Source organism: Allorhizocola rhizosphaerae (assembly GCF_003426775.1).
Classification (GTDB): Bacteria; Actinomycetota; Actinomycetes; order Mycobacteriales; family Micromonosporaceae; genus Allorhizocola; species Allorhizocola rhizosphaerae.
Genome location: NZ_QJUG01000058.1, coordinates 1 through 41458, shown reverse-complemented (window position 1 = coordinate 41458; position 41458 = coordinate 1). Strand labels below are relative to the sequence as shown.

The window sequence follows — 41458 nt, the reverse complement described above, 5'->3', positions numbered from 1 at the left end:
GATGACGGTGAGAATGGTGTTTCCGGCGTCGGCACAGTTTTTCTCCGAGCCGCTGAAGTATCCGCGCTGGCCCGCCGCTACCAGGCCGATGATCAGCCAAATGACGGCGATGACTGCTCCGATGCGCATGGTGCCTCCTGGTACGGGCTGATCTGCAGTATTGGTGCGGTGGCCAGCCGGTCACCGCGGTCGAGCGACAGCAGCTTCATGGCTTGGCGAAGACCCTGTGGCTGAACGTGACCGCCGCGTGCCGCTGTCGCGGTGTGGGGCCGATGCGGGCAATATTCGACTGCCAGGCCACTGCCGCCGGTCACGCGTGTTGCCGTGACCGTCGTGCCCCGCACATCGCTTATTTCATCGGCGGCGGTAGCGGGGAATGGCGGTGGCGACGCCGGCCAGATGTAAGGCCACGCATAGCAGCCCGGCGGTGGTCAGGGTGGCGGCGGTGATGACGGTGCCGAAGCTCGTGCTGGTCAACTGGAGCAAAAGCGCGAGCCCGAACAGTACTGCGGCGAGAATGGCGATCACTGGAGGTGCTCCTTCAGGGGGCGAATACTCAGGGTCAGTGGCCTGGTTACCCGGGATCGGCCTCGTCCAATCTGGCCCAGCGTGCGAGCGGTTCAGATGGGGTTGGGCGAAGCCAATCCGAGGTGGGCCGGAAGCGGCCGGCCGGGGTGCGTTCATCCGGCCCAGGACCCGGCCACGGTGCGCCGGGACCAGGGTGACAGTGCCCAGCCCGCGCCACGGGTATCGGCCAGTCGCCGTCTGGATCCGTGGACATCCGCATCCGCAGATGAGCGGCACTACCCGGCCGGGTCTCCCGATCAACGTCCTTGCGCACCGTGTAACTTGCGAACGGACGAGATGAGGGGGAGACCGTGACTACTGGTGGCTTCTCGGCGAAACGGCTGGTTCGGGTGCGAGAGCTGCTCGAGCGTCACGTCGACTCCGGCTTCGTGCCGGGTGTGGTGGCCGTCCTGGCTCGCCACGGCGAGGTGCACATCGAAGCAGCGGGCAATCTCGCGTTCGATGGCGAAGGGTCGAGGACGGCGATGGCCGGCGACACGGTCTGTCGCGTGGCCTCGATGACCAAGCCGATCGTCGCCGCGTGTGCGATGACGCTCGTCGAGGACTGCACCCTGCGCCTGGATGACCCGGTCGACGCGCTGCTGCCGGAGCTGGCGGACATGACCGTGCTCGCCGATCCCGACGGGCCCTTGGAAGACACCGTTGCGGCGAAACGCCCGATCACGCTGCGGGATCTGCTGACCTTCACTCTCGGCACCGGCATGGTCCCTGCCGAGCCGGGGACGATCCCGATCTCCGACGCGCTGGAGGCTATCGGCGCGCCGCCGCCGGACGAGTGGTTGCGCCGGCTCGGCGCGCTGCCGCTGGTCCACCAGCCGGGTGAGCGGTGGATGTACGACACCGGCGCCGACGTGACGGGCGTGCTGATCGCGCGGGCCACTGGCATGTCTTTGGGGGATGCCTTGCGCGAGCGGATCTGCGACCCGCTCGGGATGAAGGACACGGCCTTCATCGTGCGCGGCGAGAGCCTCGGCCGGTTCGCTACGGCGTACGAGCGCGACGCTGCCGCGACCGGTGAGCTGGTCGTCGAAGACGGCCCTGACGGGCAGTGGAGCCGGCCGCCGGTGTTCGAAGGAGGTGGCGGCGGGCTCGTCTCGACCGCCGAGGACTATCTCGCCTTCGCCTCGGCACTGCTCGCGGGCGGTACCTACCGCGGCGAGCGCGTGCTGTCGCGGCCGTCGGTTTCGCTGATGACCAGCGATCACCTGACCCCGGCGCAGAAGGTGGTGTCCGGGTTCTGGCCGGGGTACTTCGATACCACGAGCTGGGGCTTCGGGATGATGGTCCGCACCCGCCGCACGCACCTGGGACCCTCGGCCGGCAGCTACGGATGGTCCGGCAAGTACGGCACTGCCTGGTACAACGATCCGGCCGAGGACATGACAACGATCTTCATCATGCAGCGGGCGCACGCGGGCGATCCGAGGCTGCCGATGTGGAACGACTTCTGGACCGCTGTCTACCAGGCAATCGACGACTGACCCCGGGTCCGGTGACCTACTCACCCGCCTTCGCTCGCCGTCCGGATCGAACTGCCCTCAATGACAATGCTGCCCAGCGTCGGCCACAGGTGAAGCGCCGAGGTCGTCGGAGCGGCCGGCGGCGATCCGCGACCACTGCGAGATCGGCCGTCCGTCGAGGCGGAACGCGTCGCCGGGGCGGTTGGAGTCGAAGCGCTTCGGCCAGCCCTCGGGCGAGTCCTCCCAGGTCTCCTGACGGCCGTAGACGGTCATGTCGAGCATCGCGTAGGAGCTGCCCATCGGCTCGCAGCCGCGCCCGGTCGTCCAGTAGGTCTCGAAGACACGGTCGCCCTCGCGCAGGTAGCAGCACTTCATCCCGAAGTGCCGCCCGGCGACGAGCTGTTCGACGGACGCCTGGGGCACCGAGTACCACGGCATCTCCCAGCCCATGAACTCCCGGTACCGGTTGCTCTCCTCGAACGGACCCTGACAGAAGACGGCGAAGGTGACGCCGCGCGAGTGCAGGTAGCCAAGCTCGAGTACGTGTCCGGTGTTGGACGTGCAGCCCTCGCACTGGCCGGCGGCGGCACGGCCGGTGTGCCACATGTGGTATGACACGAACAGTTGTGAACGGCCCTCGAAAGCGTCGAGCAGGGTTACCTCCCCGCCGGCGCCAACGAGCTTGGCCGAGGGGTCGACCTCAACCATCGGTAGCCGTCTGCGGGCGGCGGCGATCGCGTCGCCCTCGCGGGTGTGGGCCTTCTCGCGCTTGCGCAGCTCAGCGACCTGCTCCAGCCAGGCGGCGCGGTCGACGATCGGGGGTACGGCGGTCATGGTTGTGTCTCCTCGGTGTCAGGTCGGATGCATACACAGACGACCTTCCGCCCGGGTTGTCATCGGTGATGACGACACTTCTTTCGAAGCGGCCGCAACAGCAGCCAGGCCGCCGGCCGGCGAAGACCCCGGCCGAAAGTCTCGATAGACCCGGACCGCCTCGCGGGTTCCGATCGGGACGCCGTGTCAGGAGCCGTGTCAGGGTGAGGGCAGGTCCGTGTCAGGCCGGCCGATGACAGTGATGGCGTGACAAATTTGGCGATCGCGGCTTCCGGGCTCCGGAAGGCGTACCAAGAAAAAATCGTCCTTGACGGCATCGACCTGAATGTCCGAGCGGGCACTGTTTTCTCCCTGCTCGGCCCGAACGGGGCCGGCAAGACCACGACGGTGAACGTACTGACCACGTTGTTGAAGGCCGACGCCGGGACGGTGCGCGTTGCCGGCTATGACATCGCGTCCGAGACCAAGGCGGTGCGCGCGGCGATCGGGGTCACCGGTCAGTTCGCGGCGGTGGACGATCTGCTGACCGGGGAAGAGAACCTGCGGTTGATGGCGGATCTGCAGCACTTGCGAGGCAGCGAGGGCAAGCGGGTCGTCGAGCACCTGCTGAACCGGTTCGATCTGAAGGAGTCGGCGCGCAAGATGGCGGCGACCTACTCCGGGGGCATGCGCCGGAAACTGGATCTGGCGATGACGCTGGTCGGCAGGCCGCAGATCATTTTCCTGGACGAGCCGACCACGGGCCTGGATCCGCGCAGCCGCCGGATGATGTGGGACATCGTTCGCGAGTTGGTGGCCGACGGGATGACCATCTTCCTCACGACCCAGTATCTGGAGGAAGCCGATCGGCTCGCCGACCAGATCGCAGTGCTCGACCAGGGCAAACTGGTTGCCGAGGGCACCCCCGACGAGCTCAAGCGGCAGATTCCCGGCGGCCACGTCCGGCTCCGGTTCCCCGACGCCGCGCGGCTGGCCGCGGCGGCGCGGCTGCTGACCAACTCCACACCGGATGACGAGAACCTGACCCTGCGGGTGCCCGGCGACGGCGGGGTGAAGTCGTTGCGGACCCTGCTGGAACGGCTTGATGAGTATGCGATTGACGTCGAGGAGTTCTCCGTGCACACGCCGGACCTCGACGATGTTTTCCTTGCCCTGACCGGCCACTCAAGTGTGGAGGCTAACGCCCAATGAGTACCACTTCGGCGCCGTTGACCGATGCGGCGATCATGTTGCGTCGCAACTTCAAACACACCGTTCGGTACCCGGTCGCGCTGTTCAATGCGATCTTGCTGCCGATCGTGATGATGTTGATTTTCGTGTACGTGTTCGGCGACGCTTTCAGCGTTGGCGTCGACTACATCGATTATGCGACACCGGGCATGCTCATGATGACCGTCGGATACGGGCTCAGCGCCACGGCGACGGCCGTGAACTCGGACATGACGAAAGGCATCATCAACCGGTTCAAGGTGATGGATGTCTCCCGTAGCGCGGTATTGACCGGTCATGTCGTGTCCACCGTGGTGCGCACTGCCGTGGCCCTGGCGGCCATCATCGGGGTGGCCTTCCTGATGGGCTTCAGTCCGTCCGCGACTTTCGCGCACTGGCTCGGCGCGATCGGAATCCTACTGCTGACGGTATTCGCGGTCGGCTGGCTCACCATCGCCATGGGATTGGCCGCGAAAACCCTGGAATCCGCGGGTTTCGCCACCGTGCCGCTGATCATGCTGCCGTTCCTGAGCAGCGCGATCGTTCCGGCGGAGAAGATGGGTCCCGGAGCCCGGGAGTTCGCGGAGTATCAGCCCTTCACGCCGATCATCGAAGCCTTGCGCGGGTTCTTCAACGGCACACCGTCGACCGGCCACACGATCGCCGCGATCGCCTGGTGCGTCGGGATCGCTGTCGTCGGTTACCTGTGGGCACGGGCGAAGTTCAACAAGCGAGGCTGACCGCGACCAACTCACGCCAGCTCGCCTGCGCCCCCTCCCGCGTCGCCTCGGTGAACCGCGTGTCACCGAGGCGACGCCGTGCCGCCTTTTCGATCCGGTCCACATCCGGTTGGGAACGATCCTGTAGACCGCGTACGCGGGCGCTGGCCGCGAGCAGCCGCACCGCCTGCTCGTACTGGCCACGGCGTAGTGCCAGGTCCGCGACCCCGACGAGGATCTGCGCGATCAGGGGCGCGTGCCCCACCCCGGACGCCGCCTCGAAGGCCGCCACTCGGTGTTCGTGGGCCTGGTCGAGATCCTCGGCAAGGTAACCGAGCAGGTCGTGCGTTACCGCGCGGACGTTTGCCCGCTCGGCGTCGTCGCCCAGCATCGCTGTCGCGACGTCGAGTTGCCGGTGTGCCTGCTCGGTGTCGCCGCCCCAGCGCGCGAGCTCCGCCTTCGTCAGGGCCAGCTCGGCCAGCGCATTCGGCCAGGCGACTCGTTCCGCGGACCGCTGCGCCTGCGCCATGGCGGCCGCGCTGGAGCCCTCGTCGCCCAACAGCCAGTACAGCTGGGCCTGTCGCGACCGCATCCGCACGACATCCTCGATGGCACCGAACTCGGTGACGACCGCGATCGCCTGCTCGTAGTACTCGCACGCACCGGCGAACTCGCCGCGCGCGGCGATGCGGTCCGCCAGCTCGGCCAGAGCGAACGAAATCCCCCACCGTTCGCCGATCGCGCGGAACTCGGTGAGCGCTGTCTCAAGGTATGCGTCCGCATCCCGGCCGTCGTGGCCCAGAATGATCCGCATCTTGCCGAGGTGCAGCCGGGCCAGTGCTCGTACCCAGGGGTCCTCTTCAGTGAGCAGTGATTCGAACGCGGGCAGGGCCTCGTCCGGCGCGTTCACCATGCGTTCCAGCGGGACGATGAACCCCAGCGCCGGGTGACGGCCCTGAACACGCCGGCTGATTTCGTAAGCCTGGTGGATCCAATCCGCCGCTTGGAACTGATCACTGTGCTGCCCGGAGGCCATGAACGACACGAGGAACACGTACGCCACGGCCCGAAGCTCGTCGGCCACCTCGCCGGGCACGGTAGCGGCTGCCGTGATCAGCTCGTTGCCCTCAACCTTGTGCCCGCCGAGCCACCAGTACCAGCCGGCGGACGCAGCGAGCCGCATCGCCCCTTGCGCCTCGCCCGCCGCGATCGCACCGCGCATCGCGGCAACGATGTTGTCGTGCTCGATCCCAAGCGCGGCAAGCCATTCGAGTTGCTCGGCGCGGCGGAAATGCGGCTCCGCGGTTTCGGCGAGCTCGGTGAAATACGCGAGATGCGCACGGCGTACCAGATCCGATTCCCATGCTTCGGTGAGGCGGTGGGCGGCATACTCCTTGATGGTGCCGAGGATCCGGTAGCGCGGCGCCAGATCGCCCTCGGCGAGCACCAGCGACTTTTCGGTCAGCGCGGTCAGCAAATCCAGCACCTGCCCCGCCTCGACCGCATCGCCCGCGCAGACCCGCTCGGCCGCTTCCAGGCTCGCGCCACCGGAGAACACCGAGAGCCTGCGCAGCACGATCCGTTCGGCGTCGGTGAGCAGTTCCCAGCTCCAGTCGATCACCGCACGCAGCGTCCTGTGCCGCGGCAGCGCGGTCCGGCTGCCGCCGGTCAGCAGGCGGAACCGGTCGTCGAGCCGATTGGCGAGCTGATCCAGGGGCATGGTGCGCAGCCTTGCCGCGGCGAGCTCGATCGCCAGCGGCATCCCGTCCAGCGCCCGGCAAACGCGCGCCATGGTCCCCAATGTGTCGGCGTCAATCGCGAGATCCTTGCGCACCGCGCCGGCACGGTCCCGCAGCAGCCGGACGGCCGGCGAGGACTCGATCTCGCCGGGGTCGGCGTCGTCTGCGGGCAGGCTCAACGGCGCGACCGGCCACAGCGCCTCACCGATGATGCCGAGCGGTTCCCGGCTCGTCGCGAGGATTCGCAGCCTCCGGCACTCCCCGAGCACCCGATGGGCGAATGCCGCCGCGGACTCGATCACATGCTCGCAGTTGTCCAGAATCAGCAACATCGCCCGCTCACGGACCGCGGCAATGACCCGAGCCGTCGGCTCCGCGTCCGGTGCCTCGCCGAGCAGCGCGTCCCGCAGGCCGAGCGCGGCGAGCGTCGAATGCGCCACGTCACCGTCCGCGCCGATGGCGGCGAGCTCCACCAGCCAGACCCCGTCCGGCAGGTCGCCGAGCAGCGTGCGCGCGGTCTCGGTGGCCAGTCTGGTCTTTCCCGAGCCGCCCGGCCCGATCAGGGTGGTGAGCCGATGTTCGGCGATGAGTTCGCGGACGGCGGCGACATCGGCGTCCTTGCCGACGAAACTGGTCAGCTCGGCCCGCAGGTTGGACTTCCGGTCCTCCTCCCGCCGTCCCAACTCGCCCCGCAGCAGCGCGACGTGCAGTGCGGACAGCTCCGGTGAGGGGTCGACGCCCAACGTGTCGGCCAGGGCTTCCCTGGTGCGCTGATACACGAGCAGCGCTTCGGTGTCGCGACCGGTCGCGGCGAGGGCACGCATCAGCGCAGCGATCAGCCGTTCCCGTACCGGATGGGCGGCGACCAGATCGGTCAGTTCCGTGACCAGCTTCGCACCGTGGCCGAGGCTGATTTCCGCATCGAACCGATCCTCCATGGCGGTCAGGCGTAGCCCGTCGAGCCGGGTGACCGCCGCGTCAAACGCCGCACTGTCCTGCAGACCGACGTCTTGCATGGCCGCACCGCGCCACAACGCGAGGGCCTCGCGCAGCCGCCGGAGCCGCAGCGGATCGTCGTCATCGCGGGCCTGGGCGATGAGGCGTTCGAACCGCACGGCGTCGACGGCGTCTGGCTCCACCGTGAGCCGGTAGCCGTTCGTGTGGCCCTCGACCAACCCGTCCGGCAGCGCCTTGCGCAGCCGGGAAACCAAGCGTTGCAAGGCATTCGCCGCGTCGGAGGGCGGGTGCTCACCCCAGATCCAGTCGACGAGCGCCGTCTTCGAGACGACGTGGCCCGGTTCGAGCGCGAGGGCGATCAGCAGTCCACGCAACCGGGCGCCCGGCACGTCGGCTAGGACGCCGTCGTCCGTACGAACCTCGAATGGGCCAAGCATCCCGATCTGCACCCGGCCGATTTTGTCATGCGGTCACGCGACCCCATGACGGCACGAGCTGGCCGGCCAGGCTGGGGCGGTCAGTCCGCGGCCGCCGCGAAGAACGCGTCGACGACCTCTCGGGCGCGGCATGGGCATCGGCCGCCGCCCCTGCCCGCAGTTCATGCTGCGGCGATCATCCTGCCCAGCCGCCTTGTCGTGCCTTCTGGCAACTGCGGGACGGCAAACCCGGAGGCCGTGCCAGGGTTGCCACCCAGCTGTCCCAAGCTGGGCCGCGCTGGTGAGTGGTTGTTTGTGCAGGTAGGCGGTGTGACGGGTGTCCCATGGTGTCCCACGGACGGTGCGGGGGTTGCCGGGCCGGTGGTCAGATGGCTCCTGTCAGGAAGACAGCGATGAAGGAGACATGACATGGCCACGACGAAGACCGCCGAGACCTATGACGGGTTCACCGACGCGGAGCGCAGTGCGATGAAGGAGCGCGCCAAGGAGCTGAAGGCGGCTGCCCGGCGCCCGCGCGGTGCCAAGGTGGACACCGAGGCTGAGGTGCTGGCGAAGCTGGCTGAGATGCCGGAGTCGGACCGGGCCATCGGTGAGCGGCTGCACGCCATCATCAAGGCCAGTGCACCGTCGCTGACGGCGAAGCTGTGGTATGGGATGCCCGCGTATGCGAAGGACGGCAAGATTGTGTGCCACTTCCAGCCCGCGGACAAATTCAAGACGCGGTACGCGACGCTCTGTTTCAGTGATGTGGCCAAGCTCGATGACGGTGCCATGTGGGCCACTTCGTTCGCCCTGCCGGCGTTGACCGCGGCCGGCGAGAAGAAGGTCGCCGCCCTCGTGAAGCAGGCGGTGCGCTGAACCCCTAGGTGGCGGACTCTTCGGGGGAGCCGGCTTTGGCCGGCTCTCGCCCGAGCTTTTGTGCCAGCGAGAGGGCGCGCTCGTGCGATGCGAGTGCCTCATCGTGACGACCCGCCGCGCGGCACGTCTCGGCATAGGCATGCAGAAACTCGAACTCAAGTTGCGCCTCGGCAAGTGGCTCCAGCAACTCGAAGGCCTGTCGATGGTGTTCGAGTGCCTCGCCGAGCGAGCCCATGATGCGAAGCGCCACCGCGAGATTGTTGTGGCACCAGGCCTTGTTGTGCGGCAGCTCTGCCAGTTGCAAAGCCTCGTGCAGCGTTCTCAGCGACTCTGCCGGGTCTTCCGACGCCAGCGTGACACCGAGTGTGCCCAGCCCGGTTATCCGGGCGGGCCCATCGGCCAGCGCCACTGAGGCACGGGCGAGTTCGGCGGCTTCCTGCGGCCGGCCGAGGTGCAGGGTCACCCATCCGTCGAAGGCCAGCGCCTGGGACCGCCCACCGCGATTTCCCGTCTTCTCGAACAAACCTTGTGCCAGCCGGAATTGAGCCTGTGCGGCTTCGAGGTCGCCGAGATCACGCAGTACGAAGCCGGTGCGCAGGGCGAGCGCGGCGGCGAGTTGGTCGTCGTCCAAACCGGACTGTCCGGCCAGTTCGTAGGCGGCGAGTGCCTCCGCGAGACGTCCGGCCGCGGCGCGGGCGAAGCCGAGGTCCATGAGCAGCGAGGCCCGCTGCTGGTCGCGGCCGAGGCGTGCGGCTGCGGCCGCGGCTGCGTCCAGCAGGCGCAGCTGGTCGTCGGTGCCGCGGTGCCGGAAGAACCAGGCTCGCATGGTCTGCGGCAGCTCGGCCACCACCTCGTCCGCGCCGAGCCGCACCGCCGTGTCGAAGCAGGCGATCAGGTTGGGATATTCGAGGTCGAACCACGCCATGGCCTTGGCCGGGTCGCCAGGTGAGGTCTCCTTGCGCTGCTGGAGCGGCAGCATCCGATCGCGGGCGACGGCCTGCGCCAGATAGTGGTTCAGCACCCGCTGCAGGGCGGCGTCGGGGTCTGGCTCCTCCTCGGCGGCGAGGTCGGCCGCGTAGCGCCGGATCAGGTCGTGCAGCCGGTATCGGCCGGGGGATGGCTCTTGTACCAAATGCGCGTCCACCAATTCTTCGAGTGCGGCGTTGACGCGGTCGGGGGTCAGGTCAGTGAGCGCGCAGGCCGCCGCCGCGTCGAAATCGGTACCGGGAAAAATTCCGAGTAACCGGAAAACACGGCGCTGCACGGCATCGAGCTGGTGCAGCGACATGCCGAACACGGAGTCGAACCGGCCGGCGTTGTCGCGCAACCGCTCGGCAAGCACCGCGATTGTCCAACCCGGACGGTGGCGAAGCCTGGCCCCCGCCATCCGCAGCGCCAGCGGAAGCCCGCCGCACTGCCGCAGCACCTGAGTGACCGCCTCCGGTTCGGTCAGGTCGACCCCGGACGCCCGGCCGAACAGCGACGCCGCGTCCTCATTGGGCAGTGGCTCCAGCGAGACCGGCGCGAGTGCGTCGAGGTCGACCAACCGGTTTCGGCTGGTGACCAGAACCGCGGACTTCCCCGCTCCTGGGAGGAGCGGACGCACGTGCTCCGCGTCCACCGCGTTGTCGAGCACGACCAGCGCCCGCCGACGGGACAGTTCCGAGCGCCAGAGTGCGGCACGCTCGGTCGCGTCGGCCGGGGGATGTGAGACACCGAGCGCGCCCAGCAACCGCCCCAGTGCGGCCGACGGCTCCAGTGGCTCCTGGCCGGGCGTGAAGCCTTGGAGGTCAAGGCAAATCGCACCGTCTGGAAAGGACGGAGCGAGCCGGTGCGCGACATGCACGGCGAGGCTTGTCTTTCCCACGCCCGCCATGCCGTCGATCACGACCGCGCCGGTGGTGCGCAGCAGCTGCGCCACCCGCGCCGACTCCGCCTCGCGTCCGGTGAAGTCCAACAGGTCGGCCGGAAGGTCATTCCTGCGCGGGGCCGGTGCCGCTCCCGCCTTGGACGCCTCAGCCCACAACGCCCGCAGCGGGCGGGGATCGCGGCCCACGACCCGGCACAGCGCCACCACGGCTTCCCACGGCGGCACCAGTTGGCCGGTCAGGTAGCGAGACAGGGACGAACTGCTCAGGCCCGACTGGCGCGCGAGGTTGCGCAGGCTGAGCCCGCTCAGCTCCTTCAGCTTGGTGAGCTGGGCGACCAGGCGATCTTGGACCCTCGACACCTGCAACACGGTACCCCGTCCCAGCCCACGATGACCGCGCTCAGCCGCGTTTCCGCTGCTAGACCTTGTCTCGTCTGTCCCACGGTGTCCCATGGAGGGAGCGCGCCGGGGCCTGCTGGTGGTCGGATGACTCTCGTCACCACGCACGCACGGCTAAGGAGCAAGCCATGTCAATCGAGCGCATGCCGAACCCCGCGATCCTGATCCCCGAGGCGATGCAGGCACTGATCGCCGTGAACCACGCCGTTCAAGGCTGCGGCGTGGACGGCAAACTGCTGGCGCTGAGCCATCTGCGGGCCAGCCAGATCAACGGCTGCAGCCCGTGCGTGGCCGGGGGCGCCCAGCAGTTGCGCATGCACGGCGCCACCGACGAACAGGTCGACACCGTCGCCGCATGGCGCGAGACACCCTGGTTCAGCGACGAGGAACGCGCGGCGCTGGCCCTGACCGAGGCGGTCACCCGGCTCGCCGACAGGCCCGACGCCGTACCAGATGAGGTCTGGGATATGGCCGCCAAGTACTTCGACCAGAGGGAGCTCGCAGGGCTGCTGCTCAACATCGCCGTCACCAACGCCTTCAACCGCCTCAACGCACCCACACGCCAGCAGGCGCGCGGCAGCCGGCAGGCGGCCGGTCGGTGATGGGGAAGGTCGCGATGACGCTGCACCGGCCGCCGCTTGTTCGGGCTGAGTCCCAACAGCTCAAAACCGTCGGCCACCCCGACTTCAACGGGCCCACGCAATAGCCGATGCGAGCTTGAGAGCAACCATGGGAAGCTGCGTGCCGTGACTGACGACCCCGCAGCGGCGCTGACTCGTGTGACGGTCATCCGCGACCACAGAGTGCGTGCCGAAGGACGCCGGCTCGACGATGTGATCGTCTATGACTGGGGATTCGAGCTGAACGGAACACACTACCGACAGCGCAGCTTCGTCCTGCTCGACGACGGGTTCCAGATCAACCAGCCGGTCATCTTCCCCGCTGAGCAACAAGGCTGGTGGTACTGCGATCTGGTCAGGGTGACCGAAGCGAATGACGAGGTGATCGTCGAAGACCTGTGGATCGACGTCATCGTCGGACCTCCTGACCACCCCTACCGCGTCCTCGACCTCGATGAATACGCGGCAGCAGCCGCACGCGGCGCAATGACACCCGCCGAAGCCACCGACGGGCTCATCCGCACACAACGCTTCCTCGACCGCAGGCTCAACCGGCGGCATGAAGCGCTGCGCACCTGGCCCGACTTCCCACCCCAAGCCGTCACGTGGCTGGCGGACATCGGATTCCCGCAGAACTGGTCGTTCATCGCCTCGGGTTTCTGAACGCAAAACCAATGCGCAAGCACATCAAGCCCACCACCGCTCCAGTTCGACGTAGGGATCGCTTCAGTAATCCCGAACCCAAGAACTCTGGGGTGTCCACAGTGGAGTCGTGGCGTGCCGCGTTGACCGGCCAATGAGGTTGATCATGAAGTTAGTGCCGCGGGAGGACGGGGACGAGGGTGGGGGTAAGGGTGAGGTGGTGTTCGTGAGGGCTGTGGGTGTGGTCGTGCCAGCGGACTATGACGCTGGTGTCGGTGGTGGCGCTGAGCACGAGGCTGGTCGGGGCGCCGTCGGACCAGGTGAGGTCGACGATGGTGATCCCACCGCGGGCGCGCAGGCCGGTGACGCGACCGGACGGCCATTGGGCGGGCAGGGCGGGCAGGATGTCGATGACCGGGAGGCCGTCGTCGATGCCGTGGCTTTGCACAAGCATTTCGGCGATCGCCGCCGTGACACCGAAGTTGCCGTCGATCTGGAACGGCGGATGTGCGCAGAGCAGGGACGGATAAACACCGCCGTGGCCGGACGAGTCGTATTCGACGGGGGTCAGGTATTCGCCGATCAGCCGGTGTGCGGCATCACCGTCGCCGAGCCGGGCCCAGAGGCCGATTTTCCAAGCGATGGACCATCCGGTGCCGGCGTCTCGGCGTAGTTCGAGTGAGCGGCGTGCTGCCGCGTGGAGTTTTGGGTCGGCCGTAGCGACGCGTCCAGGGTAGATGCCCACGAGGTGGGAGACGTGGCGGTGGCGCGGTTCGACCTCGGGGTATTCGGCTGACCATTCCAGGATTTGGCCCTGTGCGCCGATCTGGAGGGGAGCGAGGCGGGGGAGGGCCTCGCGGGCCTCTTTGATGGCGGCCTTCGTGTCGGGTGGCACCAAGCGTCCGGCGGATTCGAGCGCTGTTTCGGCCTCGATGAGGAACTCGAACAGTTCCCGGGCCAGCGTGCGGTCCATTGCCGTACCGATATCGACACTGGCCGGGCCATCGTCGGTGTGGAACTGGTTTTCCGGGCTGGTCGAGGGCGACGTGACCAGCTGACCGTCCGCGTTTTCGACGAGGAGGTCGAGCACGAACAGCGCCGCGCCGGTCGCGATCGGGAGAGCCTCGGCGAGGAAGCCGAGATCGCGGCCGAAGCGCCAGTGCTCGGCCAGATGGGTGACGAGCCAGGCGCCGCCCATCGGCCACTGTGACCACATTGGATCGCCGAGTCCCCGGCCGACCGGCACGGTGATCCGCCAGAGGTCCGTGTTGTGGTGGCAGGTCCAGCCCCTGGCGCCGTAGATGGCCCGCGCGGTCTCCTGTCCGGCCTGTGCCAGCTCGGCCACCAAGCGCAGCAGGGGCTCGTGGCATTCGGCCAGCGCGGTGGTCTCGGCGGGCCAGTAGTTCATCTCGGTGTTGATGTTGACGGTGTAGTCGCAGTTCCAGGGCGGGGTCACCCAGCGGTTCCACAGGCCCTGCAGGTGTGTCGCCTGTGTGCCAGGGCGGGACGAGGCGGCCAGCAGGTAGCGCCCAAACGCGAACGCGAGCACGGCGAGTTGCTCGTCTGGCTCACCGTTGGCGCGCCGCCGCAGCCGCATGTCGGTCGGCAGATCCGTGCGATCCTCCGGCGTGTCGAGGGTGAGCGTGACCCGGTCCATCAGCGCGCGATGCTCGGCAACGTGCGCCGAACGAATCGCGTGCCAGCCAGCCGTGCGAGCAGCCGACACGTCTTGTGCGCACAGCGCGAGGCATGCTTCGGAGTCGCGAACGGGCGGTCTGTCCCAGCCTTCGAAACCTGTGCGGACGGCGATGTAGACGGTGATGCCGGTGGCGCCGCGGACGATGACGGTGCCGTCTTCGACCACCGTGTCGCCGTCGGAGTCCACATGCAACAGTGCTGCGGCCCGGATGGAGTGCCGGTCGTCGTCGAAGACGACTCCGGCATTGGGCACGATGTGCCGGGGCGCCGCGAGGAGCAGGGCGAGGCCGTCGGATCCGATCGCGCGGATGCTCGCGCGCTGCTGTGGTGTGACCCAGCGCAGCTTGACGTGCAGGCCGGCCGGATCGTCGGTCTCCAGCCGGACCGCCACCACCTGATGGTCAACGCTGCTGAGCACCTGCTGATGTAGTCGATCCCGGTCGACGTGTGCGACACCGTCGCGCAGATTCAGCGATCGGCGATAGGAGACCGCGGGCTCATCCGGTACCAGATGCAGAATTTCGAGATCGCCCACCGGTTGGAAAGCCTCGGCGTCGCCGCCCTGGGTCTGCCGGAGCAGGTCGCCGGCCGCGACCGCTCGCCCGGACCGCACCAGCTCGCGCACCTGTTCGAGCAGGCCGGCGCGGATGACCGGCGGCTCGGTGTCGGCCGGTCCCGACCAGAACGTGTCCTCGTTGAGGCCGATCCGTTCGAGCGGGAAGCCGCCGTGCACCATCGCACCGAGGCGGCCGTTGCCGACCGGCGACGCCTCGTCCCAGGTGGCCGCCGGGGTCATGAAGGTCAGTTCCGACACGCACGCCAGCATAGAGGGAGGCTTTTTCCAACCCTTTGACGAAGTCCTTGACACCGCTCCAATGACGTCTGACGATGTGGTGTGTTTCGATCGTGTTGACAGGAGGAGTCGTGGTTACACGGAGAACCGTCCTCGCGGCGGCAGGAGCGGGTGCTGTAGGCAGCGCGCTGGCGGACGGCGCGGCGCGTGCCGACGCCACCATCGCCATCAACCCCGGCGCGGACTTCGGCGCGTGGCAGGGTTGGGGGACCTCGCTAGCCTGGTGGGCCAACGTGTTCGGCGATCGCGACGACTTCGCCGACATCTTCTTCACCACCAACACGGTGTCCTACAACGGCACCAACCTGCCGGGCCTCGGCCTGAACATCGCGCGCTACAACCTCGGCGCCTGCAGCTGGAACAGCGTCAACGGCGAAACCATGGTGGCCTCGCCGAACATCCCACGGTTCAAGCAGATCGAGGGCTTCTGGCAGGACTGGCGCAACGAGGACCCCAACTCGACGGCGTGGAACTGGAACGTCGACGTCAAGCAGCGCGCCATGCTGGTCAAGGCCACCCAGCGGGGTGCTATGAGCGAGCTGTTCGCCAACTCCCCGATGTGGTGGATGTGCTTGAACCACAACCCGTCCGGCGCTGCCAACGGCGGGCTCAACCTGCAATCGTGGAACCATCGCCAGCACGCCCTGCACCTGGCGGTCACGGCACGCCGGGCGCGCGACAACTGGGGCGTGACCTTCCGGACCGTCGACCCGTTCAACGAGCCGTCCGCGAACTGGTGGCGGGCCGACGGGACCCAGGAGGGTTGCCACATCGACCCGACCACGCAGCGCAGCGTGCTGGCACACATGCGCACCGAGCTGGACCGGCAGGGCCTGTCCGCAGTGTTGATCTCCGCCTCCGACGAGTCCCTCTACGACCAGGCCGTCAGCACCTGGAACAGCTTCGACACCGCCACCAGGGCCCTCGTGCGCCAGATCAACGTGCACGGGTACCAGGGCGCGGGCGGCCGCCGCGACCTGGTCTACAACCAGGCCCGGTCGGCTGGCAAGATCCTCTGGAACTCCGAGCACGGCGACAGCGACGGCACCGGCATCACCACCGCTCGCAACCTGTGCCTGGACTGGCGCTGGCTGCACCCGACCGCGTGGTGCTACTGGCAGGTGATGGATCCGACCGCGGGCTGGGGCGCCATCCGATACGACGCCAACACCTTGCGCGCGGGCGCGGTAGAGACGAAATATTATGTGCTGGCCCAATTCACGCGGCACATCAAGCCGGGCATGCGGGTCATCGACACGGGTGTGGGCTACGCGGCCGCGGCCTACGACCCGGCGGCACGCCGCCTGGTCATCGTCGCGGTCAACACGGGCGCCGCGCAGACCCTCACCTTCGACCTGTCCCGCTTCAGCCAGGTGAGCGGCGGCACCAACGGTGTCGTGCCCCGGTGGTCGACCGTGCCGGCGAGCTCGGACCGGTACACCGCGCGGTCGGACATGCGGGTCAGCAACAAGCGCGTGGTCGTGCCGTTCGCGGCCGCGTCCGTCCAAACGCTACAGATCGACGGCGTGGTGGTTTAGGCCTCCGGCCGGCAGCGCAACGCCGACCAGACCTCGTCGAGCGCGACCCGTGTGACCGCGCGCAGGGCCGCGCTCGGCGAGGATCGGACAAGGGGGCGCGCCCGGCGGCAACGGCTCAAGCAGGTGCTGCCGCCCGGCGTCGGAGCACCACGCGGCCATCGCGGGTTGATCTGGAGCTTCTGCGCGGTCGTCCTGGTTGCCGCGGACCGATGCTGTCACCCGGTCAGTGGCAGAGTCACGGCCACCACGAGGCCGCCGCCCTCGCGTGGGGTGGCGGTGACCGCGCCGCCGTGGGCACGCGCCACCGAGCGCACGATGGACAGGCCCAACCCGGCGCCGCCCGTCGTGACGAGCCGGTCGGTGTCGAGCCGCCGGAACGGCTCGAACAGCGTGGGGATGTCGTATGGCGCGATGACCGGCCCGCTGTTGCGCACTTCGAGCTCGGCCGAGCCGCCGCGAACCCGCGTCATCACCCGGACATAGCCGTTGGAAGGCGTGTTGTGCCGGATAGCGTTGTCGATAAGATTTTGTACCAACCGTTCCAGCAACACCGGGTCGCCCGCGGTCGGCGCGGCCGCGAGCTCCTCCCGCACCGTGATCCCGGCCCGATCCGCTTGCGCCACAACGTGTGTCACCACGTCGGCGAGGTCCACCGGCACCCGCTCGACGATCTCGTTTTCGGTGCGTGCGAGCAGCAGCAGCCCGTTGATCAGCCGCTCGTGCCGGGTGTTGATTTCCAGCAGCGACTCGCCCAGCTGCTTGACGTCCGCCGAGGCCGATTTGCGATGCATGGCGAGCTCGACGAGTGCCCGGTTGAGGGTCAGCGGCGTGCGCAACTCGTGCGAGGCGTTGGCCACGAACCGGCGCTGGCCATCGAACGACTGGTCCAGCCGGTGCACCATGCTGTCGAACGCGTCCGCCAGCTCCTTGACCTCGTCGTCGGGCCCGTCCAGGGCGATCCGCTCGTGCAGGCTGCGGTCGGCGATCTGCGCATTGGCGATGCGCCGGGCGGTGTCGGTGACCCGGTGCAGCGGCCCGAGCACCCGGCCTGCCACGAGCCAGCCGAACGCGATGGACACGCTGCCGATGACCAGCATGGCGATCCCGCCCTGGGTCAGCAGCAGGGACAGCGACTCCTCACGCAGCTGGGCCTGCTCGTCGCTGAAGTAGCGCACGGCCTCGGTCGCATTGAGCACCTCGCCGTCGGCCGTCCTGAGCACGGGCCGCGACTGCTCGCCCGTCGTGGTGAGGATCTTGACACCGCGCGGCAGTTTCGAGTCGACCAGGACGTAGGTCACTCCTAACAGGACGATCCATGCGGCGAAGAACAGCCCGCCGTAGACGAGCGTCAGACGCAGCCGCAGCGTCGGGCGTGGGCGCCTCATGGGATCCGGTATCCAACGCCCGCAACGGTTTCCACGACCGGCGGATCACCGAGCTTGCGCCGCAGCTTGAGCACGGTGATGCGGACCACCGAGGTGAACGGGTCGGTGTGCTCGTCCCACACCTTCTCCAGCAACTGCTCGGCCGAGACGACCGCGCCGTCGGCGCGCATCAGCTCCGCCAGCACCCCGAACTCCTTTTTGGACAGTGGGAGGTATCGGCCATCGCGCGCGACCTGACGCCGCCCCGGATCGAGCACGATCCCGGCACGGCGCAGCACGGGCGGGACCGCCGGGCGGGATCGGCGGCCCAGCGCGAGCACGCGGGCGGCCAGCTCCGGGAACGCGAAGGGCTTGGGCATGTAATCGTCGGCGCCCAGGTGCAGCCCGGCCACCCGATCACCGATCTCGGCGGCGGCGGTGAGCATGAGCACCCGCGCGGGCGACTGCGCCTCGACCAGCGCCCGGCACACGTCGTCGCCGTGCACCCGGGGCAGGTCCCGGTCGAGCACTACCACGTCGTAGTCGTTGACGCCGAGGCGTTGCAGCGCGGCGTCGCCGTCGAGCGCGATGTCGACCGCGTGAGCGTCGTCGCGCAGCCATTCGGCGATCGCCTCGGCGAGCACGCGCTCGTCTTCGACCACTAGAACCCGCATGGGTACACCTTCCTGCCCGGGCTTGTTTCTTCGGCGTTAACGGGTGCGATAACGCCGGGGAAACCGGGCCCCACCAAGACTGCCAGCCATGAAACGGAAGGTCATAACGATCGCGCTGCTGTTCGCGGTCACAGGCTGCGGTGGTGAGCAAGGCAACAACAACGGGGTCGCCTCGGTTGGCGGGAGCACGTCCCCGCACCCGGTTGCGAGCAGTGCGCTCAGCCAGCAGGAGAAGGCGCTCAAGTGGGTGCAGTGCATGCGCGAGAAGGGCGTGGAGGTGCCTGACCCCGATCCGGCCACCGGGCGGGTGCAGATGCGCTTCGGCCCCGGTACGGACCAGGCCAAGGTGCAGGCGGCGATGCAGGCGTGCAAGGAGTTCCAGCCGTTCGGCGAGGGCGGCCAGGGCGGCAACCCGCAGCAGCAGGAGGCGCAGCGCAAGTTCGCCCAGTGCATGCGCGACAACGGGGTGGCGAGCTTCCCCGACCCGCAGGACGGTGCGATCCGCATCGACCCGTCCCTCGCGTCGGATCCGGACTTCCCCGCGGCGCGCGAGAAGTGCCAGTCGCTGCTGCAGGCGGGCACGCGGTGAGGCGCTGGATCGTCCCGCTCGCGCTGGCGGTGCTCGTGGCCGGGGCCGCTGGATTTGTAGTCGCCAATCGGCCCACGGCCGGTGCCGCATCATGGGAAAAGCAGCTCCCGCCGAACACGGCGAAGGTCACGAGGCAGGATCTGCGCGCGACCGAGGAGGTGACCGGGGACCTGGGCCACGGCCCCGCCAGCTCGCTGATCAACCGGATTCCGGGGACCGTCACCAGCCTGCCCGTCGCGGGGTCGGTGATCCAGCAGGGGCAGGTGCTGTACGAGGTGGACAGCCACCCGGTGGTGCTGCTCTATGGCGCGGAGCCAGCCTATCGACCGCTCGGGACGGGCACCGAGGGCGCGGACGTCAGGCAGCTCGAAACGGCCCTGCGGGCATTGGGCTACACGGGGTTCAGCGTGGACGAGGAGTTCACGTCGGGCACGGCCGATGCGGTGCGCGAGTGGCAGGAGGACCTGGGACTGCCGGAGACGGGCCGGGTGGAGCTGGGCCGGGTCGTGTTCGTGTCGGAGGCGATCCGGGTGGAGACGCTGCGCTTGGAGTTGGGCCAGCCGGCCCAGGCGGGGCAGGCGCTGCTGACGCACACGGGCATCACCCGCCTGGTCACCGCGCGGCTGGACGTGGCCGATCAGCGCATGGCTGTGCCGGGTACCCACGTGAAAATTGAAATGCCAAGCGGCGCAAGCGTTTCGGGCAAGGTGGAGAAGGTCTACAGCGTGATTGAGGCGCCGTCCGGTCAGGGGCAGCAGTCGCAGACGCGGCTGGAGGCCATCATCTCGCTGGCCGATCCTAAAGCGGCCGAGGGCTTCGACGCCGCCGCGGTCGACATCGAGTTCACGGTGAATGAACGCCGGGGCGTCCTGGCCGTGCCGGTCGCGGCGCTTGTGGCGCTCGCCGAAGGCGGATATGGCGTGGAGGTCGTCGACGGCGCGGCGAGCCGCTATGTGCGCGTGGAGACCGGCCTGTTCGCGGGCGGGCACGTCGAGGTCTCGGGCCCGGATGTGGCCGAAGGCATGACCGTCGGGATGCCAAAATGATCGAGGTATCGGACGTGACCAAGGTGTACCCGGGCGGCGTCACCGCGCTCGCCGGGGTCAGCCTGAAGATCGGCACGGGCGAGCTGGCCGCGATCGTGGGTCCTTCGGGGTCGGGCAAGTCGACGATGCTGCACGTGCTGGGCACGCTCGACCGCCCGACCGACGGCCGGGTGCTCATCGACGGGCATGACGTCGCGCGGTTGTCCGACCGGCAGCTGTCCGCGCTGCGCGCGACCCGGATCGGCTTTGTGTTCCAACAGTTTCACCTCGCGCCACGGGTGCCGGTCGTGGACAACGTCGCCGATGGGTTGCTCTACTCGGGCACTCCTTTGAAACAGCGGCGCAGGCGGGCGATGGAGGCGCTGGAGCGGGTGGGGCTGGGCCATCGCTGGGATCACGAACCGCACGAGTTGTCGGGAGGCGAACGGCAGCGCGTGGCCATCGCCCGCGCGGTGATCGGGCGCCCGCCACTGCTGCTGGCCGACGAACCGACCGGCAATCTCGACTCCGCCTCGGGTGAGGGCGTGATGCTGTTGTTGCGTGAGCTCAACGACGCCGGAACGACGGTCATCGTCATCACGCATGACCAGCAGATCGCCTCTTCGCTGCCGCGGCGGGTCCACATGCTCGATGGGCGGGTGGTGCAGTGAAGCCCGCACGCATGCGTTTAGGGGACGTCATCCGCGTCGGTGGGTCAGGTCTGCGGACCAGACCGTTGCGGGCGTTCCTGTCCGCGCTGGGCATCGCGATCGGGATCGCGGCGATGGTCGCTGTCGTGGGGATCTCGTCATCGTCGCGGGCCGAACTCGACCGGCAGCTGGCCGCGCTGGGCACCAACCTGTTGACGGCCTCGCCGGGGCGCACGTTCTTCGGCGACAACGCGAGATTGCCGGTGGAGGCCGAAACGATGATCGGGCGGATCGGTCCGGTGTCGGCGGTGTCGGCGGTCGGGCGGATCCCGGACGCCAAGGTCTATCGCTCCGACCGGATCCCGGCGCCGCAGACCAACGGACTGTCCGCATTGGCGGCTCGGATAACGTTGCCCGAAACCATTGGCGCGAGTGTCCGAAGTGGAACGTGGCTCAATCCCGCCATTGAGCGGTACCCCGCTGCGGTGCTCGGATCCACTGCGGCGCAACGGCTGGGCATCGGGCACGCCTCGCCCGAGGTGCGCATCCTGATCGGCGGTGAGTGGTTCGTCGTCGTCGGCATTCTCGACCCCATCCCGCTCGCGCCGGAGTTGGACACGGCTGCCCTCATCGGCTGGCCCGCGGCGCAGGACCATCTTGACTTCGACGGCCACGCGACGACCGTCTACACCCGTTGCGACGACGACCAGGTGACCGCTGTGCGGGACGTGCTCGCCGCCACGGCCAACCCGGGCGCGGCCAACGAGGTCGACGTGTCGCGCCCGTCCGAGGCGCTCGCGGCGAAGCAGGCGACCGGCAAGACGTTCACCGGTCTGCTGCTGGGCCTGGGTGCGGTCGCGCTGCTGGTCGGCGGGGTCGGGGTGGCCAACACCATGGTGATCTCGGTGCTCGAACGGCGTGCGGAAATCGGTCTGCGCCGGTCGCTGGGGGCGACCCGGGGCCAGGTGCGCACGCAGTTCCTCGCCGAATCGCTGCTGCTTTCGTTGCTCGGCGGGCTGGGCGGTGTGCTGCTCGGTGCCGCGGTGACCACGGGTTATGCGCTGTATCAGGGCTGGCCGGCGGTGATCCCCGCTTGGGCGGCGGCCGGGGGCATCGGCGCGACCGTCGTCATTGGAGGGATTGCCGGCCTGTATCCGGCCATCCGTGCCTCCCGCCTATCGCCGACCGAGGCTTTGGCGGCTCCCTAGCATGGGCCCCGTGGCGGCCGGATGGACTGCGTGTTCCGGCTCATTGCGCACCGGACCACCGGTCGCTAGCGCAAGAGCAACCGAATCACCGGTCGTGCCGCCGCCGCGGGGTCGTCGCCGATGTCGGTGAGGGCGCCGGAGAGCCAGAGTGTGGCGAAGCCGTGCACGATCGACCATGCCGCGAGGCGGGCCTCGCGGCGCTTCGGGGCGCGCGCCGCGAGCGCCTCACCCGCGCGCTCGCGTGGGGCGGCGACCTCCGGCGAGTCGGCGTGGTAGAGCGCGGGGGTGAACATGACCTCGAAGTGGGCCTTATGCGAGGTCGCGAACCTCACATAGGCCACGCCCGCGTCGAGCAGGTCGTCGCCCGCGCTCTCCAGGGATCGCGCGAGCAGTTCGAAACCCTCGGCGGCGATCGCGGTCAGGAGCCCTGCCTTGTCTCCGAAGTGGTGTTGTGGAGCGGCATGTGACACCCCCGTCCGGCGCGCGAGATCGCGCAGGCTCACCGCATGCGGACCCGACTCGCCGATCACCGTGACCGCCTCGGTGAGCAGCGCCCGCCGCAGATCCCCGTGATGGTATGGCTGTTGTCGCACGTCACACCCCAAACTTGGCACTGACAAGATAGCATGCCTGACATGGCCCCACTGATCGCCCTCGTTTCCGGATTCGCCGTGTCGAAGTTGTTCGGCCTCCCCTGGGCGGAGTCGCTGCGCGGTGGGCTCGCACTCATGTTCCTCGTGACCGCCTCTGCCCACTTCGTGCCCAAGATGCGGGCCGACCTGATCGCCATGGTCCCGCCGAGCCTGCCCCGGCCCGATCTCCTCGTCACCATCACGGGTGTGCTGGAGATAGCCGGCGCGGTCGGCCTGCTGATCCCGGCCACGGCTCCATGGGCGGCCGGCTGTTTGGCACTGCTCATGGTGGCGATGTTCCCGGCCAACGTGTCGGCCGCGCGGCGCAAGGTCCCGTTCGGCGGGCGGCCGGCCACCCCGCTGGTGCCGCGGATCCTCGAGCAGATCCTGTTCGTGGCCGCCGCGATCGCCGCGATCTAAAACGACGCGGCCAGGAATCCCACGGTGACGAGGAAGGGGCCGGCCATGCTCACGCCGAACGCGGCCCATCGCTCGCGCCGGTCGGTCAGCCACCGCACCCCCGTGACCATCGCGATCGCCAGCCCGCACAGCATCACGAGGGTCAATCCCGGCAGCCAGCGCAGCACGAACCCGCCACCCCCGGCGTAGGCGCGCTGGCTGCGCTCGCTGACCATGTGCGCCCGTGCCGTCGTGCCCGGCGTCGCGTCGACCAGGCCGAGCACGCTGATCCCGGTGACGGCGAACTCGCGCGCGGTGAAATCGCCGAGGCAGCGCCGGGTCATCCCCTCGCCGACGCAGCGGGTGACCGTGGCCGTGCCCGAGGTGCCGTGGCCGACCGCGAGCCAGAGCGGTTCCGCGCTCACCCAGCTGAAGAACGCGCTGAGCAGTCCAAAGAGGATGATGAACGGGAGCGCGAAGGCCAGCGAGCGCGGCCGCCTGGCCGGCTTCGGGGCCGGCCGCTCCTGCGGGCGCGCGGGGAACCACAGGTCGCGCGGGACCTCCTGCGCCGGGAGGGTGAAAGGCTCCTCGGATTGAGGCGCGTTCGAGGGCTCTCCGAGCCAGGCAGGAGGAGACCATGGGTTGTTTTCCGGCATAAAGACCAATTTGACCCTAGTGAGTCGGGTTTAACCCAGTGGGCGCGCCGAGAGCACTGTGTTCGAGGGTGCAGCGGTCTCGCCTCGGCGCTGCGCGGTTGGCCCCGGTCGCCTTTGCAAAGCGGCCCTAACCGGGAGGAAGTTGGTTTACCTCCGAGTTGCGCCTGGCTCAAGGCCGCGCCGCCTCCTCTTGCCGCCGCTCGGCCGCCTACTAGGCTCATTGCTTATGAGTCACGTTCTCTCGGCTGTCGCCTGGCCGTACGCCAACGGCCCGCGACACATCGGCCATGTTTCCGGTTTTGGAGTCCCTTCCGACGTCTTCAGCCGTTACATGCGGATGGCCGGGCACAACGTGCTCATGGTCAGCGGCACCGACGAGCACGGCACACCGATCCTCGTCGAGGCGGAGAAGGAGGGCGTCACCCCGCGCGAACTGGCCGACCGCTACAACCGCGTGATCGTCGAGGATCTCGCGGCGCTCGGGCTGAGCTACGACCTGTTCACCCGCACCACGACCCGCAACCACTACATCGTGGCGCAGGAGCTGTTCAAGGTCGTGCACCGCAATGGATACATGATCGAAAAAACCACGCACGGCGCGATCTCGCCGTCTACCGGGCGGACCCTGCCCGACCGCTACATCGAGGGCACCTGCCCGATCTGCGGCTACAACGGCGCGCGTGGCGACCAGTGCGACAACTGCGGCAACCAGCTCGACCCGCAGGATCTGATCAATCCGCGTTCCCGGATCAACGGTGAGACGCCGGAGTTCGTCGAGACCAAGCACTTCTTCCTCGACCTGCCGGCCCTGGCCGAGCAGCTCGGCGAGTGGCTGCGCAGCCGCGAGGGCTGGCGGCCCAACGTGCTGAAGTTCTCGCTCAACCTGCTCGACGACATCCGGCCGCGCGCGATGACCCGCGACATCGACTGGGGCATTCCGGTGCCGCTGCCCGGCTGGGAAGACAACCCCAACAAGCGGCTGTATGTGTGGTTCGACGCGGTGATCGGCTACCTGTCGGCGTCGATCGAGTGGGGCCGGCGGACCGGCAATGATTGGCACGCCTGGTGGAACGAGGCCGCGCGCTCCTACTACTTCATGGGCAAGGACAACATCACGTTCCACTCGCAGATCTGGCCCGCCGAGCTGCTCGCCTACAACGCCGACCCGGGGGATTACGGGACGCTCGCGCTGCCGACCGAGGTCGTGTCGTCGGAATACCTGACCGTGGAGGGGCGCAAGTTCTCGTCGTCCCGGCGGGTGGTCATCTATGTGCGTGACTTCCTGGAGCGCTATGGACCCGACGCGCTGCGCTTCTACATCGCCGTGGCCGGGCCGGAGACCACCGACACCGACTTCACGTGGTCGGAGTTCTTGCGGCGAAACAACGACGAGCTCGTGGCCGGCTGGGGCAACCTGGTCAACCGCTCGCTCGCGCTGACCTCCAAGAACTTTGGACAGGTCCCGGCCGTCGGGCCCCTGACAGACGCCGACAAGGAGTTGCTGGCGGAGGTCAAGGGCGCGTTCAAGACCGTCGGCGAGCTGATCGAGGCGCACCGGCAGAAGGCGGCCATCACCGAGGCGATGCGGGTCGTGGGCGCGGCCAACAAATACCTGTCCGACCAGGCCCCGTGGAAGATCAAGGACGACCCGGAGCGGCTGGGCACGATCCTGCACACCGTGCTGCAGGCCATCAACGACTGCAACACGCTGCTGACACCGTTCCTGCCACACGCTTCCCAAAAGATTCACAATCTTTTGGGAGGTACGGGGGTGAAGGCCCCGATGCCGCAGATAGTCGAGGTGTCCGACCTGGACGGTGGCCCCGGTTACCCGATCCTGACCGGTGATTACGTGTCGGAGGCGAGCGTGTGGGAGTCCACGCCGATCACGGTCGGCACGCCCATCGCACCGCCCACGCCGGTGTTCAAGAAGCTGGATCCGTCCATTGTGGACGATGAGCTGGCTAGACTGAGTAGTTGAGGTTAGCGGTGTGGGTGTCCACCTCATTGGTGGGCGCCCACACCTCATAGACGCCGCGCTCATAGCACTGGGCGCCGAGCGCGGCCACGTTGGCCGGGTCGGGCCGGCACAGGCGCAGCCGCGTCCACGACGACTCCTGCGTGAGCACGGTGGCCAGTGCCCCGCGCCAGCGGGCATAGCGGGTGCGCCGCAGCAGCGACTCGACCGGATAGCGCGCGGCCCGGTTCATCGCCAGCACGCGGAACTCGTCGGGCGGGTCGGCCACCGCGTCGTATTCCTCCCCGCGAAACATGCCCACGAGGCGGGAGCTCTGCTCGCCCGGGGGAATCGGCACGTATTCGCGGTCGTCGGGTGCCAGGTGCCGCCATTGCGGACCGACCATCCGCACCCAGCCACGCTGCTCGGGCTGGAAGGCGTACAACACAATCTCCGTCCCGTCGGCCGCATAGGCGACCAGAGCGGCGTTTGCCGGCAGCGGCAGGTTGGCAAAGTCCGCCGTGATCCACTCGGGGATCAGCTCGGCGGCGCTCGGCGTGAAGCCGGTGCCCAGCACGGGCGCGCCGACCCGGTCGTGTGGTGGCATGGCCACCAGGCCCGCGATCGCCGGGCCGGTCGGGACGTGGTAGTCGCTCGGATCGATGGCCCGCCAGCGCAGCAGGTAGGCCGCCTCGCCGGCCGCGTCGCCGGTCAGGATGGACTGTTCCAGCGGTGTGCGCAGGTGGGCGACGTCCCACTCGCGGTAGCAAAACCCATGCGGCAGGTGGCCTTTGAGCACGGCCGTCACACCGCGCGCGGTGAGCGGCTTGACCATGCGGGTGCCGCGCCGCACGGTGGCGGTCGCGCGCACGCCCGCGACCAACTCGGCGCTCGCGGCGTCGCGCGGCGGGCTCTGGCTCAGCCTGTGGATAGACTCCCAGCTCATGCCCCGGCGCACCGGTGCGCGCAGGACGGTCTCGACGCCCGTCTCCTCTGACGGGACGAAGCGGTGATAGGGCCAGCGGCCGGGTGCCAGCATGCGCAGGAAACCGGGCGCGGGCACCTCGCTGAACACCTCGTATGCCGCGCCCCCCGCGACGGGCTCGGCCGGATACGACACCCCGTCGACGACCACCGTCGTGGTCACGATCTCATTGATGAGCGTCACGCTGTGTAACGGTAAGCCGACAATGTGAACATCCGCTGAACACGCGGCGTCCGATGCCCGCCGGCAACCGTGCCGTTTTCCGCCGACAGTTGAGCGCGTGCCATCGTCCCGGGCCTGAAGGTCCTCTGATCGTGCCGCCGGCGGCGGGAACGTCCACCCGTCACGGCTCGCGGGCGGCTGGAACATGCCCGCGCTCGCTACCCGATGAACACGCTGACCCCCGAGTTGGGGCCGGGTGGGATGCCGAGCTTCGATCCGCTGCCGGGGTTGCCGCGGAGATCTTCAAGCAGTGCGGCCGGATCGACAGTGGTGCCGATGAGGGCCTCGGACGAGGATCGGGGCACGGGGACGGCCTTGGCCCGGTAAACCGTGACCTTGCGGCCTTCCGCTATGGCGCGCATGCAGACCCCACGGATATAGAATCTGTTGTATTCACCTTCCGCCAGGGTAAGCGCGGCCGATTCGGGGACGTCGCTGATGAAGACGCGACCGTTGCGGCGCTTGGATTCCGACGTGTGTAACAACCCTTCGGCGCGCAGGGCGGCGGCCAATGATGCCGGGGTGCCTTGGGAAAGTGCCTCGTGCAGCAGGGCCGGCCAGCGTGCGGCTCCGGTCTCGGTGAGCCGGCGGCTCAGATAGACGCGACCGGCCGCGATGTCCGCGTCGAGCTCCTGGACCATGCATGCGCGGACCGGATCGTCCAGCGAGCGGAAGTGCACGGGTTCTCCCGAATGAGGGTACGGTGCCTGATCTTCACCTTGCACAGGTCGAACGGCGGGAAAGTCTACATTGCTCCGAATCGGCGATCGCGCTGAGCCGGATCGGTCCCGTCGTCCGCGTCGGTGGTGGGATCATGTGGGGGTGATACCCGAGGGATTGCCGCCTGAGCCGGAGGCGTTGCCGTCGCCGGTGCTCGACAGCCACACGCACCTGGACATCGTGGAGTGGGATGTGGCGCGGCAGATCGAGGCGGCCGCGAAGGTGGGGGTGGACCGGCTCGTGCAGGTGGGCGTCGACGTGGGGTCGTCGCAGTGGGCCGTTTCGCTTGCCACCGCGCACAAGGCGGTGGTCGCGACCGTTGCGCTGCATCCGAACGACGCACCGAGACAGTCCGATGTGGACGCCGCGCTGGGCCGGATCGCCGAGCTGGCGGGGCACGAGCGGGTGCGCGGGATCGGCGAGACGGGGCTGGACCATTTTCGCACCCAGCCGGACGGGCGAGCAGCGCAGGAGCACAGCTTCCGCGCGCACATCGCACTCGCCAAGCGGGTGGGCAAGCCATTGGTCGTGCACGATCGGGACGCACACGCCGACATCTTGCGCGTCATCGACGACGAAGGCGCACCGGGCGATGTCGTCATGCACTGCTTCTCGGGCGACGCCGACTTCGCCGCCGAGTGCGTGCGGCGCGGTTTCACGCTGAGCTTCGCCGGGACGGTCACGTTCAAGAACGCTCCCCAGTTGCGCGAGGCCGCACTGCGTACCCCCCTGGAAAATATTCTCGTGGAGACCGATGCGCCGTATCTGACCCCGATGCCTTATCGCGGGCGGCCCAACGCCTCCTATCTGATCCCGGTGACGGTGCGCGCGCTCGCCGGGGTCAAGGGCGTGCCGCTCGACGAGATGTGCCAGGCGATCTCGTCGAACGGAGAGCGGCTGTTCGGCCCATGGTGACGCCTCGTTCACCCCGAGACGGTAAGCCGGTAGGTATCGCGTTTGGACAGCCCGTGCTGCTCCGCCACGCGCAGGGCGGCGTCGCGTTTGGACACTCCCTCCTCCAGGAGTGCCGCGATCTCGGCCCGCAGCTGGTCGTCGTCGGGGCGCCGGGGGGACGCTCCGGCGACGACCAGCGTGATCTCTCCCTTGACTTCGCGCGGCAGTTCGCTGAGCGCACCCCGGACGACCTCCTCGTACGTCTTCGTGAGCTCCCGGCACAGGGCCGCCCGCCGGTCGGGCCCGAAGGCCGCGGCCATGTCGTCGAGCGTGTCCGCGATCCGATGCGTCGCCTCGAAGAACACCATCGTGCGGGGCTCGCTTGCCAGGCCCTGCAAATGAGCCCGGCGAGCACCCGGCTTGCGCGGCAGGAAGCCCTCGAAGATGAAGCGATCAGGCGGCAGGCCCGACAGCGCGAGCGCGGTCGTCACCGCGCTGGGGCCGGGCACGGACGTCACCGGGATGCCCGCCTCGACGGCGGCCGCGACGAGTCGGAATCCGGGGTCGCTCACACTGGGCATGCCACCATCCGTGATCAACGCTACGGTGGTGCCGTCCTTGAGCGCTTCCACTAAACCCCCGGTTCGCGCCTGCTCGTTGCCCTCGAAATACGACACGACCCGCCCGGTGATGGTGATGTCGAGGTCGTGGGCGAGCCGGGTCAGCCGGCGCGTGTCCTCGGCGGCCACGATGCCGGCCGTGGCGAGCACCTCGCGCAGCCGGGCGGACGCGTCGGCCGGGTTTCCGAGCGGCGCGCCGCAGAGTACGAGCATGAAGACTCCCACATAGATGTGTCACCTAGCTTCGCAGACTACGATCCAAGCCGTGACGACTACGGCGACCCCAGTGAAGTCGAGCGTGATGGCCGCGGTTCAGGAGCGGCTGGCACCCCTCGATCGGCGCTTCGACCCGTATTCGTGGCTGTGGGCCCTGCTTGTCACATTCATCGCAAGTGCGCTTCGCCTGATTAACATCCGCCACCCCAATCAGGAGATATTCGACGAGGTCTATTACGCCAACGACGCGTATGACATGCTCACCCACCTCGTCGAGTGGGACGAGAAGAACAACTCCCCGGGTTATGTGGTGCACCCGCCGCTGGGCAAGTGGATGATCGCGTTCGGCATCAAGGCGTTCGGCTACGACACGCTGGGCTGGCGGATCGGCGCGGCCGTCGCGGGCATCCTGTCTGTGCTCATGATCACGCGGATCGCCCGGCGGCTGTTCGGCTCGACCGTGCTCGGCTGTGCCGCCGGCCTGCTGATGACGTTCGACGGCGCGCACTTCGTGCTGTCGCGCAGCGCGCTGCTCGACATCTTCCTCATGTTCTTCATCCTGGCCGCGTTCGGCGCGCTGCTGCTCGACCGCGATCAGCGCAGGCGGCGCTGGGCCATGTTCATCGCGTCCGGCGGCGATCCGGCCAAGCGGGGCCGCTCGCACCGGCCCCCGTTTGCCGTGCCGTGGTGGCGCCTGGCGTCGGCCGCGCTGCTCGGCTGCGCCACGGGCGTGAAGTGGAGCGCGCTGTTCGTCGTGCCGGCGTTCCTGATCCTCATCGTGTGGTGGGAGATCGGCGCCCGCCGCACGGCCGGGGTGCGCGAGCCCGTGATCGACACCATCCTCGACGAGCTCGGCTGGCTGGTCCTGTTCCCAGTGATCATCATCGGGGTGTACCTGGCGACGTGGACCGGCTGGTTCCTCTCCGACACCGGCTACTTCCGGCACTGGACCCGCGACACGGGCGGCAACGAAGTCCCGATCCTGGGCGCGCTGCAGAATCTCTGGCACTACCACGAGGAAGCGTTCAAGTTCCACAATGGGCTCGACGCCACCCATCCCTACCAGTCGCGCCCCTGGCAGTGGCTGCTGCTGGGCCGTCCTGTCGTGTTCTTCTTCGTCAACACGCTGCCGTGCGGCGCGGCCGCCTGCTCGGCCGAGGTCGTGCTGCTGGGCACGCCGCTGCTGTGGTGGAGCTTCATTCCGGCGATCGTGGCGACGATCTGGTTCGGCGTCGCCCGGCGCGACTGGCGGGCGGGCGCCATCCTGCTCATGATCGCGTTCACGTACCTGCCGTGGTTCTACTTCGACAACCGCACGATGTTCTACTTCTACGCCATCCCGATCGAGCCGTTCCTCATCCTCGCCGTGGTCTATGTGCTGGGCGCGATCATGACCTCGCCCCGAGGCGCGCTGCACGACGAGTCGCGGCTGATGACGGGCACGGTCATCCTGGGCCTGTTCGTGTTGCTGGTGGCGCTCAACTTCGCCTACTTCTATCCGATCTTCGCGGGCGAGTCGATCCCAACCACGGACTGGAGCCGGCGCATGTGGCTGGGCCGGCTGTGGATCTGACTTCATGACCAAGCTGCTCGGCCCCGCCGAGATCCGGGAACTGGCCGAGCGGCTGGGCGTCGCGCCGACAAAGAAGCGCGGGCAGAACTTCCTGCACGACCCGAACACGATCCGCCGCATCGTGTCCGCGGCCTCGTTGCGCGAAGACGATGTCGTGGTCGAGGTGGGTCCGGGCCTGGGCTCGCTCACGCTGGGGCTGTTGCCGGTCGCGCGGCATGTGCACGCGGTGGAGATCGACGCCAAGCTGGCCACGGCATTGGGTGAGACGTGCGGCCATCCGGCCAATCTGACCGTGCACAACGTCGACGCGCTCAAGGTGGACGGCCTCGATCCCGCGCCCACCGCGCTCGTGTCCAACCTGCCCTACAACGTGGCGGTGCCGGTGATCCTGCACCTGCTGGCCGCGCTGCCGACGATCCGCCAAGGCCTGGTGATGGTCCAGAAAGAGGTCGCCGACCGGCTGACCGCCAAGCCTGGTTCCCGAATTTATGGTGTACCGAGCGTGAAGCTCGCCTGGCACGCCGACGCCCGCCTGGCCGGGCGCGTCCCGCCCGCGGTGTTCTGGCCGGTGCCCAATGTGGACAGTGGATTGGTCGCGTTCGCCCGGCGGGAGCCGCCTGCTTCGGACGTGCCGCGCAAGGCGGTGTTCGAGGTGATCGACGCGGCGTTCGCCCAGCGGCGCAAGACCCTGCGCGCCGCGCTGGCCGGGTGGGCGGGCGGCGCGGCCGAGGCCGAACGGCTGCTGCGCCAGGCGGGCATCGATCCCGGTGCGCGCGGCGAACAGCTGGACGTGGCTGACTTCACTGATCTTGCCAGGGTTAGGCTTTTGCGGTGACAGAGGCGTGGGCACTCGACCAGGACGGGCAGCTGGCCGTCGGTCCGGTGCGGGTGCGCGTGCCCGCGAAGATCAATCTGCATCTGGGCGTCGGGCCGCTGCGCCCGGACGGATACCACGAACTGCATACGGTCTATCACGCCGTCTCGCTGTACGACGAGATCACCGCCCGCGCGGGCGACGCGCTCACGCTCACCATGCAGGGCGAGGGCGTCGGTGAGATCGAGCTCGACGACCGCAACCTGGTGATCCGGGCGGCGCGGGCGCTCGCCGCGGCCGCCAAGGTCGAGCCCAAGGCGCGGCTGCACCTGCGCAAGCAGATCCCGATCGCGGCCGGTCTCGCGGGCGGTTCCGCCGATGCCGCCGCCACCCTGGTCGCGTGCGATTCCTTGTGGGATACCGGTTTCAGCCGCGCCGACCTGGCCGACATCGCCGCGACGCTCGGCTCCGACGTGCCGTTCCTGCTCTACGGCGGCACCGCGCTGGGCACGGGCCGGGGCGAGACGGTCAATCCCGTTCTCGCGCGGGCCACCAGGTGGCACTGGGTGATCGCGTTCTCGGCCGGCGGGCTGTCCACTCCGGACGTTTACCGGGAGCTCGACCGGCTGCGGGCATCCGGCAAGGGCGGCGCGCCGCTGGGGAGCACCGACGGGTTGCTCGCTGCGCTGCGCCAGCGCGATCCGGCGGCGCTGGGCGCGGTACTAGGAAATGATCTTCAAGCGGCGGCCGTCTCCCTCATGCCGCAGCTGGAAACGACGCTTCAGTCCGGCAGGGATGCCGGGGCGCACGCCGCGCTGGTCTCCGGCAGTGGCCCGACGTGCGTCTTCCTCGCCGATGACGAGGCGCACGCGGGCGAGATCGCCGACGCGGTGCGCGAGCATGGCGACTGCCGCGAAGTGCAGCTCGCCCACGGCCCGGTCCCAGGCGCGCGCGTAGGCTAGCTCCCGATATGGCAAACATCGTGAATCTCGACCGGGTCGCCAAGGGTTACGGCCCGGTGGGCCAGCTGCTGACCGAGGTCTCCGCCGGGCTGGATGAGGCCGACCGGGTGGGCGTCGTCGGCCTCAACGGCGCGGGCAAGTCCACCCTGCTGCGAATGCTGGCCCGCGTGGAGGAGCCCGACTCGGGCCGGGTCACCCATCGGCGCGACCTTCGCGTCTCGATGCTCGCGCAGAGCGTTGACTTCGATCCGGCCTTGACCGTGCGTTCGCTTGTGCTGGGCACGTTTGACAAGGAGCACGAGTGGGCCGGGCAGTTCGACATCCGCGAGATCCTTGACGGGCTTGGCATGCGCGGGCTCGGGCTCGACCAGCCCGTGGGCCCGATGTCGGGTGGCGAGCGGCGGCGGATCGCGCTCGCCTCGCTGCTCGTGCACCCGTCCGACCTGCTGATCCTGGACGAACCGACCAACCATCTGGACATCGCGGGGGTCAACTGGCTGGCCGAGTGGCTCAACAAGAGCTGGCGCGGGGCGCTCGCCGTGGTCACGCACGACCGGTGGTTCCTCGACGCGGTGTGCGACCACATCTGGGAGGTCGCCGACCAGCAGGTGCGGGCATATGAGGGCGGTTTCGCGGCGTGGACCCTGGCCCGTGCGGAACGCGAGCGCGTGGCGTTTGTCAAAGAGTCGCGAAGGCAAAACCTGCTGCGCAAGGAGATCGCGTGGCTGCGGCGCGGAGCTCCCGCGCGCACGTCCAAGCCCAAGTTCCGCATTGACGCGGCCAACGCGCTCATCGCCGACGTGCCGCCGCCCCGCGACGAGGTCACGCTCGCGAAGCTCGCCACGGCCCGGCTGGGGCGGCAGGTGTACGACCTCGAAGACGTGACCGTGCACGCCGGGCCGAAGCTGATCCTGGACAACGTGACCTGGCACGTCGGTCCGGGCGATCGGATCGCGATCCTCGGGGCCAATGGAGCCGGCAAGTCGACGCTGCTGCGCCTGCTGGTCAGGGGTCACACCGATGGTCTCACTGTCGGTAAGACGGTCAAGCCCGCGTTTCTGTCGCAGGAGCTGGGCGAGCTGCCCTTGTCCAAGAGACTCCTGGAAGCCGTGGAGGAGGTCGCGAAGCGGGTGCGGCTCGGCGATCGGGAGCTGTCGGCGGCCCAGCTGGCGGAGGTTTTCGGGTTCACCGAACGTCGCGTGTGGACACCCGTCGCGGATCTCTCGGGTGGCGAGCGCCGACGGCTACAACTGTTGCGGCTCTTGGCAACCGAGCCCAATGTGCTGATCCTGGACGAGCCCACCAACGATCTCGACACCGACACGCTCGCGTCGCTGGAGGACCTGCTCGACACCTGGCCGGGCACGATGATCGTCGCCTCGCACGACCGGTACCTGGTGGAGCGCGTGTGCGACCAGGTCTACGCGCTGCTGGGCGACGGGAAACTGCGCCACCTGCCGGGCGGAGTGGACGAATATCTGTCCCTTGTGGACACTCCGGTCGAGCCCGTCGCGAAGCCCGCCAAACGGGGCGTTGATTCACGGCAGGCGAAGAAGGATCTGGCTCGCGTGGAGCGGTCGCTATCCAAACTGGCGGACCGCGAGGCCCGCTTGCACGCCGAGATGGCCGAAAACGCCACCGACTACGGCAAGGTGGCCTCGCTCGACGCGGCCCTGCGGGACCTCGCGCAGGAGAGAGCCGCGCTTGAGGAGGAGTGGCTGACCCTCGCCGAGGATATTGGCGCGTGACGGGCACCACGCGCGGGCAAGGAGCGCCTTGCGCGGTTGTCCACGCTGCCCCGCCTGCACCGCGACCGCGTCGTGGCGGCTGATAACCTGCCCCGCATGTCCCTCCATTTCCCGGTGAATCACCACCTCCGCCCGCTTTATCGCGCGCTCGGCCTGCTCGCCGGGCTCTACGTGCTGATCTTCGGTGTGGTCGGGGTGATCGCGACCCAGGGCGACCCGTTCTATGGTGCGGGCGACGAGACCGCGCTGGGCCTGAAGACCAATCCCGCGTTCAGCTATCTGTCGGTCGTCGCCGGCGCGGTGATCGTGCTGGCCACCGTGATCGGGCGCAACGTGGACCGCATCGCCTATCTGTGGGTGGGCGCCGGGTTTCTGATGGCCGGCACGGTCATGTTGCTGCTCATCGGCGACGCGAAGACCAACTACCTGAACTTCACGATCGTGACGTGCGTGGTGTCCTATGTGATCGGGTCGGTGCTCGGCACCGCGGGGATGTATGTGAAATCCCACCGAGCCTGAGCTTCAGCTGCCAGACTGGATAGATGCACCTACCGATCAATCACCGGCTCGCCGGGTTCTATCGGTTCCTCGCCGGCCTGGTGGGCTTTTATATCCTGATCTTCGGCATCGTCGGTGCCGTGCTCACATGGGGCGACCCGCTGTTCGACGAGGACGGGGCGACGGCGCTGGGTTTGCTCACCAACCTGGCGTTCGCGCTGCTGTCCATCGTGGTCGGGGCGATCGTCGTGCTGGGCGCGCTGCGCGGCGGCAATGCGGCGCACTACCTCAACATGTATGGCGGGGGCGTGTTCTGGCTCGCCGGACTGGCCATGCTGGTCCTGCTGCAGACCGACGCCAACCTGCTCAACTTCCAGGTGTCGACGTGCATCGTGTCGTTCCTCATCGGCACGGTGCTGGTGCTTGCCGGGCTCTACGGCAGGCGCGGCACGAAGGAAGAGGAGGAGGCCGAGGACGTGTTCCGGCACAGTGGCCGTGGCCCCATCGCGGGGAAGGTGACCACCAAGCACGACGTCATTCACGCTCACCCCGGCGTGGAACACAAGGAGCAATGACCAGGCCCCCGTGAATGCGAACTCCTGGTTTCAGACGATGATCCAGAGGTCGGACAGATCGGTGTTGGGGGCCCACTGGCACTTGAACGTGGTGATGCTGCCGTTGGCCACCAGCGCCTGTCCCGTGTCAAAGCACGGGTTGTTGAAGAAGATGTCGTCGTTGTATCCACCGCTGTGGAAGGTCCACGGGCCGTAGACGATGTAGAGATCGGTCAGTTGGGTCGAGGGGTTGTGTCGGCACTGGTAGTCGGCGATGACGCCGGCGGTCACCAGTTCGTACCCCTTGTCCAGGCACGGGTATTCGACGAAGACCTCGTCGGTGTATCCGCCGCTGTGGAAGATCCAACCGGACGCGGCCGAGGCCGGCGCCGCGCTCAAGGCGCTCATGGCCAGCATCGCGACCACGGCGGCGAATAGGAATCGTATGCGCATACGTCGAATCGTATAATCGATATACGTCTAAGTCACTTGGCCTTGCGGGTACGCAATTCCGGCTTGGTGTCCAGGTGGGACAGACCATTCCAGGCGAGGTTGACCAGGTGCGCGGCCACGACGTCCTTGCGTGGCTTGCGCACCTCCAGCCACCAGCGGCCGGTGAGCGCCACCATCCCGACCAGCGCCTGTGAATACAGCTCGGCGAGCTTCGGGTCGTAGCCGCGCCGCTTGAACTCCGCCCCCAGGATGTGCTCCACCTGATGGGCCACGTCGTTGAGCACGGACGAGAAGTTGCCGGTGGCCGACATGACCGGCGACTCGCGCACCAGCACGCGGAACCCGTTGGTCTCCTGCTCGATGTAGTCCAGCAGGGCCAGCGCCGCCTGCTCCAACAGCTCGCGCGGATGGCCCGCGGTCAGCGCGCCCGTGATCCGCTCCAGCAGTGCGTTGACCTCGCGGTCGACCACGACGGCGTAGATGCCCTCCTTGCCGCCGAAGTGCTCGTAAACCACCGGCTTGGAGACCTTGGCCCGCCCGGCGATCTCCTCGATGGACGTGCCGTCGAAGCCCTTCTCCGCAAACAGCTGGCGTCCAACGGAGATGAGCTGCTCCCGTCGCTGGGAGAAGCTCATCCGCACCCGGCCGCGTTTGGTGATGTCAGGTGGATCCTCGGGCGGCGTCACGGGCGCAATTTTGCCTGGATCCGTTCCGGCTTGGGCCACCGCACGTTGGATGCCCAGCCCAGCTTCTCGAAGATCCAGATGAGCCGCGCCGAGATGTCGACCTGGCCGCGCAGCACGCCGTGGCGGGCGCTGGTCGGGTCGGCGTGGTGCAGGTTGTGCCAGCTCTCGCCGAACGACAGGATGGCCAGCGGCCAGAAGTTGGAGGCGCGGTCGCCCTCGCGCATCGCGAACGGGCGCTCGCCGTAGACGTGGCAGACCGAGTTGATCGCCCAGGTGACGTGGTGCAGCAGGCCGATGCGCACGAGCCCGGCCCAGAAGAACGCGGTCAGCGCACCCTGCCACGACATCGTCACCAGCCCACCAACGACCGCCGGGGACGTGACCGAGATCAGCACAAGCCACGGGAACAGCCGGTCGACCTTCTCGATGTCCTTGTCGGCGACAAGGTCGGGGGCGAAGCGGGCACGGTTGGACAGGTCGCGGGCGAACAGCCAGCCCACGTGCGCGTGGAACAGCCCCTTGGTCAGCCCCCACATCGACTCACCGAAGCGCCACGGCGAGTGCGGGTCGCCCTCCAGGTCGGAGAACTGGTGGTGGCGCCGGTGGTCGGCCACCCACTGCGTCGGCGAGCCCTGGATGGCCATGCTGCCCGCGACGGCCAGCGTCACGCGGAGCCAGCGAGTGGCTTTGAAAGAGCTGTGGGTCAGGTATCGATGGAAGCCCACGGTGATGCCGAGACCCGACATGAAATACAGCGGGATGAACAGCGCGACATCCGTCCAGCCCAGCCAGCCGCCCCACGCGATCGGGATCGCCGCGACGAGGGCGACCAAGGGGAGCACGACGAACGACCACAGGCCGATCAGGATGCCGAGGCTCTGCTTGCCCTCGGTGAGCGGCTTGGGCCCTTGGCCGGCTTCCACAGCTGGGGTGGTGGTGACCGAGGTCTGAAGGGTTTCGGTGGTCATCGCGCCTCGCTGATATCCGGGAGCTTCACTTACGCTACCGTAACCTACGGAACCGTCGGTTTGACAGGGTAAACGGCTATCAGTTTTCACGCAGCATCCGATACCCGCTAAGCTGGCTGCGCACACGATCGGGCGTGGTGTAATCGGCAACACGTGGGCCTTTGGAGCCCATTTTCCAGGTTCGAGTCCTGGCGCCCGAGCATGACGAGCGCGGTGATCGTCCTGGCCGCGGGCGAGGGCAAGCGAATGAAGTCGGCCCAGCCCAAGGTGCTCCATCAGCTCCTCGGGCGATCGCTCGTGGGGCATGTGCTTGCCGCGGCCGCGCCGCTGGGCGCCGAGCAGACGATCGTCGTGGTCGGCCACCGCGCCGACCTGGTCACCGCGCACCTGGCCGAGATCGCGCCGCAGGCCGTGCCCATGCTGCAGGAGCAGCAGCTGGGCACGGGGCACGCGGTGCGCGTGGCCCTCCCCGACGGGATCAAGGGCACGGTGATCGTGCTCAACGGCGACGTGCCGCTGCTGCGCCCACAGACCCTGCGGGAGCTGGTCGAGCGGCACGAGCGCTCGGGCGCGGCGGCGACCGTGCTGGCCGCGTCGGTGGGCAACCCGGCGGGCCTGGGCCGGATCGTGCGCGATGAGCACGGCAGGCTGGCGCGCATTGTGGAGGAGCGCGACGCGAGCCCGGCCGAGCGGGAGATCCGCGAGATCAACGCCGGGATCTACGCCTTCGACGCGTCTTACCTTGAGCCCGCGCTCGGCCGGCTCGGGTCCCACAACGATCAGGGCGAGGAATACCTGACCGACGTGTTCGGTCTGCTCGTGCAGGACGGCGCGGCGGTCGCGGTGCACGTGGCCGACGATCCGGCCGAGACGTTGGGCGCCAACGACCGCGCCGAGCTGGCCGTGCTGCGCGGGCTGATGCGTGACCGGGTCAACCTGGCCCTGATGCGCGAGGGCGTGACCATCATCGACCCGCAGACGGCGTGGATCGACGTGACCGCGTCGGTCGCGCGCGACGCCGTGATCGAGCCCAACGTGCAGCTGCGCGGGGCCACCCAGGTCGGCGAGGGCGCGACGATCGGCCCCGACGTGACGCTGGTCGACACGACCGTGAGCGAGGGCGCGTCGGTGGTGCGGGCCCACGCGGTGGGCGCGCAGATCGGCCCGTCGGTGAGCGTCGGGCCCTACGCCTCGCTGCGGCCCGGCACGGTGCTGCTGCACAAGGCCAAGGTCGGCACGTTCGTCGAGGTCAAAAACTCGACCCTGGGCGAGGGCACCAAGGCCAACCACCTGTCCTATCTGGGCGATGCCACGATCGGCGAGCACACCAACATCGGCGCGGGCAACATCTTCGCCAACTACAGCGGCGCGACCAAGAGCCCCACGGGCATCGGCGACCACGTCAAGACCGGCTCCGGCACGATCTTCGTCGCGCCGGTCGAGGTCGGTGACGGCGCCTACACCGGTGCCGGCTCGGTGATCACCAAGGACGTGCCGCCCGGCGCGCTGGGCGTCGCCCGTGCCTTCCAGAAAAACATCGAGGGCTGGGTGGCCCGCGCGCGTCCGGGCACGGCCGCCGAGGAGGCCGCGAAAAAGGCGCAGCAGCAAGGGGATTAACCCACGGGTGCGACCTGTTGCGCGATCCGCAGGGCCTCCACGAGCCGGCGATAGAGGTCGTCGCTTTCCAGCAGTTCGTCGTGTGTGCCCTGAGCGCGAATGCGCCCGTCCTCCATCACGATGATCCGGTCGGCGTCGAGCACGGTCGACAGCCGGTGCGCGATCGTGATCACCGCGCCGGTGGCGGCCCGCTCGCGGATGCAGTCGTGCAGCGCGGCCTCGGTGAGCCCGTCGACCTGCGCGGTCGCCTCGTCGAGCAGCAGGATGTCGGGCGTGCGCAGCATGGCGCGGGCGAGCGCGATGCGCTGGCGTTCGCCGCCCGAGACCTCGGTCGAGGCGAGCGAGGTGTCCAGCCCCTCGGGCAGCGCGGCAACCTTCAGGTCCAGGCGCACCGCCTCCAGCACGGCGAACAGCTCGGCGTCGGTCGCGTCGGGATGGGTGAAGCGCAGGTTGTCGCGGATCGTGCCGGGCACGACCGGCGTCTCCTGCTCCACATAGGCCAGCCGGGCGCGCACCTGCTCGTGCGAGTAGGTCTCGTACGGGCGGCCATCGAGCCGGATCCGCCCGCTCTGCGGCTGCAGGAAGCGCAGGATCAGTGAGAACAGCGTGGTCTTGCCGGAGCCCGACGGGCCGACGATGGCCGTGTGGCCGATCCGCGGGATGGCGAGGTTGATGTCGCGCACCGCGAGCGGAGTGTCCGCCGCATACCTCGCGGAAACCCCTTCAAAAACCAAAATCTCATCTGGTACGCCTTGCGGCAACACTGTTTTGGCCGACTCCGCCGCTTCGACCGGAATCGCCTCCACCTCGCGGATGCGCCCGGCGGCCGCGATTCCGGACTGCAGCGCGGTGAAGTTCTGTGTCAGCTCGCTGATCGGCCCCATCAGCTGGAACGCGTAGAGCAGGAACGCGATCAGGCTGGACACCTCCAGCAGGCCGGCGTGGGCGCGCCACGCTCCAATCCCGAGGATCGCGATGACGGCCAGCTGTATGCCGGTCCACGCGATGGTCCACACCGTGGCGGTGACGCGGGCGGCCGTCACGCTGTGCGCGGCGGCGTCGCGGGCGTCGGCGATGATCCGGGAGCTCTGCCGGACCTCGGCCCGGCTGGCCTTGACCGTGCGGATGGCGCGCAGCGCGCCCTCGAGCGCGCCGCCCAGTTTGCCGATCGAGTCCTGCGCGGCCGCTTCCGCCTTCGCGATGCGGGGCATGAGCAGGCCCATAAGCGTGCCGACGATGACGACCGCGGCGACCGTGTAGCCCAGCAGGACCAGGTCGAGCACGCCCATGAGGACCAGCGTGCCCACGAACGAGATGGACGCGTTGATCAGCCCGATCACGCTGCTGGAAGCGGCGTGCACCAGCCCGGTGTCGGATGTGGCCCGCGTGACCAGCTCGCCGGTGGGCCGTTTCTGCAGGTCGAGCACCTCGGCGCGGAAGAAGCGGTCGATGACGCGGGCGCGGGCGTCCAGGACGATGCGCTCGGCCAGCGCGCCGAGCATGCGCCACTGCCACAGCGTGATGGCCGCACCGATCACGACCAGCGCCAGCAACGCGCCGAGCGGGCGGCCCATCGTGTTGCCGGCGGCGAGCGTGTCGAGCACCCATTTGGTGACCATTGGCGTGGCCAGGCCCGCTGCGTTGGCGAGCAGGCCCAGCACCAGGCCCAGGAGCATCGCCCGGCGATGCGGGAGGAGGAATACCAACAGAAAGCGCATGCCTCTATGGAACATTGATGTTCCGTTTTGGTCAAGTGATATTCCGAACTGGGGTGTTGGTACTCTCCGTACGTGACCCAGGCACAGGCGTCCGGCGCGCGGGCGCGCACCCGGCAGGCGATCCTCAACGCCGCGATCGAGGTGCTGGCGCGTAATCAGGGCGCGTCCCTCGGAGACATCGCCACGGCGGCCGAGGTGGGCCGGACCACGCTGCACCGCTACTTCGCCGATCGGGCCGAACTGATCGCGGCCGTGGGTGAGGAAACATTGGCGCGGCTCAATCGTGCCACCGAGCGGGCGCGCCTGGGCGAGGGCACGGGTGGCGACGCGATCCGCCGGCTGTGCCAGGAATACTTCGAGCTCGGTGATCTGCTCTCGCTGATGTTCGCCGAGCCGGGCCTGCTCACCGGTCCAGAGTGGACAGAAATGGGCACCTGCGACCCGGAGTTCGTGGCCGTCGTCGAGCGGGGCTACCACGACGGCACCATCGACCCGGAACTGCCCGCCGAGTGGATCCAAAACATCATCTGGGCACAGCTCTACAGCGGTTGGTCCTACCAACGCGAAACGGCCGCCCCCCGCTACGAGGTCCTCCGCCTCATCCTCCGCACCATCACCCCCACCCTCCCCCCACC

Annotated in this window: 38 protein-coding genes and 1 tRNA gene; 23 read left to right on the top strand and 16 right to left on the bottom strand. The window is 68.5% G+C overall.

Annotated elements, in window-relative coordinates:
- Window positions 1–354: 354 nt before the first annotated feature.
- The gene (locus DM816_RS42570) at window positions 355–528 is read right to left on the bottom strand and encodes a hypothetical protein (RefSeq protein ID WP_117215887.1); all 174 of its coding nucleotides are present in this window, start codon (window positions 526–528) and stop codon (window positions 355–357) included.
- 350 nt (window positions 529–878) lie between these two features.
- Here DM816_RS42570 and DM816_RS14935 point away from each other — a divergent pair, with 350 nt between their 5' ends.
- Window positions 879–2069, top strand: a complete 1191-nt coding sequence (locus DM816_RS14935) for a serine hydrolase domain-containing protein (RefSeq protein ID WP_117210834.1) — start codon at window positions 879–881, stop codon at window positions 2067–2069.
- Window positions 2070–2126: 57 nt separating this feature from the next.
- Here the strand turns inward: DM816_RS14935 and DM816_RS14930 are convergent, their stop codons facing one another.
- Window positions 2127–2882 carry a DUF899 domain-containing protein gene (locus tag DM816_RS14930; RefSeq protein ID WP_117210833.1) on the bottom strand — a complete coding sequence of 252 codons (756 nt, stop codon included), beginning with the start codon at window positions 2880–2882 and terminating at the stop codon, window positions 2127–2129.
- 246 nt (window positions 2883–3128) lie between these two features.
- Between DM816_RS14930 and DM816_RS14925 the strand changes: the two genes are divergently transcribed.
- Entirely contained in the window at window positions 3129–4073 is a 945-nt protein-coding gene (locus tag DM816_RS14925) for an ATP-binding cassette domain-containing protein (RefSeq protein WP_117210832.1), read from the top strand.
- Window positions 4070–4831, top strand: a complete 762-nt coding sequence (locus tag DM816_RS14920; RefSeq protein ID WP_117210831.1) for an ABC transporter permease — start codon at window positions 4070–4072, stop codon at window positions 4829–4831. Before DM816_RS14925 ends, DM816_RS14920 begins: the two co-directional genes overlap by 4 nt.
- Here the strand turns inward: DM816_RS14920 and DM816_RS14915 are convergent.
- On the bottom strand, window positions 4815–7955 hold the full coding sequence (locus DM816_RS14915) for an ATP-binding protein (RefSeq protein ID WP_117210830.1): 3141 nt from the start codon (window positions 7953–7955) through the stop codon (window positions 4815–4817). The two genes, DM816_RS14920 and DM816_RS14915, sit on opposite strands and share 17 nt — an antisense overlap.
- A gap of 396 nt (window positions 7956–8351) precedes the next feature.
- On the opposite strand from DM816_RS14915, the gene DM816_RS14910 reads away from it, so the two are divergent.
- Window positions 8352–8801: an iron chaperone gene (locus DM816_RS14910; protein WP_117210829.1), complete on the top strand. Its 450-nt coding sequence runs from the start codon at window positions 8352–8354 to the stop codon at window positions 8799–8801.
- Window positions 8802–8805: 4 nt separating this feature from the next.
- Here DM816_RS14910 and DM816_RS14905 read toward each other — a convergent pair whose 3' ends face one another.
- Window positions 8806–11031, bottom strand: a complete 2226-nt coding sequence (locus tag DM816_RS14905; protein WP_246001947.1) for an ATP-binding protein — start codon at window positions 11029–11031, stop codon at window positions 8806–8808.
- A gap of 167 nt (window positions 11032–11198) precedes the next feature.
- On the opposite strand from DM816_RS14905, the gene DM816_RS14900 reads away from it, so the two are divergent.
- Both DM816_RS14900 and DM816_RS14895 read left to right on the top strand, forming a co-directional pair.
- Window positions 11199–11672 (top strand): carboxymuconolactone decarboxylase family protein, encoded by a 474-nt coding sequence (locus DM816_RS14900; RefSeq protein ID WP_117210827.1) that lies wholly within the window; start codon window positions 11199–11201, stop codon window positions 11670–11672.
- A gap of 144 nt (window positions 11673–11816) precedes the next feature.
- Window positions 11817–12353, top strand: a complete 537-nt coding sequence (locus DM816_RS14895; RefSeq protein ID WP_162907486.1) for a ribonuclease FAU-1 family protein — start codon at window positions 11817–11819, stop codon at window positions 12351–12353.
- A 151-nt stretch (window positions 12354–12504) separates the two neighbouring features.
- Here DM816_RS14895 and DM816_RS14890 read toward each other — a convergent pair whose 3' ends face one another.
- Complete coding sequence (locus tag DM816_RS14890) at window positions 12505–14844, bottom strand: glycoside hydrolase family 95 protein (protein WP_162907485.1); 2340 nt, start codon at window positions 14842–14844, stop codon at window positions 12505–12507.
- A gap of 110 nt (window positions 14845–14954) precedes the next feature.
- Here DM816_RS14890 and DM816_RS14885 point away from each other — a divergent pair, with 110 nt between their 5' ends.
- Window positions 14955–16421, top strand: a complete 1467-nt coding sequence (locus tag DM816_RS14885; RefSeq protein WP_117210824.1) for a glycoside hydrolase — start codon at window positions 14955–14957, stop codon at window positions 16419–16421.
- A gap of 215 nt (window positions 16422–16636) precedes the next feature.
- On the opposite strand, the gene DM816_RS14880 is transcribed toward DM816_RS14885, so the two are convergent.
- A complete protein-coding gene (locus DM816_RS14880; RefSeq protein ID WP_117210823.1) occupies window positions 16637–17806 on the bottom strand; it encodes a sensor histidine kinase in 1170 nt (389 codons plus the stop codon).
- Complete coding sequence (locus tag DM816_RS14875) at window positions 17803–18459, bottom strand: response regulator transcription factor (protein ID WP_117210822.1); 657 nt, start codon at window positions 18457–18459, stop codon at window positions 17803–17805. The genes DM816_RS14880 and DM816_RS14875 overlap by 4 nt, the downstream gene beginning before the upstream one ends.
- An 88-nt stretch (window positions 18460–18547) precedes the next feature.
- Between DM816_RS14875 and DM816_RS14870 the strand changes: the two genes are divergently transcribed.
- From DM816_RS14870 to DM816_RS14855, 4 genes are read left to right on the top strand one after another with little or no spacing between them, the layout of a single operon-like run.
- Window positions 18548–19048 carry a hypothetical protein gene (locus tag DM816_RS14870; RefSeq protein ID WP_117210821.1) on the top strand — a complete coding sequence of 167 codons (501 nt, stop codon included), beginning with the start codon at window positions 18548–18550 and terminating at the stop codon, window positions 19046–19048.
- On the top strand, window positions 19045–20094 hold the full coding sequence (locus tag DM816_RS45245; protein ID WP_117210820.1) for a peptidoglycan-binding protein: 1050 nt from the start codon (window positions 19045–19047) through the stop codon (window positions 20092–20094). The genes DM816_RS14870 and DM816_RS45245 overlap by 4 nt, the downstream gene beginning before the upstream one ends.
- Entirely contained in the window at window positions 20091–20744 is a 654-nt protein-coding gene (locus tag DM816_RS14860) for an ABC transporter ATP-binding protein (RefSeq protein ID WP_117210819.1), read from the top strand. The genes DM816_RS45245 and DM816_RS14860 overlap by 4 nt, the downstream gene beginning before the upstream one ends.
- Before the next feature lie 11 nt (window positions 20745–20755).
- Complete coding sequence (locus DM816_RS14855; RefSeq protein WP_117210818.1) at window positions 20756–21931, top strand: ABC transporter permease; 1176 nt, start codon at window positions 20756–20758, stop codon at window positions 21929–21931.
- A 65-nt stretch (window positions 21932–21996) separates the two neighbouring features.
- On the opposite strand, the gene DM816_RS14850 is transcribed toward DM816_RS14855, so the two are convergent.
- Window positions 21997–22524, bottom strand: coding sequence for a TetR/AcrR family transcriptional regulator (locus DM816_RS14850; RefSeq protein WP_117210817.1), 528 nt, complete (start codon window positions 22522–22524; stop codon window positions 21997–21999).
- 42 nt (window positions 22525–22566) lie between these two features.
- Between DM816_RS14850 and DM816_RS14845 the strand changes: the two genes are divergently transcribed.
- Window positions 22567–22983: a DoxX family protein gene (locus tag DM816_RS14845; protein ID WP_117210816.1), complete on the top strand. Its 417-nt coding sequence runs from the start codon at window positions 22567–22569 to the stop codon at window positions 22981–22983.
- On the opposite strand, the gene DM816_RS14840 is transcribed toward DM816_RS14845, so the two are convergent.
- A complete protein-coding gene (locus tag DM816_RS14840; protein WP_117210815.1) occupies window positions 22980–23618 on the bottom strand; it encodes a hypothetical protein in 639 nt (212 codons plus the stop codon). The genes DM816_RS14845 and DM816_RS14840 overlap by 4 nt on opposite strands.
- 226 nt (window positions 23619–23844) lie before the next feature.
- Here DM816_RS14840 and metG point away from each other — a divergent pair, with 226 nt between their 5' ends.
- Window positions 23845–25599, top strand: a complete 1755-nt coding sequence (gene metG, locus DM816_RS14835) for a methionine--tRNA ligase (RefSeq protein WP_117210814.1) — start codon at window positions 23845–23847, stop codon at window positions 25597–25599.
- Here the strand turns inward: metG and DM816_RS14830 are convergent.
- Both DM816_RS14830 and DM816_RS14825 read right to left on the bottom strand, forming a co-directional pair.
- On the bottom strand, window positions 25583–26743 hold the full coding sequence (locus DM816_RS14830; protein ID WP_117210813.1) for a hypothetical protein: 1161 nt from the start codon (window positions 26741–26743) through the stop codon (window positions 25583–25585). The two genes, metG and DM816_RS14830, sit on opposite strands and share 17 nt — an antisense overlap.
- A 197-nt stretch (window positions 26744–26940) precedes the next feature.
- Window positions 26941–27462 carry a hypothetical protein gene (locus DM816_RS14825; protein WP_117210812.1) on the bottom strand — a complete coding sequence of 174 codons (522 nt, stop codon included), beginning with the start codon at window positions 27460–27462 and terminating at the stop codon, window positions 26941–26943.
- A gap of 190 nt (window positions 27463–27652) precedes the next feature.
- On the opposite strand from DM816_RS14825, the gene DM816_RS14820 reads away from it, so the two are divergent.
- On the top strand, window positions 27653–28417 hold the full coding sequence (locus tag DM816_RS14820) for a TatD family hydrolase (RefSeq protein ID WP_425455243.1): 765 nt from the start codon (window positions 27653–27655) through the stop codon (window positions 28415–28417).
- Window positions 28418–28425: 8 nt separating this feature from the next.
- Here DM816_RS14820 and rsmI read toward each other — a convergent pair whose 3' ends face one another.
- A complete protein-coding gene (rsmI, locus tag DM816_RS14815) occupies window positions 28426–29229 on the bottom strand; it encodes a 16S rRNA (cytidine(1402)-2'-O)-methyltransferase (RefSeq protein WP_117210838.1) in 804 nt (267 codons plus the stop codon).
- 52 nt (window positions 29230–29281) lie between these two features.
- Here rsmI and DM816_RS14810 point away from each other — a divergent pair, with 52 nt between their 5' ends.
- The 6 genes from DM816_RS14810 to DM816_RS14785 all read left to right on the top strand — a co-directional run bounded on the left by DM816_RS14810 (window position 29282) and on the right by DM816_RS14785 (window position 35402).
- A complete protein-coding gene (locus DM816_RS14810; protein ID WP_246001946.1) occupies window positions 29282–30805 on the top strand; it encodes a dolichyl-phosphate-mannose--protein mannosyltransferase in 1524 nt (507 codons plus the stop codon).
- A gap of 4 nt (window positions 30806–30809) precedes the next feature.
- Window positions 30810–31640 carry a 16S rRNA (adenine(1518)-N(6)/adenine(1519)-N(6))-dimethyltransferase RsmA gene (gene rsmA, locus DM816_RS14805; RefSeq protein WP_117210811.1) on the top strand — a complete coding sequence of 277 codons (831 nt, stop codon included), beginning with the start codon at window positions 30810–30812 and terminating at the stop codon, window positions 31638–31640.
- Window positions 31637–32581, top strand: coding sequence for a 4-(cytidine 5'-diphospho)-2-C-methyl-D-erythritol kinase (locus DM816_RS14800; protein ID WP_117210810.1), 945 nt, complete (start codon window positions 31637–31639; stop codon window positions 32579–32581). Before rsmA ends, DM816_RS14800 begins: the two co-directional genes overlap by 4 nt.
- An 8-nt stretch (window positions 32582–32589) precedes the next feature.
- On the top strand, window positions 32590–34329 hold the full coding sequence (locus DM816_RS14795) for an ABC-F family ATP-binding cassette domain-containing protein (protein ID WP_117210809.1): 1740 nt from the start codon (window positions 32590–32592) through the stop codon (window positions 34327–34329).
- A gap of 96 nt (window positions 34330–34425) precedes the next feature.
- Window positions 34426–34848: a DUF4383 domain-containing protein gene (locus DM816_RS14790; RefSeq protein WP_117210836.1), complete on the top strand. Its 423-nt coding sequence runs from the start codon at window positions 34426–34428 to the stop codon at window positions 34846–34848.
- A gap of 23 nt (window positions 34849–34871) precedes the next feature.
- On the top strand, window positions 34872–35402 hold the full coding sequence (locus DM816_RS14785; protein WP_117210808.1) for a DUF4383 domain-containing protein: 531 nt from the start codon (window positions 34872–34874) through the stop codon (window positions 35400–35402).
- A 30-nt stretch (window positions 35403–35432) separates the two neighbouring features.
- On the opposite strand, the gene DM816_RS14780 is transcribed toward DM816_RS14785, so the two are convergent.
- The 3 genes from DM816_RS14780 to DM816_RS14770 are packed head-to-tail and all read right to left on the bottom strand — an operon-like array spanning window position 35433 to window position 37488.
- The gene (locus tag DM816_RS14780) at window positions 35433–35834 is read right to left on the bottom strand and encodes a hypothetical protein (protein WP_117210807.1); all 402 of its coding nucleotides are present in this window, start codon (window positions 35832–35834) and stop codon (window positions 35433–35435) included.
- Between the two features lie 32 nt (window positions 35835–35866).
- Window positions 35867–36469: a TetR/AcrR family transcriptional regulator gene (locus DM816_RS14775; protein WP_117210835.1), complete on the bottom strand. Its 603-nt coding sequence runs from the start codon at window positions 36467–36469 to the stop codon at window positions 35867–35869.
- Window positions 36470–36516: 47 nt separating this feature from the next.
- Entirely contained in the window at window positions 36517–37488 is a 972-nt protein-coding gene (locus DM816_RS14770) for an acyl-CoA desaturase (RefSeq protein ID WP_117210806.1), read from the bottom strand.
- A 128-nt stretch (window positions 37489–37616) separates the two neighbouring features.
- Between DM816_RS14770 and DM816_RS14765 the strand changes: the two genes are divergently transcribed.
- A tRNA-Gln gene (locus DM816_RS14765) sits at window positions 37617–37688 on the top strand.
- A 1-nt stretch (window position 37689) separates the two neighbouring features.
- Complete coding sequence (glmU, locus tag DM816_RS14760; protein ID WP_117210805.1) at window positions 37690–39105, top strand: bifunctional UDP-N-acetylglucosamine diphosphorylase/glucosamine-1-phosphate N-acetyltransferase GlmU; 1416 nt, start codon at window positions 37690–37692, stop codon at window positions 39103–39105.
- On the opposite strand, the gene DM816_RS14755 is transcribed toward glmU, so the two are convergent.
- Window positions 39102–40823, bottom strand: a complete 1722-nt coding sequence (locus DM816_RS14755) for an ABC transporter ATP-binding protein (RefSeq protein WP_117210804.1) — start codon at window positions 40821–40823, stop codon at window positions 39102–39104. The genes glmU and DM816_RS14755 overlap by 4 nt on opposite strands.
- Window positions 40824–40895: 72 nt before the next feature.
- Here DM816_RS14755 and DM816_RS14750 point away from each other — a divergent pair.
- Window positions 40896–41458 (top strand): TetR/AcrR family transcriptional regulator (locus DM816_RS14750; protein WP_162907484.1); only part of this gene is annotated, 563 nt, incomplete at its 3' end.

Coding starts and splice junctions, on each gene's coding strand:
- DM816_RS14930 (WP_117210833.1), bottom strand. CDS start 2,882: ATGACCGCCGTACCCCCGATCGTCGACCGCGCCGCCTGGCTGGAGCAG.
- DM816_RS14920 (WP_117210831.1), top strand. CDS start 4,070: ATGAGTACCACTTCGGCGCCGTTGACCGATGCGGCGATCATGTTGCGT.
- DM816_RS14910 (WP_117210829.1), top strand. CDS start 8,352: ATGGCCACGACGAAGACCGCCGAGACCTATGACGGGTTCACCGACGCG.
- DM816_RS14900 (WP_117210827.1), top strand. CDS start 11,199: ATGTCAATCGAGCGCATGCCGAACCCCGCGATCCTGATCCCCGAGGCG.
- DM816_RS14880 (WP_117210823.1), bottom strand. CDS start 17,806: ATGAGGCGCCCACGCCCGACGCTGCGGCTGCGTCTGACGCTCGTCTAC.
- DM816_RS14875 (WP_117210822.1), bottom strand. CDS start 18,459: ATGCGGGTTCTAGTGGTCGAAGACGAGCGCGTGCTCGCCGAGGCGATC.
- DM816_RS14870 (WP_117210821.1), top strand. CDS start 18,548: ATGAAACGGAAGGTCATAACGATCGCGCTGCTGTTCGCGGTCACAGGC.
- DM816_RS14860 (WP_117210819.1), top strand. CDS start 20,091: ATGATCGAGGTATCGGACGTGACCAAGGTGTACCCGGGCGGCGTCACC.
- DM816_RS14855 (WP_117210818.1), top strand. CDS start 20,756: ATGCGTTTAGGGGACGTCATCCGCGTCGGTGGGTCAGGTCTGCGGACC.
- DM816_RS14845 (WP_117210816.1), top strand. CDS start 22,567: ATGGCCCCACTGATCGCCCTCGTTTCCGGATTCGCCGTGTCGAAGTTG.
- DM816_RS14840 (WP_117210815.1), bottom strand. CDS start 23,618: ATGCCGGAAAACAACCCATGGTCTCCTCCTGCCTGGCTCGGAGAGCCC.
- metG (WP_117210814.1), top strand. CDS start 23,845: ATGAGTCACGTTCTCTCGGCTGTCGCCTGGCCGTACGCCAACGGCCCG.
- rsmI (WP_117210838.1), bottom strand. CDS start 29,229: ATGCTCGTACTCTGCGGCGCGCCGCTCGGAAACCCGGCCGACGCGTCC.
- rsmA (WP_117210811.1), top strand. CDS start 30,810: ATGACCAAGCTGCTCGGCCCCGCCGAGATCCGGGAACTGGCCGAGCGG.
- DM816_RS14795 (WP_117210809.1), top strand. CDS start 32,590: ATGGCAAACATCGTGAATCTCGACCGGGTCGCCAAGGGTTACGGCCCG.
- DM816_RS14790 (WP_117210836.1), top strand. CDS start 34,426: ATGTCCCTCCATTTCCCGGTGAATCACCACCTCCGCCCGCTTTATCGC.
- DM816_RS14785 (WP_117210808.1), top strand. CDS start 34,872: ATGCACCTACCGATCAATCACCGGCTCGCCGGGTTCTATCGGTTCCTC.
- DM816_RS14780 (WP_117210807.1), bottom strand. CDS start 35,834: ATGCGCATACGATTCCTATTCGCCGCCGTGGTCGCGATGCTGGCCATG.
- DM816_RS14775 (WP_117210835.1), bottom strand. CDS start 36,469: ATGAGCTTCTCCCAGCGACGGGAGCAGCTCATCTCCGTTGGACGCCAG.
- DM816_RS14770 (WP_117210806.1), bottom strand. CDS start 37,488: ATGACCACCGAAACCCTTCAGACCTCGGTCACCACCACCCCAGCTGTG.
- glmU (WP_117210805.1), top strand. CDS start 37,690: ATGACGAGCGCGGTGATCGTCCTGGCCGCGGGCGAGGGCAAGCGAATG.
- DM816_RS14755 (WP_117210804.1), bottom strand. CDS start 40,823: ATGCGCTTTCTGTTGGTATTCCTCCTCCCGCATCGCCGGGCGATGCTC.